Annotated in this window: 31 protein-coding genes; 11 read left to right on the top strand and 20 right to left on the bottom strand. The window is 47.6% G+C overall.

Annotation, left to right across the window (positions count from 1 at the left end):
- Positions 1-122 precede the first annotated feature (122 nt).
- Entirely contained in the window at positions 123-971 is an 849-nt protein-coding gene (locus SFV55_RS08775) for an AP endonuclease (RefSeq protein WP_320029115.1), read from the bottom strand.
- Between the two features lie 76 nt (positions 972-1,047).
- Between SFV55_RS08775 and SFV55_RS08770 the strand changes: the two genes are divergently transcribed.
- From SFV55_RS08770 to SFV55_RS08755, 4 genes are all read left to right on the top strand, one after another.
- Positions 1,048-2,100: a flavin monoamine oxidase family protein gene (locus SFV55_RS08770; RefSeq protein WP_320029114.1), complete on the top strand. Its 1,053-nt coding sequence runs from the start codon at positions 1,048-1,050 to the stop codon at positions 2,098-2,100.
- A 74-nt stretch (positions 2,101-2,174) separates the two neighbouring features.
- The gene (locus SFV55_RS08765; RefSeq protein ID WP_320029113.1) at positions 2,175-3,731 is read left to right on the top strand and encodes a glycoside hydrolase family 32 protein; all 1,557 of its coding nucleotides are present in this window, start codon (positions 2,175-2,177) and stop codon (positions 3,729-3,731) included.
- 98 nt (positions 3,732-3,829) lie between these two features.
- Entirely contained in the window at positions 3,830-5,623 is a 1,794-nt protein-coding gene (locus SFV55_RS08760) for a CHAT domain-containing protein (protein ID WP_320029112.1), read from the top strand.
- Positions 5,624-5,625: 2 nt separating this feature from the next.
- A complete protein-coding gene (locus SFV55_RS08755; protein WP_320029111.1) occupies positions 5,626-8,274 on the top strand; it encodes an SUMF1/EgtB/PvdO family nonheme iron enzyme in 2,649 nt (882 codons plus the stop codon).
- A gap of 21 nt (positions 8,275-8,295) precedes the next feature.
- On the opposite strand, the gene SFV55_RS08750 is transcribed toward SFV55_RS08755, so the two are convergent.
- Together SFV55_RS08750 and SFV55_RS08745 are read right to left on the bottom strand one after the other, a co-directional pair.
- Complete coding sequence (locus SFV55_RS08750; protein ID WP_320029110.1) at positions 8,296-9,012, bottom strand: LytR/AlgR family response regulator transcription factor; 717 nt, start codon at positions 9,010-9,012, stop codon at positions 8,296-8,298.
- The gene (locus SFV55_RS08745) at positions 9,013-10,026 is read right to left on the bottom strand and encodes a sensor histidine kinase (protein ID WP_320029109.1); all 1,014 of its coding nucleotides are present in this window, start codon (positions 10,024-10,026) and stop codon (positions 9,013-9,015) included.
- 275 nt (positions 10,027-10,301) lie between these two features.
- Between SFV55_RS08745 and SFV55_RS08740 the strand changes: the two genes are divergently transcribed.
- The gene (locus tag SFV55_RS08740; protein ID WP_320029108.1) at positions 10,302-10,724 is read left to right on the top strand and encodes a hypothetical protein; all 423 of its coding nucleotides are present in this window, start codon (positions 10,302-10,304) and stop codon (positions 10,722-10,724) included.
- A gap of 117 nt (positions 10,725-10,841) precedes the next feature.
- Here the strand turns inward: SFV55_RS08740 and SFV55_RS08735 are convergent, their stop codons facing one another.
- The 5 genes from SFV55_RS08735 to SFV55_RS08715 all read right to left on the bottom strand — a co-directional run bounded on the left by SFV55_RS08735 (position 10,842) and on the right by SFV55_RS08715 (position 16,583).
- Complete coding sequence (locus SFV55_RS08735; RefSeq protein ID WP_320029107.1) at positions 10,842-12,518, bottom strand: ABC1 kinase family protein; 1,677 nt, start codon at positions 12,516-12,518, stop codon at positions 10,842-10,844.
- 157 nt (positions 12,519-12,675) lie between these two features.
- The gene (locus tag SFV55_RS08730; RefSeq protein ID WP_320029106.1) at positions 12,676-13,545 is read right to left on the bottom strand and encodes an alpha/beta hydrolase; all 870 of its coding nucleotides are present in this window, start codon (positions 13,543-13,545) and stop codon (positions 12,676-12,678) included.
- A gap of 62 nt (positions 13,546-13,607) precedes the next feature.
- On the bottom strand, positions 13,608-14,462 hold the full coding sequence (locus SFV55_RS08725; protein WP_320029105.1) for a DMT family transporter: 855 nt from the start codon (positions 14,460-14,462) through the stop codon (positions 13,608-13,610).
- Between the two features lie 114 nt (positions 14,463-14,576).
- The gene (locus SFV55_RS08720; protein ID WP_320029104.1) at positions 14,577-16,088 is read right to left on the bottom strand and encodes a M28 family peptidase; all 1,512 of its coding nucleotides are present in this window, start codon (positions 16,086-16,088) and stop codon (positions 14,577-14,579) included.
- A 27-nt stretch (positions 16,089-16,115) separates the two neighbouring features.
- A complete protein-coding gene (locus SFV55_RS08715; protein WP_320029103.1) occupies positions 16,116-16,583 on the bottom strand; it encodes a nucleoside triphosphate pyrophosphohydrolase family protein in 468 nt (155 codons plus the stop codon).
- Between the two features lie 117 nt (positions 16,584-16,700).
- On the opposite strand from SFV55_RS08715, the gene SFV55_RS08710 reads away from it, so the two are divergent.
- Together SFV55_RS08710 and SFV55_RS08705 are read left to right on the top strand one after the other, a co-directional pair.
- Positions 16,701-18,107 carry an arginine decarboxylase gene (locus SFV55_RS08710; protein WP_320029102.1) on the top strand — a complete coding sequence of 469 codons (1,407 nt, stop codon included), beginning with the start codon at positions 16,701-16,703 and terminating at the stop codon, positions 18,105-18,107.
- Between the two features lie 29 nt (positions 18,108-18,136).
- Complete coding sequence (locus SFV55_RS08705) at positions 18,137-18,655, top strand: hypothetical protein (protein WP_320029101.1); 519 nt, start codon at positions 18,137-18,139, stop codon at positions 18,653-18,655.
- Between the two features lie 111 nt (positions 18,656-18,766).
- Here the strand turns inward: SFV55_RS08705 and SFV55_RS08700 are convergent, their stop codons facing one another.
- The gene (locus tag SFV55_RS08700) at positions 18,767-20,995 is read right to left on the bottom strand and encodes a T9SS type A sorting domain-containing protein (protein WP_320029100.1); all 2,229 of its coding nucleotides are present in this window, start codon (positions 20,993-20,995) and stop codon (positions 18,767-18,769) included.
- 142 nt (positions 20,996-21,137) lie between these two features.
- On the opposite strand from SFV55_RS08700, the gene priA reads away from it, so the two are divergent.
- Complete coding sequence (priA, locus tag SFV55_RS08695; RefSeq protein WP_320029099.1) at positions 21,138-23,729, top strand: primosomal protein N'; 2,592 nt, start codon at positions 21,138-21,140, stop codon at positions 23,727-23,729.
- 188 nt (positions 23,730-23,917) lie between these two features.
- Positions 23,918-25,108 (top strand): glycoside hydrolase family 172 protein, encoded by a 1,191-nt coding sequence (locus SFV55_RS08690; RefSeq protein WP_320029098.1) that lies wholly within the window; start codon positions 23,918-23,920, stop codon positions 25,106-25,108.
- 28 nt (positions 25,109-25,136) lie between these two features.
- Here SFV55_RS08690 and SFV55_RS08685 read toward each other — a convergent pair whose 3' ends face one another.
- Genes SFV55_RS08685 through SFV55_RS08665 form a run of 5 tightly spaced genes read right to left on the bottom strand, consistent with a single transcriptional unit; the run spans position 25,137 to position 31,013 of the window.
- Positions 25,137-25,910, bottom strand: a complete 774-nt coding sequence (locus tag SFV55_RS08685; RefSeq protein WP_320029097.1) for a LytTR family DNA-binding domain-containing protein — start codon at positions 25,908-25,910, stop codon at positions 25,137-25,139.
- A complete protein-coding gene (locus tag SFV55_RS08680; protein ID WP_320029096.1) occupies positions 25,907-26,953 on the bottom strand; it encodes a sensor histidine kinase in 1,047 nt (348 codons plus the stop codon). The genes SFV55_RS08685 and SFV55_RS08680 overlap by 4 nt, the downstream gene beginning before the upstream one ends.
- Positions 26,950-27,864 (bottom strand): hypothetical protein, encoded by a 915-nt coding sequence (locus tag SFV55_RS08675; RefSeq protein ID WP_320029095.1) that lies wholly within the window; start codon positions 27,862-27,864, stop codon positions 26,950-26,952. The genes SFV55_RS08680 and SFV55_RS08675 overlap by 4 nt, the downstream gene beginning before the upstream one ends.
- Before the next feature lie 3 nt (positions 27,865-27,867).
- On the bottom strand, positions 27,868-28,680 hold the full coding sequence (locus SFV55_RS08670) for a DUF4249 domain-containing protein (protein ID WP_320029094.1): 813 nt from the start codon (positions 28,678-28,680) through the stop codon (positions 27,868-27,870).
- A 5-nt stretch (positions 28,681-28,685) separates the two neighbouring features.
- The gene (locus SFV55_RS08665; RefSeq protein ID WP_320029093.1) at positions 28,686-31,013 is read right to left on the bottom strand and encodes a TonB-dependent receptor; all 2,328 of its coding nucleotides are present in this window, start codon (positions 31,011-31,013) and stop codon (positions 28,686-28,688) included.
- Positions 31,014-31,184: 171 nt separating this feature from the next.
- Between SFV55_RS08665 and SFV55_RS08660 the strand changes: the two genes are divergently transcribed.
- Positions 31,185-32,459 (top strand): hypothetical protein, encoded by a 1,275-nt coding sequence (locus SFV55_RS08660; protein WP_320029092.1) that lies wholly within the window; start codon positions 31,185-31,187, stop codon positions 32,457-32,459.
- A gap of 23 nt (positions 32,460-32,482) precedes the next feature.
- Here the strand turns inward: SFV55_RS08660 and SFV55_RS08655 are convergent, their stop codons facing one another.
- From SFV55_RS08655 to SFV55_RS08630, 6 genes are all read right to left on the bottom strand, one after another.
- Positions 32,483-33,652 (bottom strand): trans-sulfuration enzyme family protein, encoded by a 1,170-nt coding sequence (locus SFV55_RS08655; RefSeq protein WP_320029091.1) that lies wholly within the window; start codon positions 33,650-33,652, stop codon positions 32,483-32,485.
- A 167-nt stretch (positions 33,653-33,819) separates the two neighbouring features.
- Positions 33,820-34,710: a hypothetical protein gene (locus SFV55_RS08650; protein WP_320029090.1), complete on the bottom strand. Its 891-nt coding sequence runs from the start codon at positions 34,708-34,710 to the stop codon at positions 33,820-33,822.
- 119 nt (positions 34,711-34,829) lie between these two features.
- Positions 34,830-36,917, bottom strand: coding sequence for a hypothetical protein (locus SFV55_RS08645; RefSeq protein WP_320029089.1), 2,088 nt, complete (start codon positions 36,915-36,917; stop codon positions 34,830-34,832).
- A gap of 215 nt (positions 36,918-37,132) precedes the next feature.
- A complete protein-coding gene (locus SFV55_RS08640; RefSeq protein ID WP_320029088.1) occupies positions 37,133-39,493 on the bottom strand; it encodes a S9 family peptidase in 2,361 nt (786 codons plus the stop codon).
- A gap of 127 nt (positions 39,494-39,620) precedes the next feature.
- A complete protein-coding gene (gene feoB, locus SFV55_RS08635) occupies positions 39,621-41,759 on the bottom strand; it encodes a ferrous iron transport protein B (RefSeq protein ID WP_320029087.1) in 2,139 nt (712 codons plus the stop codon).
- 34 nt (positions 41,760-41,793) lie between these two features.
- Positions 41,794-42,033, bottom strand: a complete 240-nt coding sequence (locus SFV55_RS08630) for a FeoA family protein (RefSeq protein ID WP_320029086.1) — start codon at positions 42,031-42,033, stop codon at positions 41,794-41,796.
- Between the two features lie 438 nt (positions 42,034-42,471).
- Here SFV55_RS08630 and SFV55_RS08625 point away from each other — a divergent pair.
- Positions 42,472-43,314: PorP/SprF family type IX secretion system membrane protein (locus SFV55_RS08625; RefSeq protein ID WP_320029085.1), on the top strand; the 843-nt coding region annotated here is incomplete at its 3' end.

Genomic DNA, 43,314 nt, shown 5'->3' with positions numbered 1-43,314 from the left:
CGCTGCGGTAGCTCACTTCTAAACTCATGTACTCATGTATTCGGAACTCTTAACTCAAAAAAGCCGTAAGCCAAAATTATCAGATATTGCATTAATTAACTGAAAAGCACCTCGCCTCAAGTCTACTTCACAATCCCCCGCAAACCCTCCAAATTCCCCCGCAGCACGACCTCCACATCCTCATCATCCCGATGCCCCAGCACCCCGATTCGCCCCTTGTAACCACTTTCTCGAATCAATTGAATCATTTCTTTTTCACTCTTCCCACTCCCAATCGGGAGAATTTGGCCTTTGTTTAAATCCATACCATCCAGGTTGATGGCTACAAGGTAGGGCAACATATTTTTCAATAGGCTGTGGAAGCGGTTGATCTGGTGGTGGCCATGGTGAAAACTGTATACGATGCCGACGCCTTTCAGCCCAGCTTTTTTGATGATCTCTATTTCGTTTTCTGGTTCACCAAACCAGCCGCCGTGGTTGTACAAGGCAATTTTGCACTGCAGTGGCGTCAGAATGGAATGCAGGTATTTCAAAAATGCGGCCCCCTTGGCCACCCTTTCATGGTGGGTCAATCCTTCAAAAAAACCATTGTCAAAACCCAGCCAAAAGGTGGTTTTGAGTTTGTTTTTGGCCACAATATCGATCACTTTCTGGTTGTCGGCGCTCAATTGCCCGGTTTTGTCCAGCTGGCTATTGACCCACAGCCAAACGCCTTCCATGTTGATGTTGTGCTGTTTGGCCAATTTGATTTCTTGATCAAAAGAAAGGATATGTTCACTGCGCCAGTCGTATACGTACTGCACGAAGCCTAATTTTTCCAACATGGCGATCCGCTCTTCCGGGCCACGCTTCAGTTTGTCGAAGGGGACGATGCACCAGGCAGTGAGGTTGTTTTGGTTAAAAATATCCTGAGCAAAAGCAGGAATACTGTTTAGGGAAAAGAGCAGGAGGAGCAATGGCATAATTTTCATGACGCAGCGGTTTGAGTGGCTAATTTAAACAATCCACCCCAATCCAGCTCCTGCAATAATTTCCTATTTTCACCCCATGAAAAATGTAATGATCTTAGGAGCTGGTTTGACTGGCCTTACCCTCGCTTATCAGCTCAAAAAAGCAGGCATCGCCGCCATCCTCATCGAGGCTCGTAACCGCCCGGGTGGGCGCATTCACACCCTTTACCCCGCTGGCGAAGCTCCAGTAGAAATGGGCGCAACCTGGCTGGGTGAAAAACACGAAGCTTTGGTCGCTTTATTGAATGAATTGGAGCTGCCCGTTTTTGAACAATTCCTGCAAGGGTATACTTTTTACGAACCCATTTCCACCTCGCCACCCCAGGTTTTTCTGCTGCCGGACCAAGCACCTAACCTGCGCATTGCGGGTGGCAGCAGCGTTTTGATCAACAAACTACTGAGCTACTTGACCCCCGATCAACTCCACTTGGGGCAGAGGGTCCAAAAAATAGTCTACCACAATGGCATTTTTAGTGTAGAAAGCCCTGATCAAAGTTTTAGTACAGATATTCTGGTGTCTACGATTCCGCCGAAATTGCTGGTTGAAAAACTTGAGTTTCAGCCAGCCCTTCCGGAATCCCTGGTGCAAAAAGCCCAACAAACCCATACCTGGATGGGTGAATCCATCAAAGTAGCCATCACTTATCCCCGGGCTTTTTGGCGGGAGAAAAAATACTCGGGCTCGGTATTCAGCAATGTAGGCCCGATCAGCGAACTGTACGATCATTCCAATGTGGAAGCATCCCATTTTGCCCTCAAAGGTTTTATGAGCGGGGCCTTGCACGGGGCAACGCAGGGACAAAGAAAAGCGCTGGTATTCCAACAATTGCAGAAGTATTTCGGCGATGAAGCCCTACAGTACAGTACCTACTACGATTGTGTTTGGCAACAGGAGGAGGATACTTTTGCGCCTTATGCCGGATACATTTTACCGCATCAAAACAATGGAGATTCAGTTTTCAGGGAAGCCTATTTTGATGGCCGTTTTATCATTGCAGGCACAGAAACTGCTGCTGCATTTCCCGGTTATATGGACGGAGCGGTGGCAAGTGGTATGGAGGCTGCGAAGCGGGTGTTGAAACTGCTTTAAGATTTTTTTTGGCAGAAATGCCCTTGTTCTTGTACTTTTAGTCAAAAGACCTGCTGTCCAAAATCAATCTGTCCATGAAGACTCATCTGCGCACCATTGTATACTTGTTGATGATCTTGCTTGCTGAAGTAAAGGGCCTCGCCCAAACTCGGCACTACCACGAGCCCCATCGCCCCCAATTCCATTTCTCACCACCCTACATGTGGATGAACGACCCCAACGGCATGGTTTATTACAAAGGCGAGTACCACCTGTTTTATCAGCATTACCCCGAGGATAAGGTGTGGGGTCCTATGCACTGGGGGCACGCGGTTAGCAAGGATTTGGTGTATTGGCGCAATTTACCTATTGCCCTGTATCCCGATTCCCTGGGCTACATTTTTTCGGGGAGTGCCGTCATCGACTGGAAAAATACCAGTGGTTTTGGCATCAATGGCCAGCCGCCGATGGTTGCCATGTTTACCCATCACCTGATGGCTGGCGAAAAAGCTGGCCGCAGCGACTTTCAATACCAGTCCATCGCATACAGCAACGACGCTGGGCGCACCTGGACCAAATACCAAGGCAACCCGGTGATCCCCAACCCCGGCATCCGCGATTTCCGCGACACCAAGGTGATTTGGCACGAGGGCAGCAAACAATGGATTGTGGTATTGGCTGCACAAAACCAGGTGCGTTTTTACGGTTCCCCCGATTTAAAAAACTGGACTTTCCTCAGCAACTTTGGTGCCGAGCACGGCAATCACAGTGGCGTGTGGGAATGTCCGGATTTTTTTCCACTCAAAGTAGCAGGCAACAATCAAAACAAATGGGTATTGATCCAAAGCATCAACCCCGGTGGGCCCAATGGTGGCTCGGCTACTCAATACTTCATTGGCGAATTTGACGGCAAAACCTTCCGCAACGACAATGCCCCCGATAAAGTCCTCTGGATGGATTGGGGCCGCGACAACTACGCCGGAGTAACCTGGTCGGATGCCCCCGAGGGGCGGCGTTTGTTCATGGGTTGGATGAGCAATTGGGACTATGCGCAAAATGTACCCACTCATCCCTGGCGCAGCGCGACTACGGTCGTGCGTGAGTTGAGCTTGCGACAGACCCCGGAAGGCTTAAGGATTTTTTCGCAGGCGATACCCGAACAAAAGAAGTTGCGCGCCAAGGGCTTTACTCTTCCTGCTCAATCCCTGAGTGGAACTTTGGATGTGGGCAAAAAAAGTGGCCTTTCCCCCGCCCAATTGGAGCTGGAGCTGGAAGTTATGCTACCCAGCGACCCACAGGTGAAATGGGGACTTGAACTCAGCAATGCCAGTGGAGAAAAATACCGCATGGGCATGGACGCTGTTCAAAATCAGTTTTTTAGCGACCGACGAATGGCAGGTAAGCACGATTTTTCCAAAGCATTTGGCAAAGCAATACATATCGCATCCCGTGAAAGCAAAGACCACAAGGTGAAAATGCACATCCTGTTGGACGTTTCTTCGGTCGAACTTTTTGCTGATGAAGGTCGGGTGGTGTTGACGGATTTGTTTTTTCCTACCACGCCATTTGATTCCATTTCCCTGTTTTGTGAGGGAGGGAAAGTGGACCTGATGAAGGGGCAGTTGTGGGTTTTGAAGGGGATTTGGAAATGAGGATTGTAGAGGAAGGATAATGCGTTTTTTATAAATAGTAGAAAGTTTAAAAGTAAATCTTTATTTTTACTTCTGAACGTCGAGTAAACCCAAAAATAATGCCAACGCTCCTCCTCGTATCTGCCAATGATCCCGACAATCGACTCAACCAATTGTCCAACGAAATCAAGGAAATCCAGCGGACGCTGAACAAAACCTTCGAGAAGGGTTACGACGTTGTGCTCACCCCTGATGCCAGCATTCAAGATCTGATCGAAGAACTTAGAATCCCCAATCGAGAGATTGAAGTGTTGCATTATGCTGGCCATGCCGATACCACCCTGATCCAATTGGCGGATGGTAATGCTGATGCTGCTGCACTCGCCGAAAAATTACAACATTTTAATTGCCTGAAACTTGTTTTCCTCAATGGTTGTGCCACGCGTGGGCAGGTTGATTTTTTCCACAAAGCGGGGATTCCTTTTGTAATCGCAACCAGCTGCAAAATTGGTGATGACAAAGCGTATTTGGTATCAACCCAGGTGTACCAATACCTTTGTCTGGGGCGTTCCTTGCGCGAAGCTTGCCAGGAAGTGGAAACGGATGTGCGCAAGTTGCAAAAGAAAGCAGATTTTGTAGCCACCCGTGCCCTGGTCAGCGTGCCTGGTCAGGCCAATGAAGAAACGGATGCTTTTCCCTGGGGCTTGTATTGTAAACCGGGCGCAGAACAAGAAGACTACCGCCTCCCTTTTACAGAATCAGAACCCCAAGGCGAGGTAACCCTAAACCAGACTTCTTTTTTAAATAAACTCATCCAGGCGATGGCCAAAATCGAAGGTTCGACGATGGCCGGTATCCGCAGTCTGGCACCCAACCTGGCGAGAGGTAATGTACCCGACAATCGAAAAATTTCCGAGCTGCTCAAGGTTTTACCCTTGCCCATTGCCACTCGACTGCGCGATATCACTGCTCTGGTTGACCTACGCAATGATGAATACTATCGTGGTTTGTTGTACGATTATGCCGTTTTTTTTGACAATCTTTTGCAATACGCAGCGGCTATATTGCTGGCACAATTGTGGCAATTGAAGCAAAAACCAAATCCTGAACTGGCCACTACCATTCAGCATTTTTTGCAGCGCAACCACCTGCAAAGTTCTGCTGTACTCTATCGGGATTTGCTGCCTGCCCTGAATGCAGCCCGTACCCCGGAGTGGAATGCCCAGTTTAATCCCTTGCCAGCAGAAACCCTCGATTACCTCGCTAGTCCGGCATTTGAAATGGCGGCTGATTTCTTTTGGGGCCTCAAAAAATACTACTGGCAACGCGTTCGTCTGCGTGAAGAGGAGTCGGTACGCTGCTGTTACCAGGCACAAGAGCAACTTAGTGAAGCATTTTTGCATTTTCGGACCGAATTGGGGTTGGTGATGGCTTCAGTCCGCGACATCAAGGTGATCAACCAGCGTTACGTATCCAAGGAATTTGACAACATCATCTCCAAACTCCTCTTACGTGAGTCGGACCCACTGCCTCAAACAGGGGTGCAGATGTTGGAAAACCGTTCCATTCTCTGCTTTCCGGAGGCTGATTTTGGGGTAGATAGTCCTTCGCTTAACCTCTTTCCTTTTTTGATCGACCGCAACGTGTTCCTGAACCAAAGCAATACGGAAGTGGACATCTACTTATTCGCGGGTTATTACCAGCCAGAAGGATATCCTCGGACTTGTTTTCATTTTGTATCCGTGGATCGCCCTGGCGAGGTTTGGCGATTTGATGAAAGCCTGGAAGAAATCAGCTTGCTGAATATTGGCGAAATCAGTTCACAGAACCATGAAGCCAACCACCTAATGACCAATACCTGGGAACTGAAGCACTACCTGAACCAATTTAAAGCACAATTTTTAACTGCATAGCCATGGCCACTAGTCCTTTTAAATTGTTTGAACCCTATGGCCCTGGAGACAAAGACGTCTTTTTTGGGCGCGATTCGGAAGTGTTCGCTTTGTATCACTTGCTGCAGCAAACCCGGCTTTTGCTCATTTATGGAGCCTCGGGAACCGGTAAAACCAGTTTGATCAACGCGGGACTTCCCAAGGCCTATAAATTAACCAGTTGGTATTGTATTTCGGTGCGTCGTCGCGACGACATCAATGCCTCTTTTCGGCAGGAGTTGGCCCGTTTGTTAGGGCGGGAAGAACCCATTACCGATCTCTCCGCAGCTTTGCAGGAATTGTACGAAATCCGCTGGATTCCCATCCACCTCGTGTTTGATCAGTTTGAAGAGGTTTTTACTCTGGGCCAGGATGCCGAACGCAAAGCCTTTTTTGAAGACTTACAACTATTGTTGAACGCCAATTTGCCCTGCAAAATCCTGCTCTCGATGCGGGAGGAATACATCGGCTACCTCTACGACTACGAAGCCCTGGTGCCCAATCTTTTTGAGAAACGTTTTCGGGTAGAGCCAATGAAGGATAGCACGGTACAAAGCATGATCGCCCAGATGTGTGCATTGTACGACATTGAGCTGGAAAATCCGGAATCTGAAGTAAAATCAACGGATCAAACTACTACTGCGCAGCAGATTCTGTTACAACTGAAAGAGGGCAAACAAGCGGTGCATTTGCCCTACTTACAAATTTACCTCCACTATTTGTACCAACACGCAATGGAAACCCTGCAACGGCCCCTGTTCAATGCAGCAGGGGTCGCTGCAGTTGGTCAGTTGGGCAATGTGTTGCGCCGCTTCATTGTGACCCGACTGGAAGATACCCAACATTTTTTGAGTGACCTGGAAGCCCCCAAAGACCTGGCACCACGTTTGCTCGATGAGTTTGCCACTGATGAAGGGACAAAATGCTCCCGCAAAAGGGCCGACCTGGCCAATACGCTTCAAGTCTCGGAAAAACTGGTGGGTAGCGCTCTTACTTACTTTTGTGATACGGCCAAACTGCTGCGTGCTGATGAAGACAACATCGAACGTTACGAACTGGTACACGATAGCATCGCCAAACAAATTCATGAATTGCGAACCGCTGAGGACAAAGAATTCAAAACCTTTGTTCGTGAGTTGCAACTGGAATTCAACCGTTGGGAAAAAGAAAAAAAGAACAAGGATCGCCTGTTGCTGGAGTTTGATCTCAACAAGGTAGAGGTGTACAATGACCGCATCAAGCGCAGGGAAGAATACCCTCAATGGGCACCCTTCCTGGAACAAAGTAAACAACGCATTAAAACCAAAAAAGCCCTGCGTCAGTATCTGAACATTGGGCTTTATGTACTTGCTTTTGCTGCGATTGCCTTTTTGGTGGTAATCAATATGCAGGCGGAGGCAAAAATTGAAAAAAACCGGCTTACCATCAAAAAACAGAAAGCAGAGATCATTGAACAGAAAACAAAGAGTGTAGAAAGCCCGGGAATTGTTAAAGCTATTTTGGCAAATGCGGAAAAACAAATCCTGAATCTAGACTATGAAAAATCCTGGACTACTATGGTCACTGCCCTTAGTTTTGATACGCTTCAAGACACGATTGGTTTGGCCATGCTAGAACCCGCCATTTGGTATGTTGAAACTGGCCAGATGGCGCGTGCCCGTAACATGTTGGACACCATTTCGAATTTGTTGAACAAGGGCGATTTAAAGCCTGAATTACTCAACCTGAGCAAACTTGATTCTGCTAAACAAAGACAAGAACTTCGCACCTATGCCAACAAAATTGATGACCGGACTTATCGCCAGTTGATGCACCGTTATTATCCGCATATGTTAAAGGTGACCGGGGGCAAGCAATTTGCCATGGGGAAAAATGTCATTGTCAAACAGGACAGCAATGCATTAACCCAGCCGGTTTGGGTCGATAATTTTGAATTGGCAAAAACAGAAACGACGGTTTGGCAATGGGCCGTATTCTGTGCAAGTACGGGAAAGGATATTAAATTCTACCTGGTTAAAGATTCTTTGGGTAAATACCAGGACCAGGGAAATCACCCTGTCGTAAATGTGACCTGGCTTGAAACGGTGGAATACGCCAACTGGCTCAGCAATCGCTACTGGTTGAATGAAAATAATCCTTTGGAAAGGGCCATTACCGAGCAAAAAGGAGCGGGATATCAACTCAAGCTCAACGCAACTGGTTTTCGTTTGCCCACCGAAGCGGAATGGGAATACGCCGCCAGAGCCGGGGGCGAAACATTCCTTTTTGGCAATGGTAAAAACATGGCCGACCCTCAGGAGATCAACTTCAATGCTTCAAAAGAAACGGCTAACTCGCTAAAGGGCAAAAACCGTGGCATGACTGTCCCGGTAGCTAGCCTCAAAAACGCCAACGGACTGGGATTGTACGACATGAGTGGCAATGCCAATGAATGGGTTTGGGATTGGTTTGCACCTTATACGGCTGATTTTAAAGCTAACCCAAGTGGCCCGCAACAGGGAAAAACTCGTGTTTTTCGAGGAGGCTCCTGGTTTAGCCCTGCCGGACGGGCTACCGTTTTTCATCGGAGTAGTTTTGTACCCAGTACAAGAAAAGATGCCATTGGATTTCGGGTAGCCAGGACTGGGCATTAGGGGCGGGGTAGCCAGCTTGCTTCATCGCCCTTCCATCAACCCAATAAATGCCTCTTTGTACATCCGTCCAATGGGTAACTCCATCTTCTGGATTTCCACATCGTGGGCGGTATACGCTTCAATTTTGTCAATGGCTACCACAAAAGACTTGTGGATGCGCACGAAACGGTCTGAAGGTAATTCATTGAAAAAATTCCCGATCGAGGTTTTGGTCATGATTTTTTGACCTCTGAGCACTATTTTGACATAGTCTTTTACCCCCTCCACGTACAAAATATCTTCGATGGCGACTTTGATGGTTTTGCGCTCGGCTTTGATCAATAAAAAAGTGGCTTCGATAAGCGTAGGGGGGACCGGGCTAATTTCAGCTGCCGGCTTGTGGATTTTTTGCTCCAAAAACTTGTCAATGGCTTTGATGAACCGTTTGAAAGGAATGGGTTTGACCAGGTAATCCAGCACATTCAGTTCAAATCCTTCTACCGCATATTCCCGGTAAGCGGTGGTGATGATGATGGCAGGTTTGTTTTGGATGGATTCGATCAGGTCCAGGCCAGTTAGTTCGGGCATTTGGATGTCCAGAAAAAGTAGGTCCGGCTGCAAGGCTTTGATTTGCCCCAATGCTTGCAAGGGTTCGGTAGATTTTCCACAAACCTCAAATTGCTCAAACTTGCTCAAGTGTTGCTCGATGACATTCAGGGCCAGGGGCTCGTCGTCGAGGATGTAACATTTATAGGTCATTTAAAACGTAATTTCCAAGGTAACTTCATACTGCTCCTCCACATTCACAATTTGCAATTGATGCCGATCAGGGTACAGCAAGTTAAGTCTTTTTTGGATGTTTTCCAGGCCAACGCCACCACTGTGGCTTGGTGTCTTATTGGTTTTACGCTTGCTGTTGTTTAGGCTGAAGTACAATTTTTTATGATTGGTGTACAGTTGGAGTTCTACACGAAAAATCCCATCCGCACCAACGCCCCCGTGTTTGAAGCAGTTTTCGGCAAAAGGCAAAAGCAACAAGGGTGCGATGGCCATGCTGTCGTTTTGTATGGCAATATCTGCCTTCACCTGGAGTTTCTCGCCGTAGCGCAATTGTTCCAGCCCCAGGTAGTTCTCCAGCAATTGGACTTCTTTTGCCAAAGGAACGGTATCCATACTGGCGCGGTACACTAGGTAGTCCAGCAACTCGGTGAGTTTGAGAATGCTGTCGGCGGTGAGCTCAGATTTGGACAAAGCCAGGCTGTAAATGTTGTTTAAAGAGTTGAACAGGAAGTGAGGATGCAACTGGCCTTTGAGCAGTTTGATCTCTACCTCCGCTTTGGCCTTGATGAGTTCCTCATTCAATTTTTGTTTGCGGCGGTAGTCCCCGATGATGTGTATGCACACCGCCAGCGCAATGATCGAATAATCCCGGATGATGTTTTTGAGCATTTTGTTGACCGGAACCGGGTAGTACCGATCCGAGCGTAGGTAGTTCACCAATTCCTGCCATTTGATGCGGGTATAAAAAACCAGCGCTGCTACAACCATGCACCACAAGAGGAACCAAATCCATTTATTGGGCATCAGATAACGAGGCACGACATAAAGTGCCAAAAAGTAAGTGGCTGCCATCAAAATGGGCAAGGGTAACATTGTTGCCCGCAAAAACTGCCCCCATTCACTGGGATAAAGATGGGCCAAATTGGCAAAGTATTCCGATACCAGATACAGCACCCAAAAGAGCACATGGGTGAGGAGCAAGGAATAATTCATGCCTTTGCCTGCTGGCCGAGTTGTTTGTATAGTTTCGATGGTCCTGGTTTTTAAAAGATTGCCTTAAATTACGAGGAATTACTTGGGATTTTTGCTTCAAAGTAGAGCAAAATAGCATCTCGGTAGAGCAACGACTGGTTTTTAAACCCAAAGCTGACTTTCATCCGAATTTGGTTGTTGCTATCCCCAATCTGGAGCTTGGTATACCTTTTGAATTTGACATTGGGAGGGGCCATACATTTGAACTCATCATTACTTCACCAAAACTTGTGATCATGAAAAGTCTAAAAAGTTTATTGTTTTCAGCCTTTGTAATTGTAGGGATGTGTTCTTTTGTTACATCACCCAATCCTGAAGCGACAGCAGAACTGCCCGGTGGCGCTTACCTAACCATCCAGGGCAAATTCGGTGGCGACATCAGCAAAAAGGAAGTCCTCAAAACCAAAGAACTGGCCGTAGACGGTTGTGCAGTAGGTTCCAAGATTTTCACTTACACCATCGACATCAATAAAGGTGGCACCATCAGTACCTTCCAAGAAGAATCCAATACTTTTTCCAAGGAAATCATCATGAAGATGAAAGAGTTGAACACTGGCGACTCTTTTGAATTTAAAAAGATCAAAGCATATTTACCAAATGGGAAAGACCAGGTGGATGTGCACAGCAAAAAATTTGTGGTCGTGGCCGACAATGTTTGATTTAATCTAAAATGAGTGTATTTCGGAGCTTCCTGGGGTGCTGCTAAGCTTGGGAAGCTCCGTTTGGCTGGAAGGCCCACACACCCACACGTTCACGCCCACACCTTCACACCCATTCTAGTCCATATTCCTAAAAATCTTCCCCCCCTTTCTCCAGGCCCCCACAAACAACCAGCCAAACACTACCGCCGCCCCATAAGCCCACCAAGCCGAGTTTGGCTCTCCAATTTTCAAAAACCATTGCGCCAGCACCACCGCCGCCAAGCCCATCAGGGCCATCAACCACTGCCGGGCCGCCAAATACAACAACTTTGCTCCATCCCGAATGTCCGGTGTGCGCACCTCTAATTGGCCTTTATTCGCTTTTTGTAAAGTTTTGCGCAGCTCATCGGGCAGGGCTAGCAGATTGACCAGGGTACCTTGTAGCAGGTTGCGGACAAAACCAAACCAGCCACCCTGCTGGTCTTTGACCAACTCTGTGGCATAGGGGCGCACTACTTCCAATGGATTGAGTTTAGGATCAAGGGTATTACAAATGCCCAACAACAAGGTCAAAGCCCGATTGAGCAAAATCCAGTCTTTGGGCACGGTTACTGTACCAGTGATTCCACTGATGCCGATATCCTGGATCAGGCCTACCATGCTGTTGTTGAAAGGATTGACCTCAATATCTTTAAAATTCAAACCATCCAGTTTGATTTCATTTTTCAGGAAGTTACGCATGGCTTCGATCATCTTTTCAGCCATTTGTTCGGCTTCACGACCATCGGCCAGGAAGCCCATCAGGCGGACTGCTTCGACGATGCCCTGGGTATCATTTTTTACGGCGGATTCGATCAGTTTGGGAATGCCTTCCTTGAGGGCGGGGCTGAGTTGCCCGGTGGCGCCAAAATCGAGCAAAACCAGGGTGCCGTCTTTTTGTACCAGAATATTGCCCGGGTGGGGATCGGCGTGGTAAAAACCATCCTTCAACACCATTTTGCTGTAAGCCCGCAGCAGGGTAGTGGCTAGCGCGCGGCGATCCAATTTCCAGGCATCGATTTGTTCCAAATTGGAAATTTTGACCCCGTCGAGCCAGGTGCTGGTCATCACCCGGGTAGCGGAATAAGCGGGGTGGATTTGGGGAATATTCAAACCCACTACATCTTGCAAATTGCCCCGGATTTTTTCCATGGCAAGGGCTTCTTTGTTAAAATCCAATTCCTCCTCAATCATCAACTTGACCTGAGTATACACATAATCCATGCCTTTGATGTTGTAAAACCAGGCGCTGACTTGAATCAAACGGCGAATGATTTCGAGGTCAATGCGAGCTGTAGCCTCAATGCCCATGTGTTGGACTTTGACCACTACTTCGGTGCCGTCGGGCAACTGGGCGCGGTGGGCCTGGCCAATGGAAGCTGCAGCCAGTGGCTCTACGTCAAAACGCGTGAATAACTCTTTAGGGTATTTTCCCAGTTCACTCCGCACCCGCTCGCGTACCTGCTCGTAGGGGCGGGCAGGGATTTTGTCCTGTAATTCTTCCAGCGGTTTTTGAAAAGTTTCTGGCAAAAAGTTGCTGAGGATGGACAACATCTGCCCAATTTTGATGAACAAGCCATCGAGCTCCAGAATGGCGCGTTTGACCCGCTCAGCATTGCGGACGTGCAGCTTTTCAATCCGCAGATCGTAATAGCGCTGCCCAAAGAGGCGTTTGCCCAGGAATAACCCCGCATAACTCAGCATGACCTGGAGGGCAGTGCGGTAGGCTTTGCGAAATCGTTGACCACCGGTGAGGACTTTTTTATTAGACATGTGTAAATGGGTTGAGAAGTTGAGGAGTTGAGAGGTTGAGGAGTTAAGGCTACCGCAAGAATGAGTTTGGGTATGATTTGTGGGTGTGAAAGTGCGTATGTCGCTGCGGTAGCCTCAACTTCTCAACCTCTCAACTTCTCAACTTCTTTCAGACACCTTATTTCAAAGTCCCGTTGCTTTTCCACACCTTCTGAAAAAACGCCACATGATCCGGCAGCGCATTTTGCCAATATTCCCAGGTATGTGCACCAGGGCGCTCGGTGTATTCGTGAGGGGTTTTGTTGTAAAGAAGTCGGCGGTGCAATTCGCGGTTTGGGGCGATCAGGAAGTCGTCTACGCCACAATCAAACTTGATGGGCAGCCCATTGGCCTTCATTTTATCCGCCATATTTACCACCGAGTTGTTGAGGTAAAAAGCTGGATTTTCTGCTTTGGATGGCCAAACGGTGACCTGGCGATCGGCAATGGCCTTCCGACGCTCAGGAGTAACATCCCAATGGTCGGTATCGATGTCCAGTGCACCGCTCATGCTACCTACCGCACAAAAGAGCTGCGGATTGCGGGTGGCGAGGTACAGGGCGCCATGGCCACCCATGCTCAGGCCACAAATGACCCGGCCGGTTTTTTCTTTGATGCTGCGATAGGAAGCATCTACCTTGGCGATGACTTCTTTGGTGATGAAACTTTCGTATTGGCTGGCGGGATTGACCGGGCTGTCCAGGTAATACCCGCCGATGCCGCCTTCGGGTAGGACGATGATGAGGTTGAATTCATCAGCAATACGGTGCATGAGGCTTTTGTCGGGTGGGGCAATCAACCAATCGCTGAATTTGCCATAACCTCCGTGCAACAAATACAGGGAAGGATAACGTGCTTGTCCGTTTTGGTAACCCTTGGGGGTCACCACCGCAATTTTGACTTTGCGTTGTAAAAAACTGCTGTTGATTTCTACGGTGTCGACATGGGCGGCATGCAGCATGAAACCGAAACTGACGCAGCAAATGGAGAGTAAAAGACGTTTGAACATGGTAAGAATGTCGCTTTTATTTTTGTGAAAAGATGCCAAATTAGCGTAGCTGAATGTAGCTTTTAAAGTTGAACTTCTGGCTTCTGACGTCCCTTTTCTCCTACAATCACCTGCACCGCCAGCATACCCAAAATTACCAAGCCACCGATTACGGTCCACATCCCTGGCTTTTCCCCGTACCCAACAAAAACCCAGACCGGATTCAATATTGGTTCCATCATGGCCAGTAACACACTCTCGATGGCCAGGGTACGCTTGAGTCCGTAATTAAACAACATATAGCCCACCCCGATTTGAATGACCCCCAGAATGAAAAACAAGGCCCAGTGCTCCAAAGTGGGTGTGGCTGATTTTAAATACCAGGGCAAACAGATCAAGGCAATAAAAATATTGCCCCAAAAAATACCTGCGTCGTAATGCTCCATTCGATTGAAACGCTGGGTGATCATCATGGCGGCAAGCAGGACGCCGGACAAGAGGGCAATGAGGTTACCTTTTACATTTCCCCCACCCAAATCTTCCGCAAAAAAGAGCAACATTCCCACAAAACAAACCACCACCGTAATGATGTTCAGCCGAGTAAGTTTGAATTTGAACAAGATGGGCTCCAGTAAAAACACATAAATCGGCGCAGTGTATTGCAACAAAACGGCATTGGCTGCGGTGGTGGTTTTGGTGGCGACTACAAAACAAATCGCCAACCCGGCGTATTGCAAACCAACGGTACCAATGATCGGAGTCAATGTCAAGGCCCGCTGCCGGAAAAATGCCAAAAAGGTCAAAGCAGCAAATATGGAGCGGTAAAACAGAATGGTGTACGGATCGTAAGGCAGCAATTTGATGCACAAACCGCCGGTACTCCAAACGGTGGCCCCGATGAGTACGGCAAGAATGCCGAGGGTGTGTTGGTTTTTCATGATGGTTGGAAAGTTGGAGGGCTGAAATGAAGTTGAAAAGTACTGGATTTGATCATGAATTACTTGATAATCAAATCACAAACTTTTCAACATCATTTCTTTCCTTCCACTTCATTATTTCTTGTATAGTTCCATTCCCGCCTTCTCATACTTATCCCCCGCCTTCCACTGAGGCCGCTGGGCATTGTCTGCGATGAGGCGCGCCAAATGGGCAAAGGACTGACAATATTTGAGGAAATAAGGCATGTCTACCGACTCGGCATGGTCGGCTACCTGGTGGTAATACTTGGCGATGACATCGTCAAACTTAGTGATACCCGGGCTAAAATCCAGCGCAGGTACCCCCTTTACCGCAAAAGAAACGTTGTCAGAGCGGTCGAAGAGGTTTTGTTCCGGAGCAGGTTCTGGGAAAACCTTCAAGCCCACACTATTGGCTGCTTGTTCAATGAGGGCATCTGTACCCGTGCGGCTCCAGCCAATGATTGAGATGTGTTCGGTGCTGTTGTAGCCCGCCCCATCGGTATTGAGGTTGAAAATGCACTTGTTGAGGGGAATCAGTGGATTGTCGGCGTAATACTGACTGCCCAAGAGCCCCAGTTCCTCACCCGTTACGGCCAACACAATCACCGAACGTTTGGGTTTTTGCAGCGCCAGTGCTTTGGCTGCGCTGAGCAGGGCTACGGTACCCATAGCATTGTCGCGGGCACCATTGAAGATGCTGTCTTCTTTGGAATAAGCGCCACCACCTTCTTTGCCAATACCTACGTGGTCGTAGTGCGCACTGATGATCAGGTATTCGTTCTTGAGTTGTGGGTCGCTACCCTCGAGTACGCCTACTACATTTTGGCTGGGCACCATGCGCCGGCTAAACCCGGAGCTACTCAAACTGGCCTTGAATTTTTTGCCTTCCTGAAGATCCTTGATGTCGCTGACCGTGTTTTTTTCTTTCAACCAACCGTAGAACATTTTATTGGAGGCTTTGGGGTCTTCCTTCGGGGCTACGCCCAGGCTTTCCTTGCCAAAATAGCTGGTGAAAAAATTCCAGGGGAAAGACAAGCGGTACAATTCGATCAGGCCTGCGGCTCCACGCTCATAGGCCCAATCGCGTTTTTTGGCCATAGCCCGAAAAACGGCTTGGGGTGAAGTCTCATTGGGTGCGCCGGGCAACACAACGACCAGTTTACCCTTGACATCTTTGCCTTTGTAATCATCTTGCCCGGTTTTTTCATCGATCCAGCCATTACCCGCAAACACCACGTCCAGTTTGCTGAGTTTGGTGGCATCTCCGGTCATCACGATGAAGTCTTCTTTGAATTGGTATTCGGTTTTACCAATCATTAAACTGGCGGAAGCTGGTGGAGTATTGGCTTGAAAACCAATGGGCTGAAAGTAGGAATTCAGGCCTGGTGCCATGGAATAGCCGTAGCTCCGAAGGTGTTCGGCAATGTAACGAGCAGCAATCAGGTTGCCATTCGAGCCAGTCCGGCGGCCGCCTAATTCATCTGCGGCCAAAAAACGCAGGGGAATTTCTACATCAGATTGGTTAATGGCAAATTCAGGCCCTTTTTGGGCGCTGGCGTACAGGCTTAAGCCCAGTAGGAGGAGAATGAGTGATTGTTTTTTCATAAATCAGGTTTTGATATGGTATGAACCTTATAAAAGGATCTTCTCCAAATTTGCAGGAGAATAATTGATTGATTTTAAGGTTTTATCGTCATCCTTGCGGTACACCAGAAAGTAGGGAGGCACTTCCCGGATGTAACTTTCTACACCACGTTCCTGTTGGTAGTAGGCCGCAGTTGCCTGAGCTTCGCCGAGGGTTTTGCACACCTTACTCATGTTGGAGCGCTGCACTTCGTCGAAAAGTTCGCGGAATTTTTCACCCATGCCAAACTCCAGTACGGCACCACTGAGTACGTATTGAATATCGCATAAAGCATCGGCGATTTCAACCAAATCACCTTTGGCAATGGCCGATTTTAGTTCGGCAACTTCCTCCTCCAACAAGGCTACCCGCAGGCGGCAGCGCGTTTCGGCGGGGATGATTGGGTGGGGTTCGATGGGGTGCTGAAAGGTACGGTGGAATTCTGCCACTTGATTGAGGGCGTCGAGTTGCTGCATGGTGTCTTTTTTTAGCGCCACAATTTACACGATTTCACAAGAATTAATGGGTGCAAGTATTAGCTTTGCATCGCTTTTTAAGCTTGTTTGATCAACCATTAAAAATCTTTGGCTAAAGTGAACGGAACCAACAGATACTTCGACCTGATCGATCAGACCTTTTATTTTCCACAGGAAGGTTTTGACATCGATGTCAATGGTTATTTGGTGTTCAACGGTGTACCACTTATGTACCTCATTGAAAAGTACGGCACTCCACTGAAACTCACCTATTTGCCCAAAATTGGCGCTCAAATCAAAAAGGCGCGCAATTTGTTTACGCGGGCCATGAAATCGCTCAATTACAATGGGAAGTACCAGTACTGCTATTGTACCAAGAGCAACCACTTTAGCTACATACTGGAGGAGGCAATCAAGCATGAGGTTCAATTGGAAACCTCCTCTGCCTTTGACATCGACTTGATTCGAAAGTTGTACAAGAAGGGCTTGATTGACAAAAACATCACCATTGTCTGCAATGGCTTTAAACCGGACCATTACAAACAACGCATCATCGACTTGATTCATGATGGGTTTGAAAATGTCATCCCGGTTTGTGACAACATCAATGAAATCGAATACTACAACCAACATTTGAAGGGGCAATGCAAAATTGGCATTCGGGTAGCAACCGAAGAAGAGCCCAATTTTGAATTTTATACTTCTCGCCTAGGCATTCGCAACTCGGATGTGATGTCTTTTTTTAGGGAAAAAATCAAAGACAATCCCAAGTTTAAACTTACCCTGCTGCACTTTTTTGTCGATACAGGCATCAAAGACAGCTTGTACTATTGGGGGGAATTGCGCAAAGCGGTGCGCATGTACGCCAATTTGCGCCGCGAATCAGAAGACCTGGAGATTCTGAACATCGGCGGAGGTATGCCCATACGCAACTCTCTGGGTTTTGAGTTTGACTACAAATACATGATCAAGGAGATCGTCAAAACCATTCTCCAGGCTTGTCAGAAGGAAGAGATTCCAGAGCCGGATATTTTTACCGAATTTGGCAAGTATACGGTAGGGGAGAGCGGGGCAACGCTTTTTTCCGTTTTGACCCAAAAGCAACAAAACGACGCGGAACGTTGGTACATGATCGACAACTCCCTAATGACTACCTTGCCGGATGTTTGGGGCATTGGTGAGCGGTTTATTTTGCTACCCATCAACAAGTGGTACAACGAATACCAAAGGGTCAACATCGGAGGCTTGAGCTGCGACAACTCGGATTATTACAACGCAGAGGTCAATCAGGCTCAGGTGTATTTGCCTGCCTATGAAAATGGTGATCCGGAACGTTTATTCCTTGGTTTTTTCCATACTGGAGCTTACCAGGACCAAATTAGTGGTTACGGTGGCATCAAACATTGCCTGATTCCTTCACCCAAACACATTCTCATCTACAAAGACCCACAAGGAAATATTGTAGATCGTTTGTACCAGACTGAACAAACTTCGGAGGAGATGTTGGAAATATTGGGCTACTGAATACGTTAGTAACGCTAAAACACCTACACATGAAAAACCATATTATCCTTGAGCCCGCTGCGGGCAAGTTGTTCCAGATGGATGAACAGGGACAGGTTCAAATTTTTGACTTGGACGCTGGTTTGCAAATCAGCCTACAGGGAGATCTCTTGAATCTTGCTTTACCGACTCCTTTTACTCCTGAATCAGTAGTTCGAACCACTACCTTGGACCCTGGCCAATCCCATTTCAACGTTGTTTTTGACGCCAATGCGCAGCTGTTGTCCATTGTGCTCACGCCATTTTTTCCAAACTCGGGAGCATCCGCAGTTGCTGGCGGTGGCAAAATGAAATTGGGCTCCGTGGATTTGACTTTGAGCAGAAACATCCTGGCAACGACGACCGCCAATTTGGGAGTTAGCGAAGAAGCAGGTCAAGGCCCAGAAGCGCGGGCTAGTCAGTTGGAGTGGTTATTGCTAGATTTGAACCAGTTCAGCCTGGTGATCGAATTGGTAGATGGGCAGTTGCGATTGAGTACTATCGCTGTGAGCCAAGGAAATTTAGCTTGATGCTTTTCTAAAGTGATTCTTAAGTGTCTTAGGTTTCTTAGGTGGTTATTTTTTTTCACCACCTAAGAAACTAAAGGCACTTAAGAAACACCTCAGATTGGGGGTGCCTTATTATTCTCCTCGTTTCACCAACTTCCCACTAAATACTTTTCCTTCGGTACTCAATCTGAAAATATATACTCCTGGCGTCCAATCCCGGATCCGAATGTCATTGGAATAGCGATTGATGCTTTGTTGCATCACCTGTCTGCCCGCCAGATCAAAAACACTCAAAATTCCTTGCTCATCACTCAGTCCGGGAATCGAAACCCAGTCGCTGGCCGGATTTGGCACCAAAGCAAGGGCTTGATTGGCCAAAGGCTCCCGCACGGGAGTTGTCTGGCTACTGCGGAAAGAGGTGGTGTACAGGCTCAAACCACCCCGTTGATTGCCCACCACCATGTCTAAAAATCCATCACCATTGATGTCGGCAAGGTCAGCCTTGGTACGTTTTCCCAGGTGGAGGTTCCCCAATTCTTGATCCAATACCCTGAACGTATCCGTCAAAAAGCGTTCGATTTGGTCGTACATTTTTAGCTCCCCTCGTTCTGTACCCAAAATCAAGCGCATTTGTTGGGCTTGTTTGAAAAACAAGGGGGCACCGTAGCCATAAAAATTGACATAGTCGTTTTGGTCGCGGCCATTCACTCCACCCAGGCGTTGAATGGAAGGATCTTTGGCAAATTTTGCCACCTGGGTAGTTCCGGTGTTTTTAAAATAACTGATGTGCCCACTGCGGTTTCCAACGACCAAATCGAGGAGTTTATCGCCATCAATGTCCACAATTTGTGGAACAGCACCCTGGCCAATGTCGATGTTCATGTATTTTGCCTGCCACAATCCAAATTTCATGGTTTGATTAGGCCCGGCAATGTTTTCCGCATAGTACATCAGCCCAAATTCAGAGCCGACCAGAATGTCCAGATCATTGTCGCCATCCAAATCACCAAAGGTGGGAGCCAGGGCATAATTTTCTCGATTGTATTGATTCATGCCCAACCAGTCCCGATCTACCAGGCGGTATTTGGGTTTTTGGGTAGTACCTACATTTTGAAACAAGGTCAAACCGATTGATCGTTGCCCTTGAGGCAAAAAACGAGCCCCATTGCCTACTACCAAATCCATCAAACCATCAGCATTAAAATCTACAAAACTGGGATACGCACCAGTCCCCAGGTCAATCATGTCCTTGACCAAAAAGTTATCTTGTTTGAATTTGAACTCGGGGCTTTGGGCCGTTCCCTTGTTTTCATAGAGCCACAGTACATTCAAGTCTTCAGAGCCATTGTTCTCATTGGGGGCTACCAACACTTCTTTGGTGCCGTCGTTGTTGATGTCTACCATATAAACCGCCGGGAAAATGGGCAGGTCAACGCCTTTGTCGTTACCAGGAAAACGGGGGTCTTGTTTGTTGAACCAGGCTTGTTTGCAGGTGCCGCCATTGGTCAATAGGTTGATGTTGTTGTAGGACACGTCGCCTACAAATAGGTCGAGATCGCCATCTTTGTCGATATCAGTGGTCGTGAGCGTGGAACCAGCGTGCCGAAAATCAACCGCGTTTACGTTGGATTGATAACACTGCCCCGGTGCAGCAGCCAGACCCATATTGGCACTCAGCCCATCCTCATAAATGCCGCCCCAACAACTGCTTTGTAAGTTGAAAAGCATACTGTCGCGGCCAAACCCTTTTTCAACTGACTGGTTTTGGTAAAATTCAACGAAGCCGCCGGAAATGTTGAAGGTGATGATGTCCAAATCGGAGTCACAATCCACATCATCAATGGCGGGGATGTCAATACGGGAAATGTAGATTTGAGAATTCCCGCCAGAGCGTAGGGGGAAATAAGCCAAATTAAAAGGCCCTCCAAAATGGTAGCGCCGAAAGGCCAGCTTGTTGTCCTTCCAATACCCGGTATAGGCGGTCAAACCGTCGATGCCAACTACATCGGAATATGCGATGATGTCGGCAATGCCATCGCCATTGTAGTCGCGCAGCATGCTCCAGTCAGTCAGGGCCGGGAAATTTTGCACCAACTCGGGGGCAAACACATACTGTGTGCCTTGCCGCCGGTAAGCTAGATGGAGATTGGCGGTGCGGTCAAAGATGTACAAATCTTTGAGCCCATCTTGATTGAGGTCGGCTTCGGACAGCTGCGGACAGTTGAGCCCACCACCCCAGGGATTGCTGAGTAAACCTGCTTCGGTTTCTACTTCAATGTTCAGGGGGGTAAAGGTTTGGGCAAAGGTGGCTTGCAAAAACAGCAACCCTACCCAAGTCAGGCAGAACTTGATCCTCTTCATCTTTCTATGTTTTGAACGGTATCCTTCCTCATAACGCAGGAAGCTGGTTTAGCGTTTGCAAAAGTGATGCCAAATCGGGTGGGGGAGTGAAGAAATTAGAAAAAAAAATAATAGATGAGTAAACAAAAGCGAGGGCGCATAGATGTCTACCAAGCAAAATGCCCAGCAGTACAAACAAAGTTATACTTTTTACCCTAAACAAACCAGCCTTGTTGCAGGAAGTTTTTTATCTTTCGACTCTCAAAACAATTTGCGTCACAAAATGTCCGAACTGCATCCCACGGCCCAAGCCAATACCTACGTCACTGTCATCTTGCCCATGGCGGTGCCCAAGCCGTATACCTATGCGGTGCCCGAAGAATGGGTCAGCAAGGTGCAAGTAGGGGTGCGGGTAGAGGTGCAATTTGGCCCCAAGCGGCAGTACGCGGCACTGGTGCTGGACGTATTGACTGAGGCACCCGGGCACAAAACCAAAGCCATCCTTTCCATCATCGACGATACGCCGATCATTTGGGCGGAGCAATTGCGCTTTTGGCAATGGGTGGGGCAATACTACTGCTGCACCCTCGGCGAAGTGATGCACGCCGCTTTACCCGCCAACCTGAAGCTGGCCAGCGAAACGACCATCACCCTCAGTCCCTTGTTTGATGGGGACATCATGGACTTGGAGGACAAAGAATACCTCATCGCGGAAGCCTTGACCATCCAACACGAACTCACCCTGGAGCAGGTACGTGATATTCTGGGCATCAAAACCATCTACCCCCTGATCCGGGACATGCTGGACAAACGCATCATTTACCTTAAGGAAGACCTCAAGGAAAAATTCAAGGCCAAAACCGTCGCCTGTGTACGCCTGCGAGAACCTTACGTCAGTCATCCCGAAAACCTGCAGGACGCCTTTGACAAACTCAGTCGAGCCACTCGCCAGGTGGAGGCATTGATGGCCTATTTGCAATTGGCACGGGGCCAGGAATTTGTGCGTCGTGATGAATTGTACAAAATGGCCAAGGTGGATGCCAGCGTCATTTCGGCTATGGAAAAAAAGGAAATCCTGGAGGTGTACGAACGGGAGGTGAGCCGCATCGGCGGCTACGAAGACGAGATTGTGGAGGCCGATGCACTGAGTGAACAACAAGTGCGCTCCATTGCTGAAATACAGGGCCATTTTGAAGAAAAAAACGTGGTGTTGCTGCAAGGCGTAACGGGCAGTGGAAAAACCCGGGTTTACATTGAACTCATTCGGGAAGCCATGAAGCGCGGAGAACAAATCCTTTACCTTTTGCCTGAAATTGCCCTCACCACCCAAATCATCGATCGCCTCAAACGAGTTTTTGGCGATCAGGTTGATGTATACCATTCTCGTTTGAACAACAATGAACGGGTGGAAATCTGGAACCGCACCAAAGAAGGAAAAGCCCTGATTCTGGGCGCTCGCTCGGCTTTGTTTTTGCCCTTTCGCAACCTGAAACTGGTCATCGTTGATGAAGAGCATGACCCCTCCTTCAAACAGCAAGACCCAAACCCTCGCTATCAAGGGCGGGATGCCGCGATTTACCTGGCCCAATTGTTTGGGGCAAAAGTCTTGCTTGGTACCGCTACGCCATCCATCGAATCTTTCTACAACACCCAGGTGGGTAAGTACGGTTTGGTGAGCATGACCGAACGTTTTGGCGGCCTGGAATTGCCGGAAGTGGAAATCGTCGACCTCAAAAAAGCCCAAAAAGCAGGAACAATGCAATCCCATTTTACGGTCGACTTGATCAATGCGATGAGGGGCACTTTGGAAAAGGGCGAACAAGTCATCCTGTTTCAAAACCGCCGGGGTTACGCCCCCATCTACAAGTGCAGCACCTGCAACTGGACTTGTGAGTGCATCCACTGCGATGTAAGCCTGACCTACCACAAGGGGCAAAACAACCTCAAATGCCATTATTGTGGCTACCAAACCCAGTTGCCTAAAGAATGCCCGGCCTGTGGTAGTAAACAATTGATTGTGCAAGGCTTTGGTACTGAAAAAATTGAAGATGAACTGAAAATATTTATGCCTGATGCCAAAATCGGGCGTATGGATTTGGATACGGTACGCAGCAAAAATGCCCACGCCAAGATCATCAACGATTTTGAAGAAGGGCGATTGAATGTACTGGTAGGTACTCAAATGGTGACCAAAGGCCTGGATTTTGAAAAAGTGGGCCTGGTTGGGATCCTCAGTGCTGATCAACTGCTGCAATTCCCCGATTTTCGGGCGGGTGAACGCGCTTTTCAATTGATGCTTCAAGTAGCAGGGCGGGCCGGGCGTAAACACAAGCGAGGCAAGGTCATCATTCAGGTACAAAATGTGGCCAATCCGGTGATCAAAGAGGTCTTGAACAATGACTTCCGCGCTTTTTATGCTCGTGAAATCATGGAGCGGCAAGAGTTTTTTTACCCACCTTTCTACCGCCTGATCCGCATCACCCTCAAACACAAAAAGCCCGAAGTGATCAACGCTGCCGCCCAGAAATACGGCAATTTTTTGCGCAGCAAATTGGGCGATCGCCTGCGAGGCCCGGCAGTGCCTTACGTTGGTCGCGTGCGTTCGTATTTCCTGATCGATTTTTTGATTAAATTAGAGCGCAACCCCAAGCTGATTGGCGTGACCAAAGACCTGATCGCGGAAGCTGAACATTTTTTGCTGAATGAAGAAGGGTATTCCAGCATAAAAATCGCGGTGGATGTCGATCCGATGTAGGGGCAAGAAAGGGTGTGGGTGTGAAGTGTGATAGTGTGGGTGTGAAGTGTGATAGTGTGGGTGTGTTGGCCTTTCATTCCTCAAGAGACATATCGCCAACCCACGGATTTATCCGTGGGAGGCCACCATACCGCCTCAACCCATGACTTTAGTCGTGGGAAAGTGAGCGGCCAAAAACATCAAGCGCAATGAAACAAAACATCATCCTCTTCCTCTGCACCCTCTACAGTGCAGCCCTCCTCGCCCAGGAGCCCCTCTACCGCATGAGCACCGACAAGCCACGTTGGGCTACCTTCGAAAATCCCAAAGCCACGGTGGGAGCGGGCGGCATGGAAAACCAAACCGCCAAGGGCCATGCTTTTGAACCGATCAAAGCGGGAGAAGTAAAAACCCTGCTCAATGTAAATGGCATGGGCATCGTTCAACGCATTTGGCTGACCGTCAGCGACCGCAGCCCAGCCATGTTGCGTTCCCTGCGCATCGACATGTATTGGGACGGCTCCAGCCAACCCGCAGTATCGGCCCCCTTGGGCGACTTTTTTGGCATTTCTCATGGTCAAATCATGCCTTTTGAAAATGCGCTATTCTCCAGTCCGGAGGGACGTTCTTTCAACTGCCGCATTCCGATGCCGTTCCGGAAAGGTGCCCGGATTACGGTGACCAATGAAGCCAGCAAAGATTTGGACTTGTTTTTTTACGATGTCGATTTTCAGCTAACTACTACTTTGCCTGCGGATGCCTTGTACTTTCATTGCCACTGGCGCCGGGAGCATAAAACCCAACTGGCGGTGGATTTCAATATGCTGCCCGAAGTGAAAGGAAAAGGGCGCTTTTTAGGCGTCAATGTCGGACTGATCACTGCCCCCGAGTACGGCAAAAGCTGGTGGGGCGAAGGTGAAGTTAAAATTTACCTGGATGGCGATGGCCAGTTTCCCACCATTGTAGGTACCGGGGCTGAGGATTACATTGGTTCAGGTTGGGGCTTGGGTAAATTCATCCAATGGCACCAGGGCTGCACCATTGCCAATGACAGCACCAGGCAGTGGTCCTTTTACCGTTTTCACATTCCTGATCCCATTTATTTTCAGCAAAAACTAAGGGCTACCATTCAGGTGATTGGTGGATATTCCAGGGACCAGGTGCGGCAAATGATCAAGGATGGGCATTCTTTGAAGCCGATATCGGTAGCCTATGACAAAGGTTTTATGAAGTTATTGGAAGGCAATCCGCCTACTCTTGATTCGCCCAATTTTCCCGATGGTTGGGTCAATTTTTATCGACAAGAGGACTATTGTGCCACGGCCTATTTTTACCTGGACAAACCTGTGAATGGGCTGCCTGCATTGGCGGGAGTAGGTGACAGGGTGAAGGGGATGTAAATACCTCTTGAAACGCTGGATTATAGCATTAAAATGACTCTTTCCACCAATTCAAAAAAAGCCCGGTTTTGGGTTTGGAAACATAAATGGCCTCTGGTACCGGGCAATTGAGTTTGAGCAAGAGCTTGCGGCCAAAATAAGGCTCTGCGCTGCCAATCGCATCGCGGTGAATGATGTATTGGCGATTGGCCCGGTAAAAAAGGCGAGCGTCCAATTGTGCTTCCAACTCCTCCATGCTGTGGTTCAGAAAATACTTTTGCTGGTTGCGCGCAAAGGCACTTACAATGCGCTCAGCAGAATGGATAAATAAGATATCGTCGCTGCGCAAAGGGATGATGCTTTCACGTTGTTGCACTAAAAAAGTACTGGTTTTTCTGATAGGGCTTAAATCGCGCAGTAGTTTTTCCAAATTTTGAGGCCAGGTTGGCGCCACTCCAAAAGACTGCCGTAACCTTTCATATTTTTGAATAGCCAGTTGCAAGCGACTGGGGTCAATGGGTTTGAGCAGGTAGTCAATCCCATTGGCCTCAAAAGCCTGAATGGCGTATTGGTCATAAGCGGTGCAAAAAATGACTGGAGCTTGTACCTGAACCTGGGTGAAAATTTCAAAACTCAAACCATCGCCCAATTGAATGTCCGAAAAAATCAACTCGGGAGCGGGGTTGCTTCGCAGCCATTCAATACTGTCTTGTACCGATGCCAGGGAGTCTAACAATTGCAATTCAGCGACCAAACTTTGCAGCATTTTGCTCAATTCCCGGGCGGCGTTTGGCTCGTCTTCAATGATCAGGATACGCATCATGGCAATAAGGGGATTGTGACCCGCCATTCCTTTGGGTTACTTTCAATTTCTACCTGGTGATTGCCCAACAAGGAATAGCGATTTTGTAAATTTTGTAGCCCAAATTCAGATGAAGGTTCCACGCTGCGCTTGGGTTGTACATTATTGCGCACACATAAACCCATTTCAGCATTGGCCGTCACCTGAATACAAAGTGGCTGCTGCTCCAAAATCACATTGTGTTTGACTGCATTTTCAACCAACAATTGGAGTGCCAGGGGGGGCAGTTTTTTGTCTAAAACTTCGGGGGCGATGTTCATCTCTACCTGTAATCCTTTTTCATAGCGCGTTTGTAAAATAAAAAGATATGCGCGTATAAATTCTAATTCTTTTTGCAAGGTAACTGTACTTGCCACATTAAAATTGAGCAAGTACCGGTACACATTGGACAATTGTACCAGGTAGTTTTTAACAGGTGCTTCGGTACTGATAGAACTGACCGTATTTAATGCGTTGAATAAAAAATGTGGATTCACTTGCTGGGTCAAGGACTCTAGCCGAGCCCTCAGGTTTTCCTGTTTTAGCTGTTCATTTTCCAATGCGTTTCTTTGTGCTTGCCTTTGCACCAGCCAGTAATAGAGCACAAAAAACTCAAAAGTACTCAAAACAATGGCCCGAAAAGCCAGAAACCAAAACAAACGGTCCGGTAAAACATGGGCAAAAATGCTCAAATTGTGAAAAACACTGCGGACGCAACCATCGTAAATCAAGGCCAAAGGAATACTCAGTGCAATACCCATTAAGGCTCTCCAAGGAAACTTGGGTATAAAAGTGCTTACCCGGTGGTGCAACAAAAAGAAATAATGCACAATCCAAAGTATAAAACTAAAGCCTGCCAGGTAAAGGGCATTTGCCACCGCTTCATCCAACTCAAAATCATCCCTGCGCAGCATCCGTGGGAATGAGGCCAATGCGCCAATAAAAATGGATAGCCCAAAACCCAAAAGCCACAATCTTTGAGGTTTTTCCAAGTAAACCAAAGGAGCGAAATAACGATGTTTCAATGCTTTGTGCTTGTTTTTATTTTGCCTAATCCATAACTCAAACGCAGCGCCAGCGAGGGATAGCGAAAGCTGGAAAAACTTTTGGCACTCTGCCCCTCCACCAGTGGGTTGACATATGAATCCAGCAATAAATTTACCAAAAAACCACTTTTGCCCTCAATTTTAATCGGCGCTGCCAAATTGAAGGAATAACCCAATTCGGCGTGTAGGGCCAAACGGGGATTTTTGAATCTCCAAACTTTGCCTACCAAAATGCCCATTTGTAAGGGGCGGATGGTGGGGTATACTACGGTTGAAGAGTAAAAATCCGCCACAATTTGGTATTTCGTGACCAAAGAATCAATATTGCCGCGCAAATCACTGTCGCCTGCAAGGTCGAAATGTTCCACCAATTCTTCAGGTGTCGCTGCCAACGAACTTCGTTGAAACTGAAGATTAAGTCCGCCATAAAAGCGTTTTTGAATGTGATGCGCCATCAAGCCCAGTTCAATCACCGATCCATTGCGCAAACGCGCCTTGATGAAATCTTTACGCACTTGCGCTTCCTCCGTTTTGGCGTCAATGGTGTTGAGTGCAACCAGGGTGTAAAAACGCGAAAACTGCCCTAGCCCGAATTGTGCACTCAACGGCAAATTCCCCACCCGCATTTCCAGGTTGAGGGCATGCTGGATGGGAAACTGGGTTTTGAGCCCCAACATGGTTTTGGGCAAAAAACGCCGGCTCGCCAAACGTGCAGAATCTTCATCCACCTGTTCTTGGTTGACCTGCATCAATCGATCAATTTCCCAAACCCTGCTGCTGTCTTGAGCCAGCAAAAAGTGGGAAAAAAGCAGGATCAGCCACAAGCTCAAAGCCAATCCTGCACAATTTACACCTGAGGTGAATTTGAAAAAGTTCGGTATCAACAACATCTTTTAGCGAATTTCCAGGCTCCGAGTCGTGATTTGTACGGCGCCAAAATACCCCAGAGCGCCATTGCTCAAATTGGAGATTGGATTGCCGGGCGCTGCACTAATTCCTTGTCCAGGAGCACTGCTGGTGTTTTCTAATGTGGAAAAATAGAGGTACAAAATCGGGTCTACGCACCACAATTCGAGCAAGCCAGACTCCCCGGCCTTGTAGCTCACTCCGCGCATGGGTAAGCTTACCGCGCTGCCATCTTCGATCAGGCTCTCATCACTTTGCACCGGAGCATTGTCTTCCAGTAATGGGCCTTTAAACACCCGCATGCGGTAACGGTTCCCTGTGCCCAATGGGTCACGAAAGTGAGCGACCAGATTGTAATTTGAAGCTTTGCCAGGCGTTTGGCGAATGGCGAGTTGCTGCGAAACGCTGTCTAGTGGAACCAAGGCTGGCATTACCGATTGTGCACTAAAATATTGCCCTTCAGCTTTCACACTCAGGAAATAAGTTCGCCCAGTCAACGCAGTTCCGGTTGGATGGGTGTAAACACCGGGGAAACTTTCCCCTAAAACGAGGGTATCGCCCTGATCGTTGTAAATCATTACCTCGGCACCCTGGACGGGAGGAGGGAAATCAGGATTGAAAAAATCGGTGGTTTTGGTGATCTTGACTTCACAATCGCCTATCCGATTGGTGATTTTGCCTTCAATCACAAATTTAGGGTTGCTGCTGTTGAGGTCAAGTTCAATGACATCAGTGCAGGCGCTCAGGATTAAAGCCAGGATTAAGGCCAGGCCGGGATTTTTATAAGATCTACTTTTCATCTTGATTACCATTTAAAATTCCAGGTAATGGAGGGCACAATGCCAAAAAGGGCAGTGCGTACGGCTTCCGTTTCGGAAAGGGAACCTGATTTGGTTTCAAAATTGATTTGATACGCGTTTTTGCGGTTGTAGGCATTGTAAAAGCCGATGTTGAGTGATTGCTCGGTACGTGTGCCTTTGCGGATGTAGTAATTGAGTGCCAAATCCAGACGGTGATAGGCGGGCATGCGGTAACCATTTCGCTCCGTGTAATAGTTGACCAGACGGCCTTCGAGGTAGTATTTTCCGCTGGGGAAGGTCACTGCACTACCCGTGCTGTATACCCAGGTGGCAGACACATTCCAGCGCTCGCTCAGATCGTAGATGCCTACAATACTGATGTCGTGGGTGCGATCCTGAAAAGCTGGGAATGGTTGCCCCTGGTTAATTTCCGCAAACTTACGCTCGGTTTTAGACCAGGTATATCCTACCCAACCCGTGAATCGCCCTGTTTTTTTCTTCAAAAACAACTCTACGCCATAACTCCAACCTTTGCCAAAAAGCAACTCCGATTCTACGTCCTGATTCACTCGCAACTGAGCCCCTGGTTTGTAATCAACCTGATTTTGCATCCATTTGTAATAGCTTTCGATGCTGAACTCATAGCGGTTGTCGGCAAAATTTTGGAAATAACCCGCTGAAATCTGGTCGGCAATTTGGGGCTTCACATTGGGCGAAGCCGGGATCCAGATATCCGTAGGTGCTGAAGAAGTGGAACTCGACAACAATTGCACATACTGCTGCGTGCGGGCGTAGGCCCATTTGATGGCCCGGGTATCACTGAGCTGATAATTTAAACTCAAGCGGGGTTCAAGCCCAGAATAGGTTTGGGCCACTTCTCCCTTGCCATAAATACTGGAATCTACAGCAATGCCATCTTCATTGTAGTTGTAAAAAGTGCCGGGTCCTAGGACATTAAACATGCTGAAGCGCAATCCAGCATTCACTTTAAGCCTGCTACTTAGTGCAAACTCATCGGAAACATACAAGCCACTTTCCAGTGCGAAGCGATTGCTGATGTTGGTACTGGCGGGGCCAGTGTTTTCGCCCTCTTTTTCCCTACTGATGTTTCCCGGTACAAAAGTGTGGTGGGTGAGGTTCAGTCCAAAACGCCAATTGTGCTGATTGGCAAAAAGCTGGTAATCGTGCCGCAAATTCCAATCGCGAATGGCTGAGGAGATGTTGAACTCCGTTGAGCCTGAACCCACCGCCACGTTGTATTGGTAGTCGGAAAAAATCAGCGCCGTATTGGCAAACAAATGGGGATTAAAAAGGTGATTCCAGCGCAGGGTGCCCGTGGCATTGCCCCACTGAAAGTTGAAGTTTTCGCCCGTGCTGAAACGGTCTTTGCCAAAATATCCGCTCAGGAAAAGCCGGTCTTTTTCCCCTAGTTGATAATTGGTTTTTAGGTTCAGGTCGTAAAAATAAAGCTTGGTGCCATTTAGCGTACTGTCCTTGCTGAGTTTCAAAAACTGATCGGCATAAGTGCGGCGGCCAGAAACCATGAAAGAAGATTTGTTTTCCTGGATTGGCCCTTCCACCGTAAGTCGACTGGAGATGAGCCCCAAACCTCCGCTGACCGAAAAATCCTGGTTGTTGCCCTCTTTCATTTTGATGTCCAACACGGAGGACAATCGCCCGCCGTATTGCGCAGGCATGCCACCTTTGTAGACTTGTACGTTTTTGATGGCGTCTGAATTGAACACCGAAAAGAAACCCAAAAAATGGGAGGGATTGTAAACGTTGGCCTCGTCGAGCAAAACCAGGTTTTGGTCAATCCCCCCTCCACGTACGTAAAAACCTGCGTTGCCGTCGCTGGCAGCTTTGATGCCCGGCAGCAATTGCAGGGTTTTGAGCACGTCTTTTTCCCCAAATAATACAGGGACTTGGGAAATTTCCTTGATATCCAGTTGGGCTACCGACATTTGGGTGCTGCTGATGTTTTGGTTGGCTGCCTTGGAGCGAACTACCACTTCCTGGATGGTTTGGGCAGCGTCTTGTAGTTGAATGTCCAATTGGGTATCTTTTTCCAATTGAATGTTGACGGTTTTGGTCTGATATCCCAGATAATTCACCACCAGTTGTTGTGTCCCCAGAGGCAAATGAATGGAGTAAAACCCATACTCGTTGGATACAGCGCCCAAATCAGGATAACCTACCGCTTGTACCGTAGCGCCAATCATCAGCTCACCAGTTCGAGCCTCTTTGATGCTGCCACTAATGGTCGCTTTGTTTTGAGCAAAAATCGCCCCTACATACAGGCTGAAGCCAGCCCATAGGATAAGATGTTTCATGGTTCTGATTGATGTAAAGTAGTCAGGTGACATTAAAATGATGGGCCAAAACTAAGACGATCGGCAGTCCAAGGCGGAAGAGAATGACTGAATTGGACAAAATGGAGGCTGAAGTGGGCAGATAAAAGAATAATGCTTATTTTCGTGAGCATCAACACCTAAATAACACCAATGGAAGCCACACCATACCCAAAGATTCGTTGGACTGGCCTGCAAAAGTTTATCTTTCGGTTTTTGGCCACTTATCTTGCTCTCCTGATCATTCCAAGTATTATAGGACTGGCTGTGTCGACTTTTCCTGGGGATTACTGGTTCAAACTCATTCAATGGACCGGGAAACAGGTCCTGCATATTCCGTACGAAATTACAGTGCGACCCAATGGTAGCGGAGATACTACCTATAACTATGTAGAAGTATTTCTCAATTTTGTATTGTCTGTTTTTTTGACATTGATTTGGAGCATTGTAGATCGGCGCCGCAATGACTACCACCGATTGTACTACTGGATGCGGGTAATGGTAAGGTATTACCTCTTCTACACTATGCTGCAATATGGCTTTTTTAAGGTCATCCAATTGCAATTCCCTTTTCCCTCCCAGGGTGAGTTGTTGCAACCTTTGGGAGACTCTTCACCGATGGGCCTAGCCTGGAATTTTATGGGTTATTCTAAAGGGTACAATTTTTTTGCAGGCTTTTTAGAAGTGTTGGGCGGCTTTTTGCTTTGCTTTCGACGTACCGCCACCCTTGGAGCTTTGATTGTGTTGGGGGTAATGAGCAATGTAGTAGCGATGAATTTTTGTTTCGATATTCCGGTTAAGTTGTACTCCATGCACCTGGTAGCGATGGCTTTATACGTGCTGTGGCCCGATACAATCCGACTGATCGATTTTTTGATCCTCAACGAACCAGTTTATGCCCGGCGTTTTATTTCCGTTTTTTCCAACCGTGAGTTAAACTTGGCCCGCTCCATTTTTAAGGTTTTGCTCATTGGTGGACTAATGGTTTATTCCTTTATTCAATCCAAGCAATATCAAAAGCAATTTGGCGACAAGGCACCCAAACCACCTTTGTATGGCATGTATGAAGTAGAAACATTTGTACACAATGGCGATACCCTGCCTCCACTACGCACGGATACTTCCCGCTGGCACAAGTTGGTCATCAGCTACAAAGACCGTGCAATGGTCAGAATGGTCAGTGATAGTGTGCGGGGTTTTGAATTTAAGGTGAATGAAAAACAGCAAAGCATTCGCATGTCGCCACAGCGGGATACCCTGCAGAAGTTTCAGTTGACCTACGAGCAACCCAGCAAAGAGCAACTGATTTTGCGGGGGCAATCCAAACGGGATACCTTATTGATCAAAATGCGGACGATAGACCGAAATTCATTTTTGTTGGTCAATCGTGGATTTCATTGGATCAATGAATTTCCGTTTAATCGATAGTAGAGACGTAAGATCTTACGTCTCTACGAATGTGACGCCCGCAATGCCTGATCAATATCTGCAATGATATCGTCCACATGCTCCAATCCTACTGAAATCCGCACGGTACCAGGATTGATGCCAACTGCTGCCCGTTCGGCTTCAGTCAACTTGCTGTGCGTAGTAGAAGCGGGGTGGGTTACAATGCTGCGGGTATCGCCTAAATTGGAAGAGAGGGAACACATTTTCACCGCGTTCAAAAAAGCCCGGCCTTGCTCCAATCCCCCTTTTACTTCAATGGTGACAATGCCGCCGCCCATTTTCATTTGTTTGAGGGCCAGCTCGTGCTGAGGGTGGGATGGCAGGTACGGGTAAATTGTTTTGGCTACTTCGGGGTGTTGCTCCAGGAATTGCGCCAGTTTAAGGGCATTGCTGCAATGCCGCTCCATCCGTACGGCCAGGGTTTCCAAACTTTTGCTCAACACCCAGGCATTGAATGGCGACATGGCTGGACCCGTGTGGCGGCAAAAGAAACGGATGGGCTCAATGTATTCCGCTTTGCCTACCACGATGCCGCCGAGCACGCGACCCTGGCCGTCCATCCATTTGGTAGCGGAGTGTACGATTAAATCCGCGCCATATTCGGTGGGTGTTTGTAGGCAAGGGGTGGCAAAACAATTGTCGATGTTGAAAATGATGCCGTGTTTTTTACACAGTGCGCCGGCTTTTTCCAAATCAATCAATGCCAGGCCCGGGTTTGAAGGAGACTCCAACACCAGCATCCGGGTAGTAGGTTGGATGTGTTGCTCCCAGTTGTCGATGTCCTCGGGATCAACATAGGTATAGGTGATGCCCCACTTGGGGAAAACTTGGGTCAAAATCTGGTGGGTTGAGCCAAACACCGCCCGGGAAGCCAAAACGTGATCGCCAGAACGCAACAGGGCTGCCATACTTGCAAACACGGCTGCCATGCCTGAAGCGGTTGCAAAACCATCCTCCGCCCCTTCCAACTGGCACACCTTATTGATGAATTCGTCAACACTTGGGTTGTTGTAGCGAGAATAAATGATGTCGTCGTTCAAGCCGGCAAAGGTATCGGCCATCAATTCCGCATTGGGAAACGTGAAACTGGAGGTGAGGTACATCGCGGGGCTGTGCTCGCGGTAGTCGGTGCGGTCCATTTGCCCGCGGATAGCCAAAGTCTCTGAGTGCATCTTAAAGTAGTTTTTGTAAAAGTTGAGAAGGTTGAGAGGGTTTAGGCTCCGCAGGGGACAACTTCACAGCAAGCCTCTAAACTTTTACCTTGTCAAAGCACAAAGAACCCATTTTTTTGGAAAATGGGTTCCATTTCGACCTGATTTTAGGAGAAATTTAAGAGATGCTAGGCTTTGGGCTCATTACCCGCTGCTTTGATGTTGACCAGTTTTTTTAACAAATCAAACCAAAATGGAGCACCTAGCGATACGGCCAGGGCGGTTACGATCCAGCCTAGGATTTTGACGACCCAATCACTAGGAGTCATGTTTTTCAGGTCTTCAGGATGCCAGCCTAGCCCGAGAGGGGCATTGGCCTGCTGCAACTCATCCTCAATGAGGCTATTGACTTGCTCCCATTGTTGTTGGACTGAGCCGCCAGTCTGGATGTCAAGCTCATTTTTTTGGGCGTAGGCTTCGGCCATTGTGACAATTTCCTTTAGCTCTTCGGGATTGGATTCCAGGCGTTGGTACACGGAAATGGTGTCTGCATTGAAAATAACCGCAACCACCAAACCAACAAAGGTGACCAAAATCTGGATGTTGCGCTTGTACCAGCCCGCTGCGCGGTCCATCACATCGTTGTACCAACCATTGATTCTTTCTTTGAAGGCATCCAATTCGTAGCCAGCATCGTTGAGCAATTGTTTGAGCACTTGTTTGAGTTCATCATTGGGGATTTCCTCAATTTTTTGCGTCAACTTACCCGCGTCCTCACCCTTCAGAATGATGTCCATGAGGATGGACTGAAAATTTTGAGAGCTAAGGTAGGAGGGAGGCCGCAACTTGGCGCTGTCGCGGTAATTGCACAATTGTTTGTACAAGGCATTGCCCTTGAAGGCCTGGAAAAGTTCTCCCTTTTTTTGCCCATTGGCCAACATGTTGGTGAGGGCTTTTTCCAGGTTTTTTCCGCGTAGGGCCAACATGGAGGAAATCAACTCCATTATGGTTGTCACCAACAGGCTCAATAAAAGAAGCAAAAAAACGAGTCCAATGACTACTTGTATCAGTCCGATCATGGTGTTTGGTTTTTGGGCATTAAAAATAAGTGCTCAAGAAAAATGAGCACTTATTTTTGCCCACTACATAGATCGGGGAAAGTTAGTGTTTATCCTTTGGATTCGGTAGTGGGGAGCTTTTATTTTAGGGTAGCCGAGTTGTTGAGGTCACCGATTTTGATCCCGATAAATGCTACGTTGCGAATAGGGTACAGTGGGCCTATTCGGATTGTTTCCGGCAAATACTCCTTCAATGGATTCGTCGGATCTTGAAAAATATGATCTACATTGATGAAACGCCAACTACTGTTGTTGGCAAAATTGGCGTCGATGCCTAGAATAACCTTGCGCAACTGGATCAGGTCCAACGTCGTGATAGTCCCGGAGCGATTGATGTCCGCTGCAATGTACTGGTAGGGCGAATCAAAGGTTTTGATGTTGAGGATATGCCTTTGGATTTGGATTAGATCGAAGGTGCTGACGCCGTTGAGGGGGTCGGAGGTTTTGCTGGGGGTGATGAGGTGGTAGGGAGCACTTTGATTTGCATGATAAAAAAATGGATTCATTTGTTCTACTAAAGGTCGATTAGGACTCAAAAGATTTACTTTGACACCAGGAATTAAGGCCTTCTTTTGGTCGTAGATTTGCCCATTCACGGCTGTTATATACCATTTATGATCAATTCCGCAAGCAAATTTTTCATCGTAGACACTCGCATAAACCACAATGTCTAAAAGTGGAAGTGCCGAGCTGAGGTTCCACACATAAATTTTCGCCAAAACTACACTAAGATCATCACGACAGTTCAGCTTTATAACTTTTTGGTTTGAATCTGGTACTTCATCAATGCGGTTTATACTGGTTAGGAGGGATTTTCTTCCCCAGAAATCAGCAGTACTGACACCAGCCGCGCAGGTATAAAATGGGCTTTTTAAAAAATCGCTTGCATGAAGCGTAGCGATTGCCAGTTCCGGATAATTATGGAAATCCGTATTTTCATTGGGTTTAAGGAGTTTCATTATCCCAAATTGATAATCTACAAAAAAAGCAGGCTGCTTTAACTGAAGCCATCTTACCGTAAGTATGTTAGGAATTGAATCAATTGCAGCGATTTCTATCAACAGAGAATCTTGAAAATCACTGCAGAACAAGGGCAGAGAATCCAACCATGGACTGAGCACAAATCCATCTTTTCGATTCAACTCAAAACCATCCAATGCGCTGAGTTTTCCGTCCTGGTTTAGATCATAACCCAGTTCAATCCAAGGGGACAGATTGGCGTTGCGGATGGAACGCCGAACTTTGAATTTTTTGGACTGAGAGAGGGAATCACTTGCCTTCAGCAGTTTGTTTGCTGGAATGAGTGGCCGAAATAAACTGAAAGATTGGTACAAAACCAGTTCAAGAGAATCACTCAACTGTACTTGGACTGGAGCTTGAATACAATAATTAGTGGTATCCAGTACTGTAATGCTGGTTAGGCAAAGGTTGTAATTTCCCCATTCATCCCAGGTAAATACACTGAACAAGATGGGCTTATCTCGATGAATACAACTCAGCTCAAAAGACTTTTTAGTAGAGTCTGGTTTTACACCAGGCAGTTCAATGTACCAGGGCTCCAAACTGAACCTTTGAATCGCGGGGCTTATCGTCGTGTCAATTGGACTGTAGTTTTGATAACATCCGTCGTACATTTTGCCTGCAATCAAGTTCCTGGCATTAATTTTCACACTCCCTTGTTCCTGATTTAGATAAACCTTAAAAGGGGATACACACCTTGGGGCCGAAGTATAGTTGTCCGAAAAGGGGATCAGCTTTTGCAAATACACAGGTATACTATCCTTGCCCAATGCTCTCACCTCAAAATAAAAAGGTTCCTTTTCCCCACAAGGCATGATTTCGATGTAATAATTCCAGGGAGAAAACTTCTCGTCATCAACGCTTTCAAAGCCATCCAATTGATTGAGCAAGCCATCCTTATTGAGGTCGTATCCTTTTTGCAGGTAAATGGCTTCGTGGGTGGGATCAACCGTGCGGCGAACACTGAGTTTGCTTAGATTGGTTTGAACGAGGGATGCTGCCTCAAGGATTGTTTGGTAAGATTGTGCCTGGAGGACAATTATTTCTAGGTTTTCGACAAAGCGGATGTACCCTTCCTGAGCTGATCCAATTTTGCAAAAGAATAAAAACACCAGTGCCAGAACGGCAGATGAGGAATAATTTTTCATGGGACTATGGTCTAATCTGTTAAAAATAATGGGTAAAAGAAAAAGGTCGATCTTAACGATAATATGATGTTGCAAACATAGAAAAGAAGTACGAATATTAAATGTTAAATTTTTATCTGAGGGTACCCGTTTCCAAAGTTCAAGGGTTCCATCCGGCACTTCGACTAGCCTCAGTGACCGGATGGAACCCTTGAACTTTGGAAACGGGTACTCAATTACTTCAACGTCTCCTCAAACAACTTGAAAATCCGCTTGTACTCATCCGCCCAGCTGCTTGGCTCAATAAACCCGTGATCCTCCAGCGGGAAAACGGCCAGATCCCATTTGTCCTTTTTCAATTCGATTAAGCGCTGAGACAAACGCACGACATCCTGGAAATGCACGTTTACATCCACCATCCCGTGCAACATTAGCAGATTGCCCTTCAGCCCTTCCGCAAAATAGATCGGTGAACTGCGGCGGTAGGCGATGCTATCCTCCACTGGCGTATTCAAAATGTTGGCCGTATAGCCGTGGTTGTAGTGCGCCCAATCGGCCACCGAGCGCAAGCCCGCTCCACTTTTGAAGGTTTCAGGAGCATTAAACAAGGCCATCAAGGTGATAAAGCCCCCATAAGAGCCACCGTAAATCCCGATGTTTTGGGCATTCACTTTGTGGGTACTCACCAGGTATTTGGCCCCATCCACCTGATCGTCCAGGTCCTTGCCGCCCATGTGGCGGTAAATGCCCGTGCGCCAGTCGCGACCATACCCCGCGCTACCCCGGTAATCCACATCCAAAACGGTGTAGCCCCGATCCACCAGGAAATTGTGGAACATGTACTCCCGCGAGTAGCTGCTCCACCAATTGTGTACGTTTTGCAGGTAACCAGCCCCGTGTACAAAAATGACCGCCGGGCGACTGGGCGCAGGTTTGTTGGGTTTGTACAAGCGAGCAGGCACTTTAACCCCATCCCGAGCGGTAAACCAGACAATTTCAGGCACCCGCCAAGGGTAAGTTTTGAAAGCAGCAGTAGTAGAGCTGGTCACTTGCTGGGCGGTAGCTCCGGCCTGATTGGGCATCCAGTACAATTCCCAGGGTTTGTTGCCAAAAGAATAACGAATCGCCAGCGTGCTTTCATCAGGTGACAATACAGCTTCGTTGCCCCCTTTGAGGCTGGTGATTTTTTCCAGTTTACCTCCAGCTACGGGCAAGCGGTAAAAATGGCGCTCGTGCGGGCCATCGGCACTGGCGGTGACAAAGAAGAACTTACCATCGCGAGACAGGTTGCTTTCCAGGATTTCAAAATTGCCGCTGGTCAGGGCTTTTTTAACTCCGGTTTTGACGTTTACGGTATAGATATGGGAAAAACCAGTTTCTTCGGATTGAAACCACAGGTGTTCATTGTCCGGCAACCAACCAATGCCGCCCCCGCCAAAACCACTCACTCCTGGGCCGCCAATCCAGGCATCGTCATGCTGGCGATCCAGTTGTTTGAGTTGTCCGGTCAGCAGGTCAATGAGTACGATCCAACGGTCTTTGTTGTCTTGTGCGCGTAGGGAAATGACTGCTTTACCATCGTCTGAAAACAGCACATTGGTATACGATACCTCGCGGGGTTTGTCGTACTTGGGGTTATAGGGTTTTTCGCCTTTGTGGTAGTCTTTCAGAAAGGCGGGTTTGTCGTAAATGCCTTCCAGTTTTTTGGTGTCTACCATATAAAAGGTGTCGCGGGTACGGTCGTAAATGCCAAACTCGTAGGTGTCCTGAGGGGTGCCTACTTTGGAGCGGGCCGTCAAATCAGTGGTGTAGCCCGATTCGGTGACGTAATTGGGTACATCCGTGTTTTTAGACTCAGCGCGTTTGGTATAACGGAAGGTGACAAAACGCAGGTCGGGACTTGCTTGTAAGCCACTAAGGAACTTGGTGCCGTAGTTGATCTCGCGTGCACGTTTGACCTCCATGGCCTTGTTCTGGCGATCGCGGATGTCCCGTTGGCCTTTGCGCCAGCGCAAGATCTCAAACAGGTCCATCTGGTCTTCCTTCAGCCAGGTTTCGAATTCGAGTGGCTTGGGGCTGGGGCGAGCAGGCGTATTGCGGAAATTGGTCAGCTGGGCAATGCTTCCCGTTGCGCTGTCCCAGTGGTAGAGGTTGTTGTTGCTTATCCAGGTCAGGCCCTTGCCATCGCCCGTAAACCGTGGGCCACTTTCGTTGTCAAAGGTGTTGGTGATTTGTTGCTCCTTGCCCGTAGTTAAATCGAGCAAAAAGACATCACCATTGCGGCCAAAAACCTTGCGTCGGTAGTCTTTACTGTATTCGCCATTGCCAGACATTTTGCGTTGCTCTTCCAGACTGACTTTTTCGGGTTTCCCGTTGGGCAATACCACTTTATACAGGCTATTCAGTGTGTCCATCGTCGGGTTCCAGCTAAAATAGATGGTTTTGTTGTCTTCGCCCCAGAAGACATTGTCGGGCGAAAAACCAGTGAAACGATCACCGAGCATAATTTGGTCGATGCTTAGGCTAGCAAGGGATTGGGCCTGGGTAATCAGCAGGCTGAAGATCCCACAGATCAGGGTGGTAATGATTTTTTTCATGTCAGTTGTCAATAAAGAATACATGCTGACAAGATCGAAAAAAAATGGAAGATGAAAAAAGGGAAAGCAGTATTGATGCCGAATGGAGGGATTCGGTTGTTGAATAACAATTATACCAATGAAAGCCTCAACTCAACAACATATAGGCCAACCAACTGCTCAAATACGCCAGCCCGGTCATAAAGGTAAACTGGATCAGTGGCCATTTCCAGGACTTTGTTTCCCGTTTGACCACCGCAATGGTGCTCATGCATTGCATGGCAAAAACATAAAACAGCAACAAGGACAAAGAAGTGGCCGGGCTATAAATCAACTCTTTGGTGATCGGATCGCGCTGTTTGGCCATTTTTTCGCGAATGGAATACTCGTCATCCTGATGGCCAATGCTATAAATGGTGGCCATAGTGCCTACAAAAACCTCCCGAGCTGCAAAAGAAGTGATGATGGCAATCCCGATCTTCCAGTCAAAACCCAGTGGTTTGATGGCTGGCTCGATGAATTTACCAAGGTGCCCTGCGAAGGATGCTTCCATGGCTTTGGCCGCAACCAAGTCTTTGGTGGCTTCTTCATCCAGGTTTTCCAGTTGAGCACGCTGTTTGGCCAACGCTTCAGCCTTGGAAATTGCCCCTGGAGGGCCAAAGGAGGACAACAACCACAAAACCATACTGATGATCAGGATGATCCGCCCCGCTTCCACGGTAAATGTTTTTACTTTTTCCCAAACGGTCAACCAAACGTTGCGCATTACTGGCAGCCGGTATTCGGGCAATTCCAGCATAAGGTAGCTGGTTTCATTGGTTTTTAAAATGAGTTTAAAAACCAGGGCGGCCAGCAAGGCCGCAACAATGCCTAGCAGGTACAAACCCATGAAGGCGAGCGCCTGTAAGTTGAACCCCCAAACCTGGGTAGCCGGAACCACAAAACCAATTAATACGGTATACACCGGAATTCTGGCCGAACAACTAATAAATGGTGTAACCAGTATGGTGATCAAACGTTCTTTCCAGTTGCTGATGGTACGGGTACTCATAATGGCTGGAATCGCACAAGCTCCACCGGAAATAAGGGCCACCACACTACGGCCATTTAAACCAAAAAACTGCATGATGCGATCAAACATAAACGCTGCCCGAGCCATATACCCCACTTCCTCCAGAAGGGAAATCAGGAAAAATAAAATAGCAATCTGGGGCACAAATACAACGATGCCTCCAAGCCCCGTAAGGATACCATCCGTGAGCAGGCCAGTCAGCCAATGTTCGGGCAAGTTGCTTTTTAAAAACGCACTCAAACTACCAAAAGCGCCTTCAATCAAGTTCATCGGCAGTTCGGCCCAGGCAAACAGGGCATGAAATACCATCAACATGATACCAAAAAATACCACCGGTCCCAAAAAACGGTTGGTCAGCAGATTGTCCAGCCTTTCAGTAAAGCTGGCCGATTGGGCAGCATCGCGCTCCCGGGCTTGTTGAACAATCGGGGTGAATTGATCATAACGTTGCATGGTTTCATACACTTGCAATTGCAAATCCTGAAACCCGGTATTGTTGATGGCCTGTTCAATGATTGTTTTTTGAGCAGGCGTTAAAAAGGGTAACCATTTGATATGGTGTGCCAAAAGCACCAATTGATAAGGGGTAAAACCCGGAAACTCCCCTTGGATTTGAGTAATCAATTTGGCTTCTTCGGGTGCCAGACGGTATTGGGTACTGTCAGTAGGCCTATTAGCAGGTGCCAGAGCCAATAAATCAAGGATCTTCTGCTTCAATTGTTCCAGGCCTTCCCCTGTGCGGCCACTGACCAGTAGGGTAGGGGCGCCCAATTTTCGACCAAGCTTTTCCAGATCGTATTGCAAACCCTCCTGTTCGGCTACATCGGCCATATTGAGTGCGAGTAGCACCGGAATCCCTAAATCTTTTAGCTGACTGAATAATAAAAGGTGTTTTTCCAATTTGGTGACATCGGCGATGTACACAATGGCATCGGGGTAGTTTTTATTGCCCGGCTGTACCAAACTTTGTACAACCAGCTTTTCATCTTTGGAAGTAGGGTAAAAACTGTAAGCGCCGGGAAGATCGATCAATTCTGCACGGATTCCGCCAGGAAGTTCCAGCGTACCGGTTTTTTTGTCAACGGTAACACCAGGGAAATTTCCTACTTTTTGTTGGAGGCCGGTGAGTTGATTAAAAATTGAAGTTTTGCCACTGTTCGGGTTACCAATCAGGGCAATTTTTGGTTCAGGATCGGGCGATAGAGTTGGTTTCAAACCTTTAACAGAACTAGATGACGGATGAAAAAAATTAACGAACCACAATGCTACAGGCCTCTGATTTGCGCAATGCAATCAAAAGATTGTCTGCTTTGATGTAACACCCGCCTCCAAATGGAGCAGCACGTACCACTTCAATCTGGGTGCCTGGCAAAATGCCCATCGACAATAGTTTGCATGCCATGCAATTATCCGTGAAATGAGAAACATGCCCTTTGCTGCCAACTTTCATTTTGGCCAATTGCTTTCCGGTATTTGTAGTTGCGACCACGAGTACGCTTATTTTGATTTAATCTAAGTAACAATTCTGGTGCAAAATAGATCGTTTTTTTTCTTTTTCTACTAACAAAAATCACCGATAAGCAAAAATTACCTAGCATGAGGTAGCAACCCTTATACCTAATGTTAGGTACTGAAGAAGATAAGCCATAGAATTATTGGTTTTTTATTGCTTTTTTGCCAACTCAAGCTTGCAGAATATGTTTTTCAAAAAAGCAGGGCCGAACCACCAGCAAAAGAACACCAAGCCTTTTGCTAATCTGCGTTGGAAACCCGACACTTACGTCAGGCAGCCGACTGGAGTGAATATACTTTGGCGCAATTTTTTGACGATACGCTCAATTTGTTCTATTTTACTTCCAAAGATCAGTGCAATGTGGTACCGCTCAAATTTTTATTGTATGACAGGCTCTGATCGAAAATCTGAACTATGCGTAAACTTCACACCCTCGTTTGGGGCATTCTATTAGGTTGCACCAGCTTGTATGCCCAACAATCGGCACAGTACACCTTACACATGCTTAGTCCATATTATTGGAACCCAGGTGCAGCAGCCATCGATCAGGATTTGAGCATTACCGCCAGTATTCGGCAACAATGGAGTGGTTTGCCAGGAGCTCCAATGTCACAGTTTGCCTTGCTCCAGGTTCCTTTGCCTCAATTCAGAGCCGCTTTTGGCGTTAAATTTGAAAATGATGAATTGGGCGCGCAACGCAATAGCAATTTGATGCTCAGCTACAATTACCAAATGGAACTGGGCGAAGCAATCCTGGGGCTGGGGGTATCGGGTGGTTTTATTCAATATGGTTTGGATGGGTCCCAGTTGCGGGCCCCTGATGGCTCTTACCAGGACATTTTAATCAACCACAATGATGCCATTCTTTCGGCGGGAGCCATGAGTGGAATGGCACCTACTTTTGACCTCGGTGCCTATTACCAAAGTGAAAAATGGAATTTTGGCCTGGCAGTCCGCAATGTGTCGGCAGCGAATATTAGGCTCAGTGAATTTGACCTAAATACGACACGGACCATTTTTTTTAATGCTCAAACTTCATTCCCTTTGGGAACCAGTCTATTGTTTCAGCCCTCCGCCATTGTCCGGACGGATTTAACCCAAATCCAAACTGACCTGGGTTTGTTAATTCGATATAATGACAATATCTTTGGCGGCGCTTCGTTTAGAGGGTATAATTCCAATAGCATTGATGCTCTTGGTTTGATCGCAGGAGCAAAACTAAATGAGAAGTTGAGCGTGGCATATGCCTACGATTTG

Origin of the sequence: Haliscomenobacter sp. (assembly GCF_033763495.1) — a bacterium.
GTDB lineage: Bacteria > Bacteroidota > Bacteroidia > Chitinophagales > Saprospiraceae > Haliscomenobacter.
The sequence above is the reverse complement of the archived record's forward strand: the minus strand, read 5'-3'. Positions and strand labels throughout refer to the sequence as shown.

Bases quoted from the DNA above. Each gene is read 5' to 3' on its own strand.
- SFV55_RS08685 (WP_320029097.1), bottom strand. From the start codon at position 25,910: ATGATGCGTATCCTGATCATTGAAGACGAGCCAAACGCCGCCCGGGAA.
- SFV55_RS08755 (WP_320029111.1), top strand. From the start codon at position 5,626: ATGGCCACTAGTCCTTTTAAATTGTTTGAACCCTATGGCCCTGGAGAC.
- SFV55_RS08750 (WP_320029110.1), bottom strand. From the start codon at position 9,012: ATGACCTATAAATGTTACATCCTCGACGACGAGCCCCTGGCCCTGAAT.
- SFV55_RS08740 (WP_320029108.1), top strand. From the start codon at position 10,302: ATGAAAAGTCTAAAAAGTTTATTGTTTTCAGCCTTTGTAATTGTAGGG.
- SFV55_RS08770 (WP_320029114.1), top strand. From the start codon at position 1,048: ATGAAAAATGTAATGATCTTAGGAGCTGGTTTGACTGGCCTTACCCTC.
- SFV55_RS08725 (WP_320029105.1), bottom strand. From the start codon at position 14,462: ATGAAAAACCAACACACCCTCGGCATTCTTGCCGTACTCATCGGGGCC.
- SFV55_RS08700 (WP_320029100.1), bottom strand. From the start codon at position 20,995: ATGAAGAGGATCAAGTTCTGCCTGACTTGGGTAGGGTTGCTGTTTTTG.
- SFV55_RS08705 (WP_320029101.1), top strand. From the start codon at position 18,137: ATGAAAAACCATATTATCCTTGAGCCCGCTGCGGGCAAGTTGTTCCAG.
- SFV55_RS08690 (WP_320029098.1), top strand. From the start codon at position 23,918: ATGAAACAAAACATCATCCTCTTCCTCTGCACCCTCTACAGTGCAGCC.
- SFV55_RS08775 (WP_320029115.1), bottom strand. From the start codon at position 971: ATGAAAATTATGCCATTGCTCCTCCTGCTCTTTTCCCTAAACAGTATT.
- SFV55_RS08675 (WP_320029095.1), bottom strand. From the start codon at position 27,864: ATGTTGTTGATACCGAACTTTTTCAAATTCACCTCAGGTGTAAATTGT.
- SFV55_RS08665 (WP_320029093.1), bottom strand. From the start codon at position 31,013: ATGAAACATCTTATCCTATGGGCTGGCTTCAGCCTGTATGTAGGGGCG.
- SFV55_RS08655 (WP_320029091.1), bottom strand. From the start codon at position 33,652: ATGCACTCAGAGACTTTGGCTATCCGCGGGCAAATGGACCGCACCGAC.
- SFV55_RS08730 (WP_320029106.1), bottom strand. From the start codon at position 13,545: ATGTTCAAACGTCTTTTACTCTCCATTTGCTGCGTCAGTTTCGGTTTC.
- SFV55_RS08650 (WP_320029090.1), bottom strand. From the start codon at position 34,710: ATGATCGGACTGATACAAGTAGTCATTGGACTCGTTTTTTTGCTTCTT.
- priA (WP_320029099.1), top strand. From the start codon at position 21,138: ATGTCTACCAAGCAAAATGCCCAGCAGTACAAACAAAGTTATACTTTT.
- SFV55_RS08715 (WP_320029103.1), bottom strand. From the start codon at position 16,583: ATGCAGCAACTCGACGCCCTCAATCAAGTGGCAGAATTCCACCGTACC.
- SFV55_RS08745 (WP_320029109.1), bottom strand. From the start codon at position 10,026: ATGAATTATTCCTTGCTCCTCACCCATGTGCTCTTTTGGGTGCTGTAT.
- SFV55_RS08660 (WP_320029092.1), top strand. From the start codon at position 31,185: ATGGAAGCCACACCATACCCAAAGATTCGTTGGACTGGCCTGCAAAAG.
- SFV55_RS08670 (WP_320029094.1), bottom strand. From the start codon at position 28,680: ATGAAAAGTAGATCTTATAAAAATCCCGGCCTGGCCTTAATCCTGGCT.
- SFV55_RS08735 (WP_320029107.1), bottom strand. From the start codon at position 12,518: ATGTCTAATAAAAAAGTCCTCACCGGTGGTCAACGATTTCGCAAAGCC.
- SFV55_RS08645 (WP_320029089.1), bottom strand. From the start codon at position 36,917: ATGAAAAATTATTCCTCATCTGCCGTTCTGGCACTGGTGTTTTTATTC.
- SFV55_RS08760 (WP_320029112.1), top strand. From the start codon at position 3,830: ATGCCAACGCTCCTCCTCGTATCTGCCAATGATCCCGACAATCGACTC.
- SFV55_RS08640 (WP_320029088.1), bottom strand. From the start codon at position 39,493: ATGAAAAAAATCATTACCACCCTGATCTGTGGGATCTTCAGCCTGCTG.
- SFV55_RS08720 (WP_320029104.1), bottom strand. From the start codon at position 16,088: ATGAAAAAACAATCACTCATTCTCCTCCTACTGGGCTTAAGCCTGTAC.
- SFV55_RS08765 (WP_320029113.1), top strand. From the start codon at position 2,175: ATGAAGACTCATCTGCGCACCATTGTATACTTGTTGATGATCTTGCTT.